Source organism: Pseudoalteromonas sp. SR43-7 (genome assembly GCF_014163785.1).
Lineage (GTDB): Bacteria > Pseudomonadota > Gammaproteobacteria > Enterobacterales > Alteromonadaceae > Pseudoalteromonas > Pseudoalteromonas distincta.
Genome location: NZ_JACJDY010000015.1, coordinates 82,177 through 122,755 on the forward strand (window position 1 = coordinate 82,177; position 40,579 = coordinate 122,755).

Sequence of the window (40,579 nt, forward strand, 5' to 3'; positions counted from 1 at the left end):
GAGTCACTGCGCTTTTAGAGAAGTGATAAATCAATTCGTGAATAGCTTACTTGGTGTCTTCTCATTTACTCCTCATTCTCTTCTCTTTGTGCAATTGGTTTTTAACATTTCACTTTAACGTAAACAAGCTAAACACTTTCAAAACCAACCTAATTACAATGTTTTTTAAAGATCCACCTGGTTCTAACAGCTTCAAAGTTGGCGCCAAATTTAAGCGATAAACATAAAATAGGCAAAGCATCAGCTTGCTTAGCCACTTCAAAAACTTGATAAAATTTATAACCATATTCAACGGCTAAATTTAATTCAGCAACATACAATGCTTTATACTTTGGAGATAGTTTCTGCCAGTTCATTAGCGCTATTTGAATAATACCAAGCTGCACATCAAACTTGTACGGCCCAAATTTTTTAGCCTGCTGAATATACTCATATACTCGTTCTGTAGGCCCTTCTTGATAACTAACTACTTGTGCCAGTGCAATCCACGTTTCTGACCATGTTTGCCTTAACTCTAATGATTTTAATAAATCTTTTTCCGCTTGTTGATAAACCAAAAGCTTATTATTATTTTGGCCGCTAATTGCAGCTAGATTGAGCATTTTTATATAAGCACTTAACTGCCAGTAATGTGACTGTGAAGGGTCTTGCGTAGTTGCATATGTAATTGCCCTATCTGCAAGCTCTAGCTCTTCAGGAGTAATTGTACTTTCAGGCTGCTTTAAAATATTGAGTGCATTAAAATACCATGTATTTGCACGCATACTTTGTAAACTCTGATAACCTATTACTAATGTAATAACTGCAAGTATGACAATTTGTGTGAGGCGGTTTGTATTTATATTAATCATTAAACAACGACTCAGTTAAACGCTTTGGGTTAGTGAAAAACAAGTTATGTGCATCATTTTTGCCTATCAACTCGTTCACTATATGCTTAGCTTTACTCAAAATAGGCGGCCTACGCTTAACTGAATGAGCATCAGATGCAACATAGGTTACTAAACCCTTTTTTAGCATATCTATACTAATATTTTTAGCAGTTTCACCCCATGCACCTTCAATGCTTGAAGCGGTTAATTGAAACTCACAACCTAATTGCTTTAAACGCTCAATATAAAAAGGATTAGCTTGAATATCGCGATTACGCTCAGGGTGAGGAATAACTACTTTTATATTTTGTTTAGCTAGCCAATTTATAAACTTATCGTAGCCTTGGGGAACATGCGAATGCGGGAGTTCTAATAATAAATAATTTACTGAATTAAGCGTACCAATAAACGGGAGTTTATTACTAAGCACTAAACTCATTAGCTCTACATCAAGCCTAACTTCAGCGGCCACAGCTAGTTTAATACCAATATTATTTACAAATGCCTGTGCTTTTAAATTAGCAAGCTCGCTATACAATTGCGAAGCCGAATTATTAAATCGCCCAATATGTATATGTGGCGTGGCAACCATATGAGTTATTCCATCATTTTGCGCAATAGTTAATAGTGCTAAAGATTCATTTAAATCTTTAGCACCATCATCAATTCCTGGCAAAATATGGGAATGAATATCAATCATAGATTTGCATTTAACTATGCATTAGGTTGTTCAGGTTTTTGCGAGTAATCGTAATAATCGTAATAACCATGGCTATGCTCGTCTTTACTTTTACTCATATCTACTTGGTTAAGCACAATACCTGCAACATGAGCTTTAGATTCAAACAAGCGCTCAATACCCGCCTTAATAGGCTTAATTCGCGTAATATCAGACTTAACAACATAAATTACCGAGTCTGTACTTTGCGCAACAACTAACGCATCACTCACGGCTTGTGTTGGTGGTGTATCTATAATTATATGGTCATATTGAGCTTTCAAGCCATCAATTACTTCATTAAAGCGCGCGTTAGATAAAAGCTCTAACGGGTTACTAGGAATCTGACCACTTGGCATAATAGTTACGCCTGACTGCACATCAACATGTATACACTCACTTAACTGCTCTGTGCCTACAATTAAATTACTTAACCCTGGGTGAAATACTGGTATATCAAAGCGCTTTGCAATACTTGGTTTACGTAAATCTGCATCAATTAATAATACTTTACCCATTTGTGCAAGCGACATAGCTAAATTAGCTGAGGTCGTTGTTTTACCCTCACCCGGTGAGCTTGATGTAACTGCAATTACTTTATGATCACGCTCTAACTGAGTTAATAACAAGCTAGTTCTGAACGTACGAACTGATTCAGCAAAACGCCTGTAATTGTCATCAAGATATGCGTGAATCGGAAAAACACTATTTTTAGGTATTTTTACATGCGGTAATAAACCCAGCATGCGCTGTGCTAACTTACTTTCAACATCATTTTTGGTTTTAACAGTATCGTTAAGGGCGTCAAATATAAAGCTCATAATTACTGCAAAACCAAAACTAGCTATAAAAGCTAAAATAATAATAAGCTTTTTATTTGGTTTTGCTGGTTTGTTTGGGGCATAGGCACGATCAGTAAAACGTGCGGCAGCAGAGCTAAAATCACTTGTTACTTCAGTTTCTTTAGAGCGAGATAAAAACGTATTAAATATATTTCGATTAGTCTCAACTTCGCGTTTTAGTTGGTTATATTGGGTTTCTTTTCGGGTAATATCTTGATATTCTGCACGTATTTTAACTAAGTCACGCTCAAGCGCACTAACAGTACGAGTAATGCGGTTTAGCTCTTTTTCAATGCCGGTAATAAGGCCCTTAATTTGCTTATTTAAATTGTTTTTTACCGTTGCAAGCTCAGCTTGAGCAGAGATCATGCGAGGGTGTTTAGGGCCATAAACCTCACCTAAGTCACTTAATTTACGCTCAACTAGTATCACCTCACGCTTAACATCTTGTATTACTTTATGCGAAGTGATTTCCGGCATACTGCCTAAAAGCTCTAAGTTATTATTTCCGTACTCACTTATTACACGGTTAATACTTTCAAGGTTGTTTTTTTCATTGCGTGCAACAATTAACTGCTGCGATATCTGTTCAAGCTCTTGCGTAGCAAGCCCTGCTATACCCTCAATATCAACAAGTTTTTGCTGCTCTCGGTAAGCTTGCAAGCGAACTTCTGAGTCATCTAGCTGAATTCGCAATTGCGATAAGCGTGTATTTAACCAACTGGAAGCTTGTTGAGTAATCCCCATTTTTGCTCGCATTTGGCTATCTATATAAACTTCACCAACAGTGTTCGCTACAAGCGCTGCTAATTTAGGATCGCTTGACTCAAAACTTACTTGCACTAATTGCGTTTTACGAATAGGTGAAACAGAAAGGCGAGATTTAAATGCAGTTAGCAAGCCTAACATTTCACGGTCAGCTTGTTCATCAGGAGAATATATCGTTTCTTCTTTTTTATTTAAAAAAGGGAGTTGCTCTTTTATAGCTGTTTTAAGTTCACCTAACACTGACGGTTTTGCAATAAAATCTGTATGATCTTTTAAATTAAGTTTAGTAATTACTTCGCGGGCAATACTGTCGGACTTAATTACTTCAAACTGCGTCAGATAATATTCTTTTTTAGTCGAATCTAGTCCATATATTTCATCAAAACTAACTGCTTTAGTTTGCTCTGCCTCAATAAGTAAAGTTGCAGTAGCAACATATTTGGGTATTAACGTTAGTGCTACCATTATTGTTAATAAAGTAACAACGGTCGCAAAACTCAAAATACGCCATTTTGCGCGCCTAAGAACATTAAGATAAGCGCTAAAATCAATAATGTCTTCATTATTGACCTGAGTTTCATTTATTTGATTCATTAATTACTGCCTTGTAAACTACTTTAAAACAAGCGTTGTTCTATTTTTATGGTATCGCCCGCTGCAATTTGGCTATTTAAATTACCTTTTTGTTGCTGCTGTTTAGTTTGCTCTTTAAATATATATATTTTGTCAATCGAGGCACGCTCAGTTAATCCACCCGCTAGTGCAATAGCTTGATTAACTGTCATAGCAGGCTGGTAAGGGTAAGCACCAGGCTCTTTAACTTCACCGTGAATATAGAAAGGGCGGTACTCAATAACCTGAACATATACATTGGGGTTTATTAAATATTCAGGCTTTAACCCTTGCGATATAACTTGTTCAACCTCTGATGTATTAAGCCCGGCAAGTTTTACTTTACCTAAAAATGGGTAATTAACCTCACCACTATTACCTAAAAGTGCAGTAACCTCTAAATCAGGTTGGCCAAACACTTTTATTTCAACCTTATCGCCAGCACCTAAAATATAACTTTGTGCTGTTTGAGCAAAGCAAACGCTGCTTAAAACTAGCAGCGTTAAACTAAAAATAAACTTCATTAATTAGCCTTTAAAGCAAATGTAAAATTAACACCAACAATAACGCGGTCAAACTCTATTGCGCTTTGAGTAGAATCTTTATCAATAAAATCGACGTAAGTAGAAACCATACCAAAATTACTAGCAACGTAGTTTAAACCTAAACGAGCACTTTTAGATTTATCTTTACGGCCTACATCGCCAGTATATTGCTCGTCAGTATAATTAACACCAGCGAGTGAGCTCAAATAGTCACTCCAGTTATGGGTCCAATTAATACCGTATGTACTTTCTTTAATGTAATCACCTTCTACTAATGGGTCTTTAGCTGAGCGACTTGTTGTAAATTGTACAGTAGAGTAGCTAAGTGGTTGCCAGTTAACACCCGCCTCCCAACTTAAACCGCTAAAATTTTCACGCTCATTAGCGCTAAAGTCTTTATTTTGATAACCTAACTTAAACGAGCCAGATGTAACCGCTGTTGCTTCCCACTCCATACCAAGTAGTATTTTTACATCATCACTATCACGTGAAATACCATTAGCTTGTAAAAAATCATAACGGTAGTTTTCTTGCTTAACCTCTAAAAATGTACGTGTAGAAGCTTGGGTGTTATAGTAGCCAGTTACACCAATTAACGATTTATCATAATCACGGTATTGCGATATTTCTCTAAAGTTTTGATATTTTTTACTAAAAAAACCAGCTTTTAAAGCAACTTGCGCTTTTGAACTTTGTGTACCGTATTCGTAGCGCACTAAAACATTTTGTTGCTGATACTTTACAAGCTCATTTACTGCATCACCCAAGCCTTCAGTTAAACCACTACCACGGGGCTCGTAAAGCCAATCGGCGTCACCGTTAATATCTAAACGATGTAGACTAGTAAACTCTTTATGTACACCGGCACCAATATTAACTTGGGTAAAGTTATCAGCTGTATCTTTATTGTGTAAAGAACTGCTAGTTCCTAAGTCTAAGCTATAACTATCTGGGCCATCATCAATAACCGCTTTAACATTAGGAGTTATAGTCCAAATTAATCGCGACTCTTCATTATCGGGTGTGCTAAAAAAGTTATTATTACTACTAAGCCCTGTTTGTAAAGTCGGCGTAATTTCAGCGCCATCCTTAGTCATAACGCTACCAGGCTTTAAATTTGCTGCTGCGGGAGCTGCAAACCCTACACTTAACAAAGCAAAAATAGGGGCTAGTTTTTTAGTATGCGTTTGCATTCTTAAATCCTTTAAAAATTGTCATAAAAATAATTTTTATATCAAACCATAACGACCAGTGCTTAATATAATGTAAGTCAAATTCCACACGTTTTTCCATTTTATCAAGAGTGTCGGTTTCGCCGCGCCAGCCATTAATTTGCGCCCAACCTGTAATGCCTGGCTTAGCTTTATGACGTAACATATAAAACTCAACCTTTTTACGATATTCCTCATTATGGGCAACCGCATGAGGCCGTGGCCCAACTATCGACATATCGCCTTTTAAAACATTTATAAATTGTGGTAACTCATCAAGGCTTGTACGGCGTAAAAAACCACCTAAAGGTGTAATGCGCACATCATTTTTTGTAGCTTGTGTAACTACAGCACTGTTTTCGGTAACACTCATTGAACGGAATTTCCATACTTTAATTCTACGTCCATCAAGCCCGTACCTGTCTTGTTTAAAAATCACAGGACCTTTAGAAGTAAATTTAACAGCAAATGTAATGGCAATTAAAATAGGCGATATAAGCATTAAAATAATGGAGGCTGCTATTATATCTTCAGTGCGTTTTATAAACTCACGCGCACCAATAAAGGGGGATTCAAACACGCTCAATGTGTCAACATCACCCACATGCTCTATCCGCGCGTGTATTAAGTTAGATATTAAAAAGTCAGGAATAATATGCACATCTACCGTTGTATCACCTAATTGGCGTAAAATATCAGCTATACGCTTATCAGCCTTCATTGGAAGAGCAATATATAAAACGCTAATTTCACCATTACGAGCAGCTTCTACCGCGTTTTGTATTCGTCCAGCTACATCGTGCTTGGTAGAATTTTCAAAAAGTCGTTCTGGTTGCCTGTCGTCATAAAAACCTAAGAAGTTAAAACCAAGTTCATCATTTTTAATTATTTCATTATACAAATTGACCGCTGATTCTGTTGCCCCAACAATTGCAACATTACGTAAATTCAGGCCTAACTTCCTTCGGCTTCTTTTAAATAGGTGTACTGCTAGACGCCAAACATACAAAAATACAATACTAAGCAAAAACCACAAACCCAAACCAATTCGAGAGAGCGATTCAGTAAACTTAAAACTAAACGATATAAACAGCAGTACAGCAAAGGCTACAAATAAAGCCCCCCAAGCACAAAGTACCATGGTTCTAAATTTACCAGCTCGCCAAGAGCGGTAAGCAGAAAATATTTCAGCGCAATATAAAAAACTCAAAGCAACGGTTAAAACTGAAACCATATAAATGGGCGAAAGCTCGAAGCTATAAAATAAAGCAGAACATTGAAAGGCTAAAAATAACGCAAAAATATCGAACAAACGATAAAAATTTGCATCAGACGAGCCATTTGGCTTAAACGTCCTTGAAGATGTCATACTATCGTATCCCTATAGATATCTTAAAAAGTGAATCAGCTCCACAAAACTACGCCACAAATGTTACAGCATCATACTAAAGTATTCAATATTGCTTATTGTATATATACAGCAATAATAAGCAAAAAACTTATAACTAGTGAGTAAGTTGCATAAAACAAACAAATATAAACTTACGTAAATTCCACAAACATTTGTAAACATAAACATAAATATCGTGCCTTTATTTAAACAACCCCCGAAACCAAGACCATACTCCAAAAGAATAATCACTAAATATATCAATACCTAACGCAGATTTGATCAAATAAACAATTAATAGTAAAACTGTAATTACAAACAAACAAAATATAGATATTGTGATAACTTGTGATAATGCCGCTATTTTCTGTTCTTGTTCGCTAAGCTCTCGCCTATTTCTACCTGCTAACAAAACAAAATAATACCTATATTTAAAAAATTTAATTACCCCTCTACAATCTATTGTATGTTTACCCCACTGCCTTGCACCAATAGCAACTTTTAAATGAGCTAACTGATCGTCAGAAAAGCTGGACTGCACATTTTCGGGCATCCGTTTTAATAAGCTTTGTATTGCAGGGTCTTTTTTAAGTGAAGAACTCATTCAGATTACTCTTTTATTAATGTATCTCGTTAATGAGTGTTTTAACGGAATTTAAAGTGATACTTGATAGTTCCCTTGCCCCCTTCAAGCTATCACTCTCAGTATAACAACGTAATTCAGGTGCATTACCAGAGGGACGTAAATGGACAACATCACCGTTATTAAAGCTTAGCCTTAACCCATCAGTAGAATTTTTAGATTCTAATTTGAGGTGACTTAAACCTAAATCTGCAACGAGCTCATCAACCTCATATATACCTCGTTCAATAACGCTCTTACTTTTAGATTTTTCGATGGCTTTTAAGCGGTCGCTAAAAGTGAATCTATGCGGGAGAGATTCTACTAAGCCTGAAAGGGCAAAGTTACCGGCCAAATTTAAAACTGCCAGTACGGGTAAGATGGCATCCCTTGTGGGTAGCTGTAATAGCTTTTTATTATCAATGATAATAGATGACGCTAGTAAAAACCCCCCATTTGCCTCAAAACCAGCCACAGAATTAAAATTTTGTTTTAAGTTATCGAATTCCTCAATCACATAAGGAGACCCTATTTTAGTACGTATAACCTTTTTAAAATAACCACTTTTTTCTATACTAGTTATGCAGCTAACAGGTACAGCAAGCGCATCAATACCTAAACTCTTTGAAGCTAACAAACCTAATATATCACCTGTAAAATATTCTCCTGTTTCATCTGCAAGTAGCGGCCTATCACCATCACCGTCGGTAGAAAAAATAGCATCTAGATTATATTCTTCAGACCATTTTCTCGCTTGCTCTCGATCAGAATCTGCGACGGCTTCTGTATCAATTGGAACAAACTCGTCACTAAAGCCAAGACATATAACTTCTGCCCCTAGCGCTTTAAACAAGTCGGGATATAAATCTCTGCCTGCACTTGAATGTTGGTATATTCCAATTCTTTTTGAATGTAATAAGTTAGCAGGAAACACATCTATATAACGCTTTAAATACAGGTTAAAGGCGCGCATATCAGAGATAGGTAAAGGCAATAAATCTATTTGATCAAAATGAGTACTAGACGAAATTATTGCAACCTCATCTTGTTTAGTTATTTCACCAGTTTTTGTATAAAATTTTAGACCGTTTCTATCAAAGGGGATATGACTACCTGTCACCATAATTGCAGGGAGGCAGGCAGCTTGCGCAGCGTAAGCTAACGCTGGGGTGGGTACAACACCGAAGTAATCAACTTCAACGTCTACAGATTTGGCTGCACTGATACAGGCTTTCGCCATCGCTGGGCTGCTCGGTCTGTTATCAATAGCAATAGCAATACGTTTAACACCGGTTTGGGTACTTAAAAACGCTAACGTAAATGCAAAACACACTTCGTGTGTAAAATTGCTTACAAGTCCCCTAGCACCTGATGTGCCAAACTCTATACCGCTTTGTTTAATAACAACCGAACTATCCATAGTACCCTCTATAATTAACTAAATTTTTATTTTTTAAGAACGACCGTATCGGTCTTCAAAACGCACTATGTCGTCTTCACCTAAATACGAACCTGACTGCACCTCTATAAGCTCGAGGTCTACTTTGCCAGGGTTTTCTAGGGCATGTACGGCTGTAATTGGTATATACACAGATTCATTTTCAGTTAAGTACTGTTCTGTACCGTCCAAGTGTACTTTAGCCGTGCCAGAAACCACAATCCAATGCTCTGCTCGATGATGATGCATTTGTACTGACAACTTAGCACCAGGCTTAACAGTAATACGCTTAACTTGGAAACGCTCTCCACTATCTACCGAGTCATACTTCCCCCAAGGGCGGTATACCTCACGATGAAACGTAACCTCTGATCGCTGCTCATTCTTTAACTGCTGAACAATGGCTTTTACTTTTTGCGACTCACTTTTGTGAGCGACCAATACTGCGTCCTTAGTACTTACAATCACTAGGTCTTTAACACCTACAGTTGCTATTAACTTATCATCACCAAGCACTAAAGTATTTTTAGTATCAACGGCCTTTACATCGCCGTTAAATGCATTTCCATTTTCATCTTTGTTTGAAACATCCCATAAAGCAGTAAATCCACCAACATCACTCCAACCAGCGTCCATAGGTACAACTACTGCATCTTTAGTATGCTCCATTACTGCATAATCAATGGATTCATCAGGGCATGATTCAAATGCCACTTTATCTACACGAACGAAATCCATATCATCATTCTGCACCTGCATAGCAAGTTCACATGCCTTATATATGTCGGGTCTAAACGTCTTTAATTCATTTAAATATTCACTAGCTTTAAATAAAAACATACCGCTATTCCAGTAATACTCACCACTTTCTATGTAAGTTTCAGCAGTAGCTAAATCCGGTTTTTCAACAAAACTGTCAACAACAAAACCTGTTTGGTAAGGCTCTCCTCGTTTAATATAACCGTATCCTGTTTCAGGTTTATTACCAGTAATACCAAATGTAACGAGCTTACCTTGCTCAGCAAGTATTGATGCTTGCTCTACACTGGCCTGAAAAGCTGAAATATTTTCTATTACATGATCTGCAGCTAGTACTAGTAACAATGGATCTTGATTGTTTTCAATCGCTTTAAAAGCAGCCAAAGCAATTGCAGGAGCAGTATTGCGCCCTACTGGCTCTAAAAAAATACCTGAATGATCCACTCCTAACTGACGTACCTGTTCTGCAGCAATAAACCTGTGTTCTTCGTTACAAATAAGCATTGCAGGGCTATGACTCAATCCATCTAAACGCACGAGAGTTTCTTGTAACATAGTTTTATCACCACTTAGTGATAAAAATTGTTTAGGGTAATTCCCACGAGAAAGTGGCCATAAACGTGTGCCTGAGCCTCCAGCCATAACTATAGGTAAAATCATTTTAGTCCTTATCTAACGGTCTTACTTCTAGCAGACCTAATCTTGAAATAGTTAAAAAAAGTGAAATAACAACTGTGAAAGTTAACAAGCTTGTAATTAACACATTTATAAAAGCATCCGTGTAGCCTATACTCAATGCATCATTTAAAGTTGTATTATGAAACAAATTTAAGTAGCCAGTTATTATGAGAGTAGTGAGCATTAAAAAGTGTTTAATAGGGTAACTTTTAAATAAATATTTATGAAGCACATAAAAGCATTGTAAATAATTTAAAGCAAAAGAGGATGCTAAAAATGTACATAGGGTAAGTAAATCGCCAGAAAGAACACCTAGTACAATAGCGAAAACATTTGCTGTGGATGAAAAAAGACCACAATAAAACATTTCTTTTGTTGCGCCAAAAGCTTGAAATATACCACCGGTAGAACTTAATACCATTTGTAATGGTATGGTAACAGATAAAACTTTTAAGATATAAACTGTACTCTCCCACTGTGGGCCAAAAAGTATTAATACTATATCTGCAGCAGACCAATATAATACCATAGAGGTAAAAAGCCCAAGGCAAGCCAATTTAATAGCTATACGGTAAAACTCCTTCATTACAATAAAAGGATTATCCTTATGCTCAGTTAAAATAGGCTGTAAAGCGGGTGTAATAGCAAAGGTAAATAACTGTAATGGGTAACGCATTACCTGGTAGGATTTTTCATAAAAGCCTACAGCAACCGCACCAAAATATTTAGTAATAAGTATGGTGTCTAAATTACGAGAAAAAAAGTTAAGTATATTAAACGCTAACTGGTACTTAGCAACTGCAAACAATGTACATATCGCTTTTATATCCTTCCCAAAATGAGCTTTTCCAATTGACGATTTTGTAGAAGAAAAATGATAAAAAGCAAACCTTATAATAGGCACAACCATTAGCTTACTTATTAAACCTAAAACACCAAAGCCTTGGTAATACATAACCACAGCCACAGCTAATGAGAGCAATTCAGCTAATATTTCAGCTCTTGCGATTAATAAAAACTGTGTATCTTTTTGCAAACTAGCTAATGGGAGCATTGATAAAGCAGAAAATAAAATATTAAATGCCAAGACTAAATTGATATAAGATAAATTTTCAATTTCTAACCATCCCATTATATGAGGCGTTAAAATATAAAAAAGTAGGGCTCCAACAATGCCTATAATAAAGCTAGCGGTAAAAATACCATCACGCTGGTCAATTGAAATAGTCTTAGCGTATATCACCGCAGGGCCTAGACCTGATGTAGCAATCAACTGAAAAAACAATATTAATACTGTTACAGCAGCCAAAACTCCAAACATTTGAGGAGTGTAAAGTCTTGATAGTATCGCCAAAGATATTATCTGAAAAATATATAAACTATATTTACCTGCTAAACTTTTAAGTATCGCCTGATTTAACTTATTGCTCAAATTACTCATAAATTATGTCTTAAGCTCAAAAAGTACGTTCTTTAATTCATTAGCCATATTATAATTTGTTGTATCGACAGGTGATGTAACTATTTTTCTATCAAGTAATTCACCCAAAGTAATTGTAGGCATAACCTGCTCAGGCATCAGTACTGTGAAAATTTTACTACTTATTTCATTCGCTATCTGCAATTGATGGTCGTCGGAAAACTCATTAAACTTACTCACCCTCGGTACAAACAGCACCTTTTTTTGATACGCAAGCATTTGATTGATACTACCAATACCACAATGGCTAATCACTAAACTGGCACTTTTTACAAGTTGCTCCATTTCAGAACGAGTGGTCATGTCAATAATTTTACCATTAGCTGGCAAGTGCTTTAATTTATTGTGCCCGGTTTGTATAACCCAACGCACCTCGGCATTGTCATACAAAGGTTGCTTGTAAAGCATTTCAAACAAACGATCAAAATCGTACTGGCTTGTACCTACAGTTACCAAAATAACAGGTTTACTTTCAACCGCTTCTGTCACTGGTATATAATTATTTTCAGATAATATATCAAAGCACTTACCGATATACTTAGTATTATTTTTAGAGGCAACACTCTGCCATTGACTATAAAACTCATCATACAAATGATATTTTTTTATTAATTTGCCAGTATTAGAAAGTTCAACAACTCGAGATAAAGTATCTAAGTATATAAACTTTAAAGAAGAAACTTTACAAATCAATGCAAAAGGTAAAGCAATAGGGCCCCCTGTACTAAAAACTGCAGTAGGCCTTTCCTTCAATAAAACATACAGCGCAAAAAAAATATTAAAAATATGTATAAAAGGATTTTTTTGCGTGTCTATAATTTTATATATTTTTGAAATATTACTTTTTTTAATATTTACTTTATTTGAAACAAGTACAATTTCATCACATTGGCTTGTAGCACACATAGCTTGTGTTAAATGCCCACCGGCAGAGGCTATAACTAAAACTTTTTTATTCATGATAATCCTTCAACTTTACTATATATTAGTAATCAGCACCCAAAAACTCTTTCTTACGCACCCCGAACAGAGGCTTTAACAAAAAATAACTTAATACTGAAAACAGTGTAACTAACATAAAAATAGCAACAGATAGTAACAGGCTATTATCTATATAATTTGTCTTTTTCAATAGGATTCTTGCAGCACCAGTTAAATAACCGTGCACAAAGAACAAATAAAAACTTATTGATGCTAACATCCCGAAAAATTTTAGCTTAAAATCTAGATATTTGTAAAAAAGCCCAAATGAGAATATTGATATAAGTAACTTTATGCACATATCTATTGAGCTGTTATAGCCAAAAAAAGAATATAGAAAAAGACTTGCTATTATACACGCAGCTAAATAGATATCAGAGCGAGCCGAGACGCTTGAAATGAAACCTTTGTTAGCATGTATATAAATACCAATTAAGTATGCTGGAATAAAATAAATAAACGACTGCAAAGCATTATCATTGTTTTCTGGCCGCCCAACAAATACTGATACTACCACACTGATTATAATGAAAAAATTAAACAGCGGATTGTATTTTATTAACTTGAAAAATGGAAATAAAATATAGAAGACAATAATCATTGGAATAAACCACAGTGGGCCTAAATGCGACCCAGTAGTAAGGTAAAATATTATTTGTTCAATTAAAGAAGACTGTCTTAGCACATCAATATCAACCCATGTGTGATGGCTTTTGTATCCTAAAATATAAATCAGGATAGCAGGGATAGATAAGAATATATAAGGAAAAACTACATTTTTGAGCTTACTGAATAAATACTTTTTATATGTGTACCTAGTTTCAACAACAGAAAAAAAATAACCCGCAATTACTACAAAAAGAACAGTACCATTAACCAACAAGTCTCTTATCAAATAAATACCATCTATAGAGTTCAATGCCGCAACAGCATGTCCATAAATCACTAATAATATCGCAAAACCTCTCAGGTTGTGCATATATTCATATCTCATAATCAGATTAAATCCCTTTTTAAAGATGTACATAAGCTTACTGAAAATTTCATAACAGAATTTACATTACTCTCAAAAACATGGTATGAGAAAAGTAAAATTAAGCCTGTTACTAAAAGTATAATTGAAAATAAAGGCTGCAAAAAGCACAACAACAAAAAATGTGGAAATATAAACGTAGAGCCTTTATTGTAAAAAATTAATTGTTTAAGGTACAACAAACCCTGTAATTAAAAAATACAATTACACCAACTCGTCCTAGTTAAAATGAATTTACAAAGTTCATTATACCAGAGAAATAAATTGTTGAATTGTTATGCTTTATGTTCTATTAACACTAGCATTACAGCGTAGTACCTTAGATGTTCGAGAAACTCTATTCTTTCCTTCATCTTTGATCCTGAATTGATAAACATAAGTAACATATAAAAAATCACTGTCTAGTTCTTATTAGCTTAGCAGGGACTCCACCAACGATTGTGTAATCACCCACGTCCTTTGTAACTACACTACCAGCAGCTACAATGGCCCCCTTACCAATACGGATACCTGGCATAACTATTACATTCCGGCCCAACCAAACATCATCTTCAATATATACTTTCATCTGCTTTTTATAACCCTGCATTGAAATAGGTATATCTATGCGTGAGAATTCATGCATTCTGCTTAATATAGTAACATTAGGAGCTATTAAAACATCTCTACCTATCTCTGCTTGTTCTATATAAACATTTTCATTAATTCGACACCCACTTCCAATCCAGAGATTAGTAGCTCGAGCAATGTAAATATTATTTGCGAGCATCGATTCATTCCCGTTATCTTCCAATACTTTTAATACATGTTTAAAATACCAAACCCTTATATTAGAAAATGTTTTTATAAATCTAGCTGATGGCAACTTACTTAAAAAAAAATAATAAAAAGCTATTTTAATATTATTTACCATTGGCTAACTCCATAATATAAGATTTCACTATACTGTCTTCTTTAAACTCTTCAAGCTCACCACGATTAAGGAAGTTTTGTATTTCTTGCTTGTAAAAACTATTATTATCTTCTAGCGTAATAATAGCATCACTTAACTCATTAATTTCTTGTGAATATACTTTAACACCAACGTTCTTGTCACAAAAATATCCATCTACTCCAGTATTTGCCATGTATAAAATAGGACAGCCACAGGATAACGCCTCTACATACACCATACCAAAAGTTTCATTCTCAGCTGGTAAAAGAAGAGCTTTTGAAGCCTGCAATTTAGTGAGCACCTCAGAATGTGGTAATTGCCCTAAAAACTTCACATGGTTAGATAAACCCAATCTATTAACTTCATTTTTTATCAACCTCTTCTCCTTTTCACCACCACTTCCAATAACATCTAACTTGACATCAAGTCCTTTTTTATTTAATTCATGTATAGCTTGAAATAATTTCAGTAAGCCTTTTCTTTTATATTGATGAAAGCTTAAAACAGTGGTGTATCTAGACTGACTATAACTAATAACACTTTCAGGCTCTACTAACTTGCAAATATTCGGTAGTAATATACCTTTTTCAGAAACCCCTAATTTACTAACTGTAAGCTCAGTTGCCCACGGGCTCACCCAAAAAATTTCTTTGGCATTTTTATATATTTTTGAAAATTTTTTTTTCATTCCAGAGAAGCGATTTATATTGTGCAAGTCTGTCCCCCCCCTTACAGATATGTAATAAGGAATCGAGGTACTTTTAGAAAGGTAATAAGCAAACACCCCTTCAGAAGTTAACTTATGTGCGTGTATACAATCAAAATCTTTTAAATTAATAGTTTTTTTTAATATAAAAGACCAAAATCTAATACTTAAAGTATAAATAATTGGTAAGGGTATCGACCAAAATACTACTGAGAGGCCATCGTCAAATTGTTTAAAAGAAATTCTAAATGGGTTTGAACTTCTATTTATGGATATAACGAAATGTTCAATTTCTTTATCTTTCTTTTTCACACCATCAATTAAGTTTTTTACAGCATTAGTTGATGGGAAATTACGGTTATCTGGGTAATCTTGATGGATATGTAATATCTTCATTATATATCCAACATTGCTTTTTCTATTAAGCCTTTTACATTCTTTTTAAAAGCCGAACAAGAAAACTTTTCTGCGTTTAACCTTACTTCTTCTGCTGAAAATTGCTCTATCTGTGATTCAAATTGAGTGACAGCTTCAATGATACAGCTCGCTGTTTGCTGATTAAAGTGGATACCACTCACGTTATTTTTAACAGTTTCTAAGCATCCGCCCTTCCCAAAAGCAATTACAGGGGTACCACAAGCTTGTGCTTCCACGGGTATTATTCCAAAGTCTTCTTCTGCAGCGAATACAAAAGCCTTTGCTTTTTGCATGTTGTGTAACATGACTTCATCAGATTGATAGCCCAGCAATTCGATATTTTCTGCATTGCCTACAATTTCTTTAATTTTTTGCATTTGTGGACCATCGCCAATTATTCTTAATTTTTTTGATGGCATTTTAACGAAAGCTTCTGCAATTAAATCCAAGCGCTTATAAGGTACTAAACGTGAAGCGGCTAAATAAAAATCCGCTTTATTTGTTTCAAGCGTAAACTTTTTTATGTCGACAGGTGGATAAATAACATCAGCTTCTCTTCTGTAGCATTTATTAATACGCTTTTTTATAAAGGATGAATTGGCAACAAATTTATCAACGCCATTCGCTGTTCTCACATCCCAAATTCTAAATTTATGCAAAAAATAACGCGCAATAACAGACTTAACCCCACTGCTCATGCCACTTTCTCTTAAATATTGCTCCTGCATATCCCATGCATAGCGAGCTGGAGAGTGGCAATAACTAACGTGTAACTGTTCAGGCCCGGTAATCACACCTTTTGCAGCAGAGTAACTAGAGGAAATAACTAAGTCATAATTCGATAAGTCAAACTGCTCAATAGCAATTGGAAACAAAGGAAAGTAATTCCTATACCTTTTATGAGCAAATGGTAAACGCTGAATAAATGACGTTGTGATTGTGGTATTACCAAGCCAAGCTCTATCTTCTTTAGGTAAAAAATCAACTAAGGTGTACACATTTGCTTGTGGGTATAGCTCTATTAGCTCCTTTAGTACTTTTTCAGCACCACCGTTTACGACTAACCAGTCATGTATTATTGCAACTTTCATTTTAATCCTTTAGATTTAAATTTAAATTTATCTCTGGTTGTTATAACGGTTATAAGTAAAGCAACAAGAGATAAGAAAATCATTAGTTCGCCTATAGCTGTTCGCTTATCTAAAACTATAAGGCCGATAGGCCCTGCTAAAAACAAAAAATAATGCCCAACGTAAGCCAAAAGTGAGTTCCTGCCTAACAACGGCAATAAACGGCAACTTATAATAGGTAGAACGTTATTATTCTTTAAGAGAGAAACAAATATCGTTAATAATATGGCTTCCGCAGAGTATAAAACCATATACAAGATGTGCGGTGGTGACTTCAGTTTTGCTGTTGCTAATGCAATTACTGCATTTTCATATAGACCAAATAATAACATTACACTAATGATAAATAATGTAGAGCCAATTAGAAAAAAAACTTTCAAACGTTTATAGTCGTTATTCAAAGTAGAATACAAAGTATAGAAATACATTGAGAGCATTACTAAAGAGAAAAAAGGAAAAAATGCATATACATCAAAAAACAGAAATCTAAACAACAAACTATTTTCAGAGCCACTAAAATTACAACCTATGGCATAACTAATTATATATAAAGAGAATGCACTTAGTAAAAATATAGAGCTTTTTACTTTATTAATAAAGAGTATTGCTAACGGGGCAAGTAATATAGCAAAAAAATAAAAGGTTAAAATCTCTCCAGATTGTGAAAAGCTTTTATATAAAAGCACATCAACTAGATCTGTTTTATAGTCTCCATATCTAAAAACCGCAGTTACAGCAATAATTTCTCTTGCTATAAATACCAACAATAAGTTTTTTCTTAACCTCTTTAGTATAACTAAAACATCTCTGAAGCTATTAATTTTTGTTTTATATGCAACTGCAAAAGTAAACCCAAAAATCATTATAAAGTATGGCGTTGCAACTCTCAGAAAAGCTTTTACTAGATTCATAGCTTCATAAGATATAAAACCACGGGTTTCCAATGCACCCACGTAATGAACAAGTATTAACAAAACAATTGCTAAACCTCTGGATGTATCTAACCATGTTATTCTATTCACTTATTTTTACCTTTTTAACCAAAGAGAAGGCTACTACTATCAAAAACAGCATCCAAATAACCGTATTGTCTCTATAAAATGATGCCTCTGTAATATTGTGAAAAATAATTATTGTTATCGCAGCATTCCCCACTCGTCCCTCAATATTTTTAGTTACATATGCAAATAATGAAACTATTGTAATGGATAAAACTCCAAACTGAATAAGTAAGCTCAGGTAGCCATTATGTGAGGATGTTATATACCTAAGAAAACTATGAGAATCATCAAAAAAATATGGGATCTCTGGAGTGCCAAAGTAGCTTGCGTACCCATAACCTAAAAAAATATTTTTATAAAAACTTAAATCATAGTAAATAGTATCCCATATATATCCTCTACCAGTAATAAACTCAGGATCCACATAAAGCCCTATATGCATGTATGAATTTGAATAATAGGTTATGCATGGCATGACTATAAAGCCAACAACAAGAAAAAGCAGCAGTGAAGTATTAATTATTTTTATATGGCTTTGCTTAAATTTAGTCAGTATGAAAAACATAACTACTAATAAAAAACAAGTTTTACTTTGAGTTAGTATAATTAAAGAAAATAAAGTAAAAAGAACAATCAAGTCATTTTTCTTAGATTTACTTTTACAAAAAAAACTATATAAAATATAAATTACAACTAAATTTATACCCAATACATTTTTTCCTTTTTCGTATCCAGCCAATGATAGATCAGATGTTAAACCCCAACCCATTATTAAGGTCAATAGAATAAGAAAAAACATATAATAAAGACACAGTTCTATACATTTTGCTGTGTTATTTTTCTTATAACTGAAATAAAAAGAAAGTATACAAACAGTTATAAATATCAACTGAAAGAAAGTGCGTTTAAATACGTAACTCGGAAACGATGACCAAAGCATTGAAATAAATGAAATTGATATAATTAAACTAAATGCTATTAAAGCATTATTAAAATTCTTTTTTATAATTATTTTGTTTTTGTCAAAATAAAAACAGAAAAGATAAAAAAAGAATAGTGAAACCCAAAAAAGTTGCTTAAATAAATTGCTACCAGATTTACTATCTATGCGATTACTTAAATCTAAATCCATCATCCCTACTTTAGGGTATAACGCGGGAGAAAAGCCACCAAAACAAAAAATAAGAACTAGTAAAAAACCGTATTTACGAATAAAATTAAGACAACTATTCACAATTCTTTCCATATAGTTCAACCTTTTTAAGGTCAAAGAAATAAGAAATCTTTCCAAAATTATCAAGCATTTTTAATAGTGGTTTAAAATAGATTTTTTTACCAAAAGGTAGCTTAATAATAAACACTGTAGAAAAAATTACTATTTTAAGGATGGATTTTATTATAAAAATCGATTTATCTTTTAAGCTTATATTATTCCCAAATCTATATCGTGAGAATGTTTGACCTATTCTTATTGCTTTTTTTATTAAAAATTTTTCATTCAATCGTTCAATCTCTACTTCTTCACTAACAAAAGCTTCATTACAAAAAATGAGCTTATAGTTTTGTTTGTAGAGTCTATAAAACAAATCAGCGTCTTCTCCACCCGTGGAGCCATACTCTAAATCGAAAGTAAACCCAGATTCAATTAATGCACTTCGCTGTGTTAACGTACAACCGGTACCACCACTGCTTACCTTAATACCAGTTTCATATTGAATTCTATCAAAATATCCCCCATCTGAAATCCATTCAGGGCAGCTTTTTACATAAATAGAATTAATTCGCCCAAAAACAACGCTAGCATTATGCTTTTCAGCGGCTGCCAATAGATGCATTAGCCAAAACTTATCTGCGACCTCATCATCGTCTATTGAAGCGACATATTCACCATTTGCAGCTTTTAAATATTCATTTCTTGCTACAGAAATATTTTTATAAGGTTGGCTTATATATTTAATTGGATACTTAAAACTCTTTTTACTATCGGCAACAATCTTTTCTGCAGAGCGCTCTTCATCATTATCAACAACAATAACTTCTAATGTTATATTTTCTGGTAGTGCTAAATCATTAATACTTTTTAAAGTTTTGTAGAGGTGAATACGTTTATAAGTACACATACAAACAGAAACTAACATAAATTATACTTCCTACTTTATTGCTCTAGATAAGATACTTATTAAACCGGTTAGCGTTGAGCGAGTAAGTGATTAACTCTTTTTGTAAACTCTTCACCCATATGACTTGACTGCATAGCATATTCAACATTGGCAAGCATATAGCCTAATTTAGAACCACAATCATGCGACTTCCCTTTTAGGTGGTAGGCTTCAAGCGTTTCTAGGTGGCGCAATTGTAATAAGGCATCAGTAAGTTGTATTTCACCGCCTGCCCCAGGTGGTGTGTATTCAAGTAAATCCCAAATTGCTGTAGATACAACATAACGCCCTGTAATAGCTAAATTACTCGGTGCTTCATCGTTATTTGGTTTTTCGACCATGTTTTTAATTGCAGCATTTTCGCCGGCATTTATTTTTTTACCGGCTAAATCAACCACACCATACTGATGCACTTGGTCTTGCGGTACGGGCTCTACCATAACTTGGTTGTAGCCCGTTTTGTCGAATCGGTCGATCATTTGGCTTAAATTGTCAGTTTTTGAATTTGATTTATATTTATCAATAATTACGTCAGGTAACATTACTGCAAATGGGTTATTACCAACAATTGGGCGCGCTGCTAAAACAGCATGGCCTAAGCCTAGTGGTGCCGATTGGCGAACCGAAATTACGGTTACATCTTTTGGCACTATTGAGCGAACCTCTTCTAGCAGGCTACGTTTTACGCGTGCCTCTAGTGTGGCTTCTAGCTCAAAGCTTGTATCAAAGTGGTTTTCAATTGAGTTTTTTGAAGCATGTGTAACAAGCACGATTTCTTTAATGCCAGCTGCTACAGCTTCGTCAACAACGTATTGAATTAAAGGTTTATCTACCAGAGGAAGCATTTCTTTAGGGATGGCTTTTGTGGCTGGTAGCATACGCGTACCAAGGCCAGCTACAGGTAATACTGCTTTTAAAACTTTCACTTTAATTCCTTTCATTATTTTTGTTAAACAACGAAAAAAGGAACTGCTAAGCTAAAATTCCTTTTCGATCGTTTCACATGCCGTGTGAGCTTGCTATTATACACAACACAATAATGCACTCAATAATTAAAGAGTACTTTTTGATTGTTTTTTTGTTAATTTTATGTTGCACCAAAAGTAAGCTGTATTGCACCACTTTAGTGACTGGTACTTTTTGATTACCTATCCTTTTAAAGCTACCAATACTATACTAGGCTTGTTTAGTTATTAGGGAACACAGACTTAAGGAACATTTGTGCGTTTAGGGTTTTACATTTTATTATTAGTGTCTTTTTGTGTATGCGCACAAAATACGCTTTTGTATTTACGCAATAGCGATATAATTGCGCGCGCTCAAAAACAGTATGGTGATGAAGGGCATAAACGTATTAAAAATTGGCTAAGTTTTATAGATGAGTCAGCTGATAAAAGTGAATGGCAAAAAATCCATTTAGTGAATGACTTTTTTAATAAGCACATTAAATACAAAACCGATGATGAGCTTTGGCACCAAAAAGATTATTGGGCTACTCCACTTGAGAGTTTAGGCGTTGGTATGGGTGATTGTGAAGACTACGTAATTGCCAAATACTTTACACTAATAGCACTTGGCGTACCCGAAGATAAAGTACGTTTAATGTATGTACGCCAAAAAACAGTTAATCAACCTCATATGGTACTTATATATATTGAAACTCCAAATCAAATCCCCTTTGTTTTAGGTAATTTTAATACTAAACTGCTGCCCGCTAATAAACGCGGTGATTTAACACCTATCTATAGTTTTAATGGTCAAGGGTTATGGTTAGCCAAATCAAAAGGGTTAGGTAATAAAGTAAAAAATAGCCGTGGTGTTTCTGCCTGGAACACCATGCTAGAGCGAATTGAACAAGGTGAGCTTGCTCCCATTAAAAGTAACATTAAAGGAACTACCAGTTATGTCTCGACTTTTTAAAAACGGATTGAGTCTTAAAACCCAAGTTTACGGTTTAATAATCGTTATTTCGGTTGTTTCATTTGTGGTTAGGATAGTTACAGATGTTGAAACCACCCGCGATTACTTACAAACACAAATGGGTAGCCACGCGCAAGATACAGCAACAAGCTTGGGGCTTTCAATATCGCCCTACCTTGAAGAAGATAGCTTAATGATTGCCCAAACCATGGCAACCGCTATTTTCGACTCCGGTTATTACAAACAAATAAAATTTACTAACGCCGATAATAAAATAGTTTTTGACCTAACAAGCCCAAAACGCGTTGAATCTGTACCTAATTGGTTTATTACAGCAGTAAAGCTTGAAGCCCCTACTATGCTATCAGAATTAAACAATGGCTGGATTATGGCAGGAACCCTTGAAGTAACAAGCCATGTTGGGCAATCGTATTTAACGCTATGGGAACATACTAAACGCAGCTTTTATGGTTCTTTATTATTATTGGTAGCGTCGCTTGCAGTGGCATATTTAATACTACGTGCAGTGTTTAAACCTTTAAAAGCAGTAGAAAACCAAGCACACTTGGTTACGCGTAAACGCTTTACATTAAACGACGAAATACCAGTTGCACGCGAGCTACGTACTGTAACTAAAGCCATTAATAATATGGTAATGAACCTTCAAAGCACCTTTGACTCTTTAACAAAGCAAACACAAGCACTTACCGATGAAGTATATGTAGACTCACTCACAGGGCTGGGTAACCGCCGTTCGTTTGAGAACCACTTTAACTCAGTGGTTGACGCTATTACTAGCGACACTCCAATCACTGCCATGATGGTTACTCTCCCCTCACTTGCTAATATTAACCAAACTGTAAGTTACCAAGATGGTGACGAGCACGTACATGATGTAAGCGTTACTTTGCAAAATGTGTTTGGTGCTTTAACTAATTCTAAAATATTTAGACTTAACGGTAGTACTTTTATTGCTTTAGTCCCATTCGATATACAATTTTTAAATAGAACGCGACTCGATATAAATGATGCTTTTAGTAAAAAGAAAAACAGCTTACACGTGAATGGTTTTGCTAACTTAGCATTAGTAAATGTTGATAAAGGCTCATCTATCGGGGGTGTACTTTCAGCCCTTGATACCGGCTGCACCATTGGTGATACAGCGATTAATAATAAAGTAGATAAAGATACCCTTTTTAGTGTTAAAGAGTGGCGTTCGCTTATTCAGTCAATTATTGCTACTGGTGAAGTTAGTTTTTCGGTGCAGCCAGTTAAACGCACTAACTCACAAAACAAGCAGTGCTACTTTGAGGTGTTTGCTCATTTTACGCATGAAGGCGAAAAGGTTAATAATGGCCATTTATTTGCTATGGCCGAAAAGCTTAACTTAACCGAAGAGTTAGACAAAAAAATAATTCGCAACTTTGTAAACGTTAAAGAGCAACACCCAGACGATACATTTGCGTTAAATATTAGTAAGGCTTCGTTGTATTCAACTGACTTTATTGAATGGCTTACTCTTTATGCACACACTAAACCAATTATTAAAACAAACTTGATTTTTGAATTGCATGAAATTAGCTTACTTTACAACGTACATGTTGCCTCTTTACATATAGATACAATAAAAGATATTGGCATAAATGTGTGTGTTGAACACTTTGGTACTAGTTTAACCTCGTTTAGATACTTACAAGGGTTAGACATTGAATATATAAAAATAGATGGTAGCTATATTCAAGACTTATTAGATAACACTCAAAGCCAATTTTTTATTCAAACAGTTAATAATATTTGTCATGGCTTTGGTATTAAAGTTTTAGCTTGTTTGATTGAAAAACCTGAAACTTTAAAGGTACTTGAAAGTTTAGGTTGCGATGGCGTGCAGGGTAATTTAATAATGCCGCCAACCAAAATAATAAAAACTAGTGATAATGGCGTAAATAAAGAGTTTACTTTTTGCACCGATGCGCTAAAATTTTGTAATTAATACTCTACCAAGGGACAAGAGATGAAATCATTTATATTAGCCGGCTTAATAGCAGGTGCATCTTCACTTACAGTTTTACCAAGTTATGCACAAACGGATACTGATGCAGTAGTACAAACTGAAGGCATGACTAACTTAGTCAACGTTTTAAATAGCGCAACTGCTGAAACAGCTCCAGATCAGCTAAAGGCAGATTTAGTAGCAGCTATTAATGGCGTATGTACAAATTGTACTGCTGCTCAAGTTGATTCTATGATGAATGTAGTTGTTGATGCTGTGGGTGCCGATAGCCCACTTATTGCTGATTTTTTAGCTGGACTTGTAGCTGCTGGCGTTGACAGCGACACTGTTACACTTGCTGCTATTACAGCTGGCGTTGATGCCACTGTTGCCTCTGAAGCAACAGCAGCTGGCCCAGGTGGCGCACCAGCTCCTGCTGCTCCGGTAATTGTTACTTTACCAACAACTGCAGTACCGCAAGGTGCCGGCGGCACTGGTGGCGATGCAGGTATATCTGAAGTCGGTAACTAACCGATAATAAAATAATAAAAACGCAGCCTTTTGGCTGCGTTTTACTTTATATGGCTTATTTTTTTAGCCCTTCTTTTAGGCTCTTAGTTTAGAGAACCCTGTGAATCGTTTTATATTTTTTTTACTATGTGCAATTTTATTTTTGCTGCCCTTACCATTAGGTAGTTACCGCCCTTGGGCAATTTTAGCAATGGGGATATTAATTAGTGCTACCTTTTTCATCCATTTAGTTTTCAGCAGTATTAATAACAAGCACCCTTTATACCCTCCCTTATATTCTTGGCCCATATTTACTGTACTCGGTATAGTTGCGGGCGTATGCGCAGTACAAATATTTACCGTAAGTGTTGACCCATTTCAAACTAAACAAATGCTTATTAAAACAAGTTTTATGATTTTATTTTGTTGGCTATTATTTATTTATTGTAATACTGAAAAGCGTATTAAAAATTTAATATATGCAATTATAAGTGCCGGCGTGTTTCAGGCTTTATATGCCACTTATTTAAATTTATCGCCCGATATTATTAGCCCGCTATTTGGCTATAAACATACCGAACGTGCTATTGGTACGTTTACTTACTCTAACTTTTTGGCTAACTTTTTAGCTTTATGTTTGTGTTTGGGTATTGGTGTTTTAGTTAGCGAATTAAAGCGCTCTACTAGCGATTACAAACAAACATTAAAACAAACACTTCGTGCGTGGACTGAAATACTTTTAAGCTCAAAAATAATTTTACGTATTTCGTTAATTATTATTATTGTTGCGTTAATTTTAACCCGTAGCCGTATGGGTAACTCTGCATTTTTTATTGCATTAATGGTTGTTAGCTTACTCGCGTTTTTTATTTACAGGCAAAAACCTAAAGCGTTTAAACTACTTATAGTTAGTTTTTTTGTAATCGATTTAATTATTATTGGCGCTATATTTGATGTAGAAAAAGTTAAACAGCGTATAAGCGAAACCAGTATTTCATCAGAAACCCGTGACGAAGTTGTACGTGATTCAATACCCCTCATTTTAGATAAGCCTTTATTGGGCTCTGGTGGTGGTACATTTTATACTGCGTTTCCGGCGTATCAGTCTGAGCCTTATTCAGGTTACTACGACAATGCACACAATGACTACGTACAATTTGCCGTAGAGCTAGGTATACCCACTACAGCTGCACTGGGCTCACTTATATTTTATTGTTTATGGTTATGTATAGCGACTATGCGAAAGCGTAAAACAGCGTTGTTTCAGGGCGTTGCTTTTGGCTGTGCCATTGCAATTATAGATATGCTGCTGCATTCGTTGGTAGATTATTCTTTACAAGCTGGAGCAAATTCAATGTTGTTTATGACTATTTTATGCTTGGCAATATTGAGTAGTAAGTTACCTGCGTCTAAACGAAGCAGAAAAGAGCATGGTTAAATACAAAGCCAAGTAATTACCAATATAGAGTGATTGGAAGCTGCGCTTCTCACGCGAGCAAGTTCAGCGTCTACCGCCAAGGTTAAATTTACGGTTAACTTGTTAGCGTGACAAGCAAAGCCTTTAATAAGTGATTTTTTCACAAAGAGGTTAAGAGGCGCTACGCTTTTAGAGGAAGTAATAAAGCAGAAACTATACTCTGATTGGCATTCTGTTTTCTCATTTACTCCTCTTTCGCTTCTCTTTGTGAAAATAGATCTTTAGCTGGTTTTTAAATAAATTGAATAATTTTAAGCATTGCTTTGTAACAGCAGCGCCTGTAATTAGTGATTTTTTCACTAAGAGGTTAAGAGGCGCTACGCTTTTAGAGGAAGTAATAAAGCAGAAACTATACCCTGATTGGTATTGTGTTTTCTCATTTACTCCTCTTTCGTTTCTCTTTGTGCAAATAGATCTTTAGCTGGTTTTTATAAATAAATTGAATAATTTTAAGCATTGCTTTGTAACAGCAGCGCCTGTAATTAGTGATTTTTCACTAAGAGGTTAAGAGGCGCTGCGCTTTTAAAGAAGGAAATAAACACCGATACTGTATTCTGATTGGTATTGTGTCTTCTCATTTACTCCTCTTTAGCTTCTCTTTGTGCAAATAGATCTTTAATTTATTTAATTATTGATTAAGAATTACTGTTCTTCTAAATCGAACTCAGTTAAATGGCCATCGCCGTGTATTAACTGGTAGCGGGCTAAATTCCCCTGCTCTAGTGTTATCAAACTAATAGCGGAGTCGCTTACTAAGTATTTTTGCCCTTCGCCTATGGTTTGGTGCTTATCTACTTCCATATGCCAGCGTTTGGTAAAAAAGTTTAATGGGCTTTTTGGGCCGTATAAAATTGAGTCGAGCTTATCGAGTATGTTTATTAATTTACGCGGGAACTCGTTTTTAATACCGCTGGCGGTAAGTTGCCAAATTCGATTAGGGTGATCGCCAAAACGTTTTTGCACCGAAAAGCAAAATGAGTAATGCACGTCACCCGATAAAATCAGGGTTTCGTTTGGGGTGTCGGTGCGTCTAAAAGTATCGAGTAGCTTTTTTGCCGAGCCTTCGTGCGCCATCCAGTTTTCTACGTCAACCATGAGAGGTTGGCCACATATATTAAACATGGCTTGAATGGCTTCTATTGATTTAACACCAAACACGGGGGCTGGCGATACAATAATAACTTGGTCGTGGCTTAATAGGCTTTCCTCAAGCTCTGTTAGGCGTTCCCAATCAAGTAGACCTGAAGGCTCGTTAAAGTTTTGCTCATTTCGCCAGCGGTGCGTGCGCGTATCAAGCACCACTACTTTTGGGGTAGTAGTTAACTCATAATGCCAAAAACTAAAATCGTTTAGTGGTTTATCAAATGCTTTAAACTGCCATAAATTATTAGCAGTACGGCTTTGCTTAAAAGGTGTTAGTAACTCACCTGTTTTATTTAGTGCATCGTTCCCCATTCCCTGAAAAAGCCAATAACTAATTAAGCCGTTATTAATGATTCGTTTACTACTTGGGTTTTCATTTATAGCTTGCTCCCACCCAGCAGTAAGATTCCAATCATCGGTTACATCGTGATCATCAAACATCATTAATGTCGATACATTGGCAAACAACCGCTCTACTTCACTTAAGCCTTTTGCATAATCAATCAGTGCTGTTTTTTCAGCGTCAAAAATAGTTTTGTTTTGCTTGTTTTGACCTGAATACGTTGTGTTTTGTATATCAACGCATTGCCAAGCAGCAGCACTAAAATTTAATAAATAAAGTGCTATATATTCTTCAAAATGGATAAGGTGGTTATACGCTTTTACACTTGAAAAGTGAGGTTCGTCTTTTTTTAGCCAATAACCTACACCTAACTTTGAGCGTTTTTGCCACGGCGTTTTTGGTAAGAACACATGGCGATTATAAAGTTGCTCATTTATATCGTCGGGTAGCTCAATAGCAAGTGGTTGCTCTTTATAAATACCTAAGGCTTTGATTAGCTGATGAACAGTTAATAACATGGGGCCTGCTACGTCGTCGGCATACACCTGATCACCACTGAGTAATAGCAATTGTGCGCCCTGGTTATTATTACCACGCTGAGTATTTTGCCAGTGACTTGCAGACACTAAGCTATCTTTTGCTGGATGATGTGCATTACGGCACGAGCCGTGCAAAATATCACTGAGTTTATCGGGGATTACAAATGCAGGCGTTGTTTGATTGCTATAGCACCAAGGTGATAAATCGATTGCTGTGTCGTCAATTACAAGCTCATAGCTTAATAAGCTATCTAGAGGGAGTTTGTTGTCTATTGGCTTTATAATAACGAAATGCAGGTATAAATGTTCCCCTAGAGAAACAGTGTATTGATCGCTATAACACTCAACATTTAATAAGTTTATTTGGCAGTTTGCAGGCTTGGAGGTAGCAAACTGAATACAGACTCCAGTTTGCTCTGCACGGCGCACCATTGGCCCCATTAGTAAAATAGGAAGGTTTGCCGTGTGAGTAATCATGTATTTAGCCTTTAGCTGCTAATTTAAATAAAGAATAAAAGTTTTCGGTAGTCGCTTTAGCAAGTTCATTAAAGCTAATGCCTTTAAGTTCGCTAATGTAATAAGCTACATCTTCTACGTATGCTGGCTGGTTTGTTTGCCCACGATACGGTACCGGTGCTAAATAAGGCGAGTCGGTTTCGATAAGTAATCTATCAAGTGGTATTTGCTTTACTACTTCTTTTAGCTCAATAGCATTTTTAAAGGTAACAATGCCCGATATAGATATATAAAAGCCCATGTCTATGGCTTTTTTTGCCATATCCCAATCTTCGGTAAAGCAATGTAATACACCACCGCAGTTTTCGGCCTTGTGCTCACGCATTAAATTAATGGTATCGCTGCGGGCATCACGTGTATGAATAATTAACGGTTTTTGTAATTCGTTAGCTACTTCAATATGCCCAACAAAGCTTGCTTGCTGCACTGCATGAGTATCTTTTGAATAGTAGTAATCAAGACCCGTTTCGCCAATAGCAACGACTTTGTCGTGTGAAGCTAAGTCGATTAGTTGCTGTTTATTAAGGGCGTCTTTTTGATCAAGTGGATGTACACCGCATGAGGCTGATACATCGTCGTAATGCTTAATTTTATCAAGCATGCTTGGAAACTGATCAAGCGTTACGCTTACACATAAAAAGTGCTCTATTTGCTTTGCACGCGCTTTATCAAGAACTTGGTCAAGGTTTAAGTCTAGTTTATCAAAATCAAGACGGTCTAAATGGCAATGAGAATCTACAATCACTATAAGGCCTGTATTATGTTCAGGGTTTAAATTTGTTCGTTTAATTTATTATCTTAGCAATTAAAAGAACCCAATATAGGGCGGCGTTAATCTCAATGAAAAACCGACCCTATAACTACATGGTATATGTTTGATCGCCTGAGTTTAACATAGTCCCAAGTAGCTTTTCGATTTTAGCGTTTAGGTTTGTTTTATCGTCTAAAAAGCTAATACCAATACCTGGAGGGTTAGAGCTTTGTGCCCCTTGTGGCGTGATCCACGACACTTTACCTGTCACTACGTCATCTTCTAAGGCATCGGGCAAGGTAACTCTAAGCGCTAATGAATGCCCTGCTTCGTAACGCATATTAGTGCGTACAAATAAGCCACCTTTTTTTAAGTAAGGCATATAACAACGGTATAACTCGTCTAAATCGTCTATGTCTACTAGTAGTTCTTGCATGATTAATCCTTTTAAGAATTTCGCAATGTGTATGCTAACCGTGATACAGCAAGCAGTAAATTAAGGCCAAGTATTTGTGTGTTATTTTGTAAAAACTCGCCTAATGCATTTTGCGCACTTTGATAAGCGTCAAAACTCATGCCTTGCAGTAATTGCTGCTTTAGTTGCACGCTTAAAAACAAAGTAAATATACGAACAAGTTCAGGCTGTTTATTTATTATATCGACTAACGCTTTGAAATTATGGCTTTGTTTAAACTCAGTTGCAAACTTATACAGTGTATCAATATTTTTTAGCTGGTCTTGCTGTTGCCAATGCTTTACTTGCAGCGGTTGGTTATAAAAAAGTGCTAACCAACTATAGTTAGGAATGTCTAATGTCTCTAGCCATTGCTGAGCAAGTGCTGTATTAGTTATTTTTACATCACTTTTAGCGCATCGACTTAAAATAGTTGCAGGGAGCTGCTCTGGTTGGCTTGTGGTTAATATTAAAAAGCGGCTATTAGTTGGCTCTTCAAGTGTTTTTAATAATGCGTTAGCTGCTGCTGTGGTCATTTTTTCGCAATTTTCGATTATCGCGACTTTATTGCCATTTTGCGCTGCAGAGTGATTCATAAAATCACTAATACCACGAATATCATCTACACCAATACTTTGCCCATCGACTTGCGTTAAACGTTTGTCGGGGTGAGTGCCAGCCAGGTTAAGTAAACAGCTTTTACACTGTCCGCAAGGTTTCAGCATACTGTTTTGCGCAGCTACCTGCTTAGCTATATTTTGGCATAACAAAGCATTACCAAGCTCATCACTTAACTCAAACTTACCTACGCCAACAGGCCCACAAAATAATTGCGCATGATGAAAACGCTCTGCACGATAACTTTGCGCTAAACGTGCTTGGGTATCATGTAGCCACGGCAATGGCATATTATTTTAGGCCTTCAAAAAATGAATGCAGTACATTGGTTATATCGCGATGTACTTTATCAATACTTTGGTTTGCATCGACCGTTTTAATGGTGTTGTCGTCGTTAGCAAGTTCAACATAACGCATACGTGTACGCTGAAAAAACTCAATGGCTTCTTGTTCAATTCGGTCTAGCTCGCCACGTCCTTTTGCACGTTCAAGGCCTATCACTGGGTCAATATCAAGGTAAATAGTTAAATCAGGCTTTAAGCCCTTTAATACCATTGAAGAAAGCGAAGCTAATGTATTTGAGCTAATACCACGCCCACCACCTTGATACGCCTGTGACGATAAATCATGACGATCGGCAAGAACCCATTGGCCTTTATCAAGCGCTGGAGTAATAACATTGTGCATTAGCTGCGAGCGTGCTGCGTACATAATAAGCAACTCGGTTTCAAAGGCAATCTCTTCTTCATGCTCTGCTTTTACAAGCGTACGAAGCGATTCAGCCAGTGGCGTGCCGCCAGGTTCGCGGACATTAATAAAGTCTATTTTTTGTTTGTTTAAAAAGTCTTGGCATAACGAAATAGCGGTTGATTTACCCGCGCCTTCTAGCCCTTCTATTACTATAAATTTTGATTTCATAAAAACTTAATTCTTTTTATTTAATATATACGTTTTAACTGCCGCGTTATGCTGCTTTAACGTGGTTGAAAATTGGTGGCTACCATCGCCTTTTGATACAAAGTAAACGTATTCACTTTGTGGCGGATTAACTGCAGCTAAAATAGCGGCTTTAGATGGCATAGCAATCGGTGTTGGCGGTAAGCCATTAATACGATACGTATTGTAAGGCGTATAATCGCGCAAATCTTTACGTTTAATATCACCATCAAAGTCAGCGCCTAGCCCGTATATTACGGTAGGATCGGTTTGTAGGCGCATATTAGTGTTTAATCGGTTAACAAACGCTGATGCAATTAACGGACGCTCGCTGGCAAGGCCTGTTTCTTTTTCAATGATTGAAGCCATTATTAGTGCTTCGTATGCTGTTTTATAGGGTAAATTAGCGGCGCGCTGCTGCCAAGCATCATCTAATGTTTGCTGCATTTTTTGTGCTGCACGTTTTAATACACTGCTTGCAGTATCGTTATTATGATAATGGTAAGTGTCGGGGAATAACCAGCCTTCTAAGTGCGTGTCATTACCCAGTATTTGAGTACTTAGTTCGTCAGTTTTTAAATCGTTTTGTAAATTATCAGCTTTTTTAATAGCACTTAGTACTTCACGTAAGTTTTGACCTTCAATTATGGTAAAACTAAAACTAATTTGCTGACCTTGGTTAATTTTTTTTACGTTGTTAATAACGCTATCGGCTGTTAGCTCGTAAAGCCCCGCTTTTAAGTCGGTAAGTGTGGGATCTAATTTGGCAATTACCTGATAACGCCAACAACTTTCTACCCAGTTTTTAGCTTGCCATTGTTGGCATAACTTATTAAAGCCAGTGCCATGCTTAACTTCAAATTGTGTGTTTTGTGCTACCTTTAACGAGCTATTTATTGTTGCTTGTAATTGCTGGTAACCAACAGCAGTGGTTATAACAGCTAAAAAAAGTACCGATAAAATAACTTTTAACACTCAGCCTCCTTGGCTAATAATTTAGTTAGTAATGCGTGGCTGTCGTCTGTATTAAATACCTGTTGCTCAATACGTTTTACAGGTACTGCTCCCATTAAGCTATTACACACAAATACGGCGTCTGCTTGGGTTAAGTCTTCTACTTTCACGCGTTTAAATTCAACAGGCAATTTATCACATAACGATTGCAGATAAACGCCCTTTATTCCGCACTCATCAAGCAATGGCGTAAACACACGCTTATTTTCAATCGCAAAAATATTAGCTGCAGAAGCTTCAATTACATTGTTATTGTAATCAAGCACTAACACATCGTCGCAGTTTTGCGTTTGCATTGCTTTTTTAACTAGTACTTGCTCTAGCCGGTTTAGTGTTTTAAGACCCGCTAAATAAGGCTGTGCTGCTAATTTAATTGGGCTTATTTCGAGATTTACACCCTTTTTAACAAGCGCTTCGTAATTACTAGGGTAATCTAATATGCTCAATAAAATAGTAATATTACACTCACTTGGCAGCCCATAACCACGTCCGCCTTCGCCTCGCGTTACAAGTATTTTAAGCACGTTGAGTGGTGCAGCTTTTATATGCAAAGCAATTTGGTTTTCAAGGCGATTAAAATCTAGCTCAGGAAAACCCAAACGCTGTCCGCATTCAATCAAACGCGCTTTATGATGAGCCCAATACTGTACTTGCCCATTAACAACTTTAGCCGTTGTAAAAAAGCCGTCACCGTAATTTAAGCCTCTGTCACGCGTGCTTAAAGTGCTGTTTTGATCTACTGCTATTATTGTTTGCATTTTATTTGGCATATAAAAAAAGCCCAGTTAAACAACTGAGCTCTTATAATTTGATTCGTTGTTAAAAAAGATTATACCTTTTTAAATAGCAACGAGCCATTAGTACCACCAAAACCGAACGAGTTACACAGTGCAAAGTCTAACTTTGCATCACGTGCAGTGTGAGCAATATAATCTAAGTCACACCCTTCGTCTGGGTTATCAAGGTTGATAGTTGGCGACACTTTTTGATCTGTCAGTGATAAAATCGAAATAATCGATTCAACCGAGCCTGCAGCACCTAACAAGTGACCCATCATCGATTTAGACGAGCCTACCATTACATCTTTAGCTGCATTACCAAAAATAGATTTAACAGCGGCAGTTTCTGCTTTGTCGCCTGCATTTGTAGATGTACCGTGTGCGTTAATGTAACCAATTTGCTCAGCGTTTACTTGCGCATCATTTAGTGCGTTTTGCATTGCAAGGGCAGCACCGGCTCCATCTTCTGGTGGTGATGTCATGTGGTACGCATCGCCGCTCATACCAAAGCCTACTAGCTCAGCATAAATTTTAGCGCCACGCGCTTTTGCATGTTCGTACTCTTCAACTACAACAACACCTGCACCGTCAGAAAGCACAAAGCCATCGCGGTCTTTATCCCAAGGGCGAGAAGCCGCTTGTGGGTCGTCATTGCGGGTTGAAAGTGCACGTGCAGCATTAAAGCCACCCATACCAATTGGGGTACAGGCTTTTTCTGCACCGCCAGCAACCATTGCATCTGCATCACCGTAGGCAATCATGCGCGCGGCATGGCCAATATTATGCAAACCAGTAGTACAGGCAGTTACAATTGAAATATTTGGACCACGAAGTCCATGCATCATTGATAAGTGACCTGAGATCATATTAATAATGGTAGACGGCACATAAAATGGCGATAACTTGCGCGGACCACTATTTAATAACTTAATGTGGTTTTCTTCGATAAGCGTTAAGCCACCAATACCAGAGCCCACAGCTACACCTATACGTGTTGCGTTTTGCTCAGTAATTTCAAGGCCTGAATCTTTAAAGGCTTGAACACCCGCTGCAATGCCGTACTGAATAAACAAGTCCATTTTTTTAGTATCTTTCGCTGACATGTATGCAGTTGCATCAAAGTCATTTATTAAACCAGCGAATTTAGTACCAAATTTTGATGTATCAAAGTGGGTTATTGTTTGAATGCCACTTTTGCCATCTAATAAGCCTTGCCAGGTTGATTGAACATCATTACCTAGCGGCGTCAACATTCCTAAGCCAGTTACGACGACTCGACGTTTAGCCACGGTTTGCCTCCAATAAGGGATATTTACAAGGGGATGATCATACCCAAGCTACCTCAAAGTGCTAGTCCCAAAATAGATTAAAAACGCATAACACAATCAAAATTAATTTTTAGCTAAAATTGAGCATTGAGGCTTAAGTTTTGAATCACGAACTTTGAGGTGGTTTGGATATAAAAAATTAAAGGCAGCGGATGCTGCCTTTAACGTGCGATTAATTACTCAGCGTGTGCTGTTACGTAATCGATAGCAGTTTGTACTGTAGTGATCTTCTCAGCTTCTTCATCTGGGATCTCAGTATCAAACTCTTCTTCAAGAGCCATTACTAGTTCAACAGTATCAAGAGAATCTGCACCTAGGTCATCTACGAAAGAAGATTCATTTTTAACTTCTTCTTCTTTAACACCTAGTTGTTCAATGATAATTTTCTTTACGCGTTCTTGGATATCGCTCATTCTTCTTTCCTTTATTAAAAACGCCGATGCGTTATTTTCAGATTGCCGCGTAGTTTACGCGGCATAATTCTCTGATTCAATGATTTGACCATAAATAATTGTCTGGTCAAACCTCTGAGTGTGTGTTTTGTCTTTTATCGCTTATTTTCGCAGCGATTTCAAGTATGTTTAAAGCAAGTTCACAAATAATTCAATGTTTTTGAGGTAACTTACTTAACTTTATTAGGTAACAATGTGGGTACAATGGTTATTAAACCATGTACATCGCGCCATTTACATGCAAAGTTTCACCTGATACGTACGCAGCAGCGTCAGATGCTAAATAACATACCGCAGCTGCAATTTCGTCTGGTTGGCCTAAACGCCCTGCTGGAACATTTGCAAGTGTTGCTGCTTTTTGCTCATCAGTTAAATCATCAGTCATATCAGTTTGAATAAAACCAGGTGCCACTACGTTTACTGTAATACCACGTGATGCCACTTCGCGTGCAAGTGACTTAGAAAAACCAATGACGCCTGCTTTAGCCGCTGCATAGTTAGCTTGTCCTGCATTACCCATAGTGCCCACTACTGAGCCAATATTGATAATACGACCTTTCTTTTTCTTCATCATTGGACGAAGTACCGCTTTAGATAAACGGAAAATCGAGCTTAAGTTAGTGTCGATTATATCGTCCCATTCAGTCTCTTTCATACGCATTAATAGGTTGTCACGTGTGATACCTGCGTTATTAACAAGTACGTCAATATCGCCAAAATCAGCTTTTATTGCGGCAAGTGTCGCTTCAATAGATGCAGGATCCGTTACGTTTAATGCATAACCTTTACCATTGTCACCTAAGTACTCGCTGATTTTAGCAGCGCCTGACTCGCTTGTAGCAGTGCCTGCTACTTTTGCACCTTGCGCAACTAATGTTGTTGCAATTGCTTTACCAATACCACGGCTAGCGCCAGTAATTAGGACAATTTTGCCCTCTAAAGAAAATAAATTAGACATTTTATATACTCTTATTTAGCAGCAGCGATTGAAGCGGCATCGTTTACTGAGCCACAAACCATTGCTTTATCAATTCGTTTAGCAAGTCCTGTTAATACTTTACCAGGACCAAATTCGTAGCTTTGCGTTACATCTTGTGCAACCAAGGCTTGTACTGTTTCTGTCCAGCGAACTGGGCTGTATAGTTGACGTACTAGTGCATCTTTAATTGCATCAGCGGTCGATTCAGCTTTTACATCAACATTATTAATTACATCACACTTAGGTGTATTAAATGTTAAAGCGGCCAAGTCTACCGCTAGCTTATCAGCAGCTGGCTTCATTAGTTCACAATGTGAAGGTACGCTAACCGAAAGTGGTAATGCGCGTTTAGCACCAGCATCTTTACATGCTTGTGATGCTCTATCTACTGCCGCTTTATGCCCTGCAATAACAACTTGACCAGGAGAATTGTAGTTAACTGGAGATACAACCTCACCTTGCGCTGAGGCAGCACATGCCGCTTTTATTTCTTCATCGCCTAAGCCAATAATCGCAGCCATTGAACCTACGCCTGCAGGTACAGCTTCTTGCATGTATAAACCACGGTTTTCAACAAGCTTAACAGCTTCGCTCAAGCTTAGTACGTCGCTACATACTAGTGCTGAATATTCACCTAAGCTGTGCCCCGCCATAACAACGTCTGCATCTGGGTTTGCTGCAAACCAATCACGGTAAATAGCAACACTTGCAGTTAATAATGCAGGTTGTGTACGATGAGTTTGATTTAATTTTTCTTCTGGGCCATTAAGAACTAGCTCTGCTAAGTCGTAACCCAGTGCATCTGATGCTTCTGCAAATGTTGCTTTAACAATGTCAGAACTCTCTAGTAGCTCTTTTAACATACCAACGCTTTGCGAGCCTTGACCTGGGAATAGAAGTGCAATTTTTTGTGCCATACTTTGCTCTTTTTAATTAAACAAATAAATAATGAAATACACGGCACATCAATTATTGATTAACCGCCGTGTCTTTAGAATGTGTTTTTTCGAAAATAGCGGCGATTTTATCAGGAAGTTGACGTTCAACCTCTTTTACCGCTTCATCAATTGCTGCTTGAAATGCTTTAGCTGACGCATTTCCATGACTTTTAACGACAATACCGCGCAATCCTACCAGAGAAGCACCGTTATACTGGTCGGGGTTCACCCTTTTATAGAGTTTTTTTATTATTGGACGCAATATAAACGCCATACATTTATACAAAAGGTGCTTTTCGAGCGCAGCTGTAAACTTATTCATAATAAGCTTGGCAATGCCTTCGCATGTTTTGAGCGCCACGTTACCCACAAACCCTTCGCATACAATAACATCAGCCTTGCCAGAAAAAATATCACTTCCTTCGCTGTAACCAATGTAATTAATATGTGGGCTTTGCTGCATTAATTGTGCAGCCTGTTTAATATCATCGTGGCCTTTAATGTCCTCAGCGCCAATATTTAATAAGCTAACGCGAGGGTTATCGCACCCAAGTGCTTGACCAGCAACTACAGAGCCCATAATGCCAAACTGATACAGCATTTGCGCATCGCAATGCACATTAGCACCTAAGTCGAGTAAATATACTGGGTTTTGGCTTTCTGTAGGAACAGATGAAATGAGTGCGGCACGTTTAACACCTGGCAGCATTTTTAATACGTAGTGAGCCATAAAAAATAAAGCGCCGGTATTACCTGAGCTAACACACGCTTGTGCTTCGCCCGACTTAACTAAATCAAGGGCAACACGCATAGATGAATCTTTTTTTGAACGTACAGCAATTGCAGGTTCGCAGGCGTTAGTGACTATTTCACTACAGTGACGAATTATGAGTCTTGGATGAGATAAAGAATCGAGGGATTCGAGTTCTTTAGATATAACGTCTTCATTGCCACATAAAATGAGACTTAAATTGGCATGAGCGTTCACCGCATGAACGGCAGCAGGAATAGATGAACGGGGGCCGTAATCGCCCCCCATCATATCTAACGCTATGGTTAGATCTTTCAGCATATAAGTAATCTCTTATTTAGAAATTACTTGAACGCCTTTGTAGTAACCATCTGCAGTCACATGGTGACGACGATGAGTCTCACCAGATGTTTGATCTACAGTTAAAGTTGGACCACTGATCGCATCGTGTGAACGGCGCATGCCGCGTCTTGCACGAGACTTTTTGCTTTTTTGTACAGCCATAGTCTTCTCCTAAGAATCTTTCTTAAGTTGTTTCAAAATATCAAATGGATTAGGTTTATCATCTTCCGCCTTTAATACACCAAAGCTGGCAGGCTTTGCTGAATAACTGCATGAAGCTTCGTTGTGGGTAGCCACTAATGGAATTGCTAAAATTAGTTCGTCTTCAATTAAATCAAAAACGTTAACTTCACCATTTTCATCAAGTGCTACTTCGTCGTAGTCTTCAGGAAAAATATCTAACTCTGTATCTTCACCTACTGGTGAATATGCAAAGTCTTGAACCAAATCCAACCCTAAATCACCATTACAACGTTGACAAATGACAGTAACATGTGTGGACAAATTGCCTCTAATCACAGCGAAACCTTGATCATCGTTTTTGCAATGTATTTTTACCGCTATTTCACCTACTTCTTCCTGCACAACTTTCTCTAAACGAGTAAGTTTTTCAAGCGGTACAATTCCGTCATACTTTAAACGGTGCTGCGCTGCTTTGCCTAGATGAAGAGTGATGGGAATTTTCACCTTTTGCATAGGGGCTGCATCATATAGATAGTTAGTTTGTTAGTCAAAGTAAAAAACCATTTTTACTTGGTTTTTAACGTGTTTTACTCTCGGATCTGATTTATCCTAACTCAATCTGAATTATCGTAGGAAAACAGTCCATGAAGCTTCCACTCATTTTAGCGTCAAGCTCGCCTTTTAGGCAGTCTTTATTACAAAAATTTAATTTACCCTTTGATACGTTTTCACCCGACGTTGACGAATCAGCACTTGAATGCGAAACACCTACTGAACTGGTTAAGCGTTTAAGTGAGTTAAAAGCCTCAGCAGCTAATAAACACTTTAAAAAAGGGTTAGCAATTGGATCAGACCAAGTCGCTGTGTTTAACAATCAAATTTTAGGTAAACCGCACAATAAACAAAATGCTCTAAAACAACTAAATTTATTTAGCGGTAATACTGTAACATTTTTAACTGGGCTTTGTGTTTACGATATTGTAACTGGAACAAAAAAAACCTGTGTAGAACCTTTTAATGTGACGTTTAAAACACTCAGTGATGCACAAATTAGTGCTTATTGCGACGCAGAGCAGCCTTATAATTGTGCTGGCAGCTTTAAAAGTGAAGGGTTGGGTATCTGTTTATTTGAAAAACTAAGCGGAGACGATCCTAATAGCCTAATTGGATTACCATTAATTAAACTCAGCCAATTACTGGCTGAGTTTGGTATAGATGTACTTACTGCTCAAAACAAGTCCTAGTTAAATAAATTAACCAAGCAAAACCTGTTGTAATTGCAGATAATTATCTACCGTTGCAACAGGGCTAAGCTCATTTAGCTGCTGTGCGTTATGTACCCCCATTGTTACGCCAATTCTATCCATGCCTGCAGCTTTTGCCATTGTCATGTCTATTTGAGTGTCACCAATCATTACAGCGTCTTGAGCGCTTATGCCAAGTTCTTCAAGTAATTGATACAGCATATTTGGAGAGGGCTTTGATTGCGCTTCGTCGCTAGTTCGTGTTGCACTAAAAAAGTGGCGTAATTTACTTTGTTCAAGCAAACGCTCTAATCCATCTCGACCTTTACCTGTTGCAACCGCTAAAACAATGCCCTGCTCTTTTAAGGCACCTAAAACGCTGACAACATTATCAAATACAGGAGTTGGCGTGGTATCAACACTATATTGGTGTTTATACCCTTTAATTAGCGCTTGATGCTGCGCGACATTATCGGGAAATAAAACATCAATTGCTTTTTCAAGCGACATACCAATAATATTTTTAATTGCTAAATCACTTGGCGCCACTAAATTAAGTGACTCAGCACTACTACGAATACAGTTAACTATTTTAGTGACTGAATCCATAACGGTGCCATCCCAATCAAAAATGACGAGCTTATATTTTTTAATTGGCGTCTCTGCAATCACTGTTTTGCGTCTCGTAATTTTAGTAATGTATTTTTAAGCGTTTTATCAAGGGGCGCTTCAATACGCATCGTTGTTTCGTTTTTAGGATGATAAAAACTTAAATCGTGTGCATGTAAGAATAAACGGTTTAACCCAACTTTACGCATAGATTCATCAAACCCTTGGTCACCGTATTTATCATCGCAGGCGATAGGATGACCTTTACATTGTGTATGAACACGAATTTGGTGCGTACGTCCTGTAACAGGCGACGCTTGTACGAGTGAGCAATCGTTAAAACGTTCAAGTACTTTAAAACGCGTATGCGAAGGCTTGCCCTCAGTGTTATCTACACGTACTACGCGTTCACCCGATTTAAGTGTATTTTTACGCAGCCCTTCGGTAACGTTTTTAGTTTTAGAGTC

Annotated in this window: 39 protein-coding genes and 2 pseudogenes; 5 read left to right on the plus strand and 36 right to left on the minus strand. The window is 36.7% G+C overall.

Annotation, left to right across the window (positions count from 1 at the left end):
• Nucleotides 1–149: 149 nt before the first annotated feature.
• The 20 genes and pseudogenes from H5087_RS12635 to galU form a co-directional block, all read right to left on the minus strand.
• Nucleotides 150–851 (minus strand): VpsP family polysaccharide biosynthesis protein, encoded by a 702-nt coding sequence (locus tag H5087_RS12635; protein ID WP_182672258.1) that lies wholly within the window; start codon nucleotides 849–851, stop codon nucleotides 150–152.
• Nucleotides 844–1,572, minus strand: coding sequence for a tyrosine-protein phosphatase (locus tag H5087_RS12640; RefSeq protein ID WP_182672259.1), 729 nt, complete (start codon nucleotides 1,570–1,572; stop codon nucleotides 844–846). The genes H5087_RS12635 and H5087_RS12640 overlap by 8 nt, the downstream gene beginning before the upstream one ends.
• Before the next feature lie 14 nt (nucleotides 1,573–1,586).
• Complete coding sequence (locus H5087_RS12645) at nucleotides 1,587–3,794, minus strand: polysaccharide biosynthesis tyrosine autokinase (protein ID WP_182672260.1); 2,208 nt, start codon at nucleotides 3,792–3,794, stop codon at nucleotides 1,587–1,589.
• 23 nt (nucleotides 3,795–3,817) lie between these two features.
• Complete coding sequence (locus H5087_RS12650) at nucleotides 3,818–4,336, minus strand: polysaccharide biosynthesis/export family protein (protein ID WP_182672261.1); 519 nt, start codon at nucleotides 4,334–4,336, stop codon at nucleotides 3,818–3,820.
• On the minus strand, nucleotides 4,336–5,550 hold the full coding sequence (locus H5087_RS12655; RefSeq protein WP_182672262.1) for an outer membrane beta-barrel protein: 1,215 nt from the start codon (nucleotides 5,548–5,550) through the stop codon (nucleotides 4,336–4,338). Before H5087_RS12655 ends, H5087_RS12650 begins: the two co-directional genes overlap by 1 nt.
• Entirely contained in the window at nucleotides 5,534–6,937 is a 1,404-nt protein-coding gene (locus tag H5087_RS12660; RefSeq protein WP_182672263.1) for an undecaprenyl-phosphate glucose phosphotransferase, read from the minus strand. The genes H5087_RS12655 and H5087_RS12660 overlap by 17 nt, the downstream gene beginning before the upstream one ends.
• 223 nt (nucleotides 6,938–7,160) lie before the next feature.
• Nucleotides 7,161–7,562, minus strand: a complete 402-nt coding sequence (locus H5087_RS12665; RefSeq protein WP_182672264.1) for a 3-phosphoshikimate 1-carboxyvinyltransferase — start codon at nucleotides 7,560–7,562, stop codon at nucleotides 7,161–7,163.
• A gap of 16 nt (nucleotides 7,563–7,578) precedes the next feature.
• A complete protein-coding gene (locus H5087_RS12670) occupies nucleotides 7,579–9,000 on the minus strand; it encodes a phosphomannomutase (protein WP_182672265.1) in 1,422 nt (473 codons plus the stop codon).
• 33 nt (nucleotides 9,001–9,033) lie between these two features.
• Nucleotides 9,034–10,437, minus strand: a complete 1,404-nt coding sequence (locus H5087_RS12675; RefSeq protein WP_182672266.1) for a mannose-1-phosphate guanylyltransferase/mannose-6-phosphate isomerase — start codon at nucleotides 10,435–10,437, stop codon at nucleotides 9,034–9,036.
• 1 nt (nucleotide 10,438) lies between these two features.
• Entirely contained in the window at nucleotides 10,439–11,896 is a 1,458-nt protein-coding gene (locus tag H5087_RS12680; RefSeq protein WP_182672267.1) for an oligosaccharide flippase family protein, read from the minus strand.
• 3 nt (nucleotides 11,897–11,899) lie between these two features.
• Nucleotides 11,900–12,895: a glycosyltransferase gene (locus H5087_RS12685; protein WP_182672268.1), complete on the minus strand. Its 996-nt coding sequence runs from the start codon at nucleotides 12,893–12,895 to the stop codon at nucleotides 11,900–11,902.
• A gap of 25 nt (nucleotides 12,896–12,920) precedes the next feature.
• Nucleotides 12,921–13,910, minus strand: coding sequence for an acyltransferase (locus tag H5087_RS12690; RefSeq protein ID WP_182672269.1), 990 nt, complete (start codon nucleotides 13,908–13,910; stop codon nucleotides 12,921–12,923).
• 439 nt (nucleotides 13,911–14,349) lie between these two features.
• A pseudogene (locus H5087_RS20335) lies at nucleotides 14,350–14,505 on the minus strand (DapH/DapD/GlmU-related protein); the annotation flags it as partial.
• A 90-nt stretch (nucleotides 14,506–14,595) separates the two neighbouring features.
• A pseudogene (locus H5087_RS20340) lies at nucleotides 14,596–14,862 on the minus strand (hypothetical protein); the annotation flags it as partial.
• Entirely contained in the window at nucleotides 14,852–15,985 is a 1,134-nt protein-coding gene (locus H5087_RS12700) for a glycosyltransferase family 4 protein (protein WP_182672271.1), read from the minus strand. The pseudogene H5087_RS20340 and the gene H5087_RS12700, both read right to left, overlap by 11 nt.
• Nucleotides 15,985–17,097 carry a glycosyltransferase family 4 protein gene (locus H5087_RS12705; RefSeq protein WP_182672272.1) on the minus strand — a complete coding sequence of 371 codons (1,113 nt, stop codon included), beginning with the start codon at nucleotides 17,095–17,097 and terminating at the stop codon, nucleotides 15,985–15,987. The genes H5087_RS12700 and H5087_RS12705 overlap by 1 nt, the downstream gene beginning before the upstream one ends.
• Nucleotides 17,094–18,158, minus strand: coding sequence for an acyltransferase family protein (locus H5087_RS12710; protein WP_182672273.1), 1,065 nt, complete (start codon nucleotides 18,156–18,158; stop codon nucleotides 17,094–17,096). The genes H5087_RS12705 and H5087_RS12710 overlap by 4 nt, the downstream gene beginning before the upstream one ends.
• The gene (locus tag H5087_RS12715) at nucleotides 18,151–19,383 is read right to left on the minus strand and encodes an O-antigen ligase (protein ID WP_182672274.1); all 1,233 of its coding nucleotides are present in this window, start codon (nucleotides 19,381–19,383) and stop codon (nucleotides 18,151–18,153) included. Before H5087_RS12715 ends, H5087_RS12710 begins: the two co-directional genes overlap by 8 nt.
• Entirely contained in the window at nucleotides 19,364–20,275 is a 912-nt protein-coding gene (locus tag H5087_RS12720) for a glycosyltransferase family 2 protein (protein WP_182672275.1), read from the minus strand. Before H5087_RS12720 ends, H5087_RS12715 begins: the two co-directional genes overlap by 20 nt.
• Nucleotides 20,276–20,325: 50 nt before the next feature.
• Complete coding sequence (galU, locus tag H5087_RS12725; RefSeq protein WP_182672276.1) at nucleotides 20,326–21,222, minus strand: UTP--glucose-1-phosphate uridylyltransferase GalU; 897 nt, start codon at nucleotides 21,220–21,222, stop codon at nucleotides 20,326–20,328.
• Nucleotides 21,223–21,517: 295 nt separating this feature from the next.
• Here galU and H5087_RS12730 point away from each other — a divergent pair, with 295 nt between their 5' ends.
• The 4 genes from H5087_RS12730 to H5087_RS12745 all read left to right on the plus strand — a co-directional run bounded on the left by H5087_RS12730 (nucleotide 21,518) and on the right by H5087_RS12745 (nucleotide 26,154).
• The gene (locus H5087_RS12730) at nucleotides 21,518–22,216 is read left to right on the plus strand and encodes a transglutaminase-like cysteine peptidase (RefSeq protein WP_182672277.1); all 699 of its coding nucleotides are present in this window, start codon (nucleotides 21,518–21,520) and stop codon (nucleotides 22,214–22,216) included.
• A complete protein-coding gene (locus H5087_RS12735) occupies nucleotides 22,200–24,206 on the plus strand; it encodes an EAL domain-containing protein (RefSeq protein ID WP_182672278.1) in 2,007 nt (668 codons plus the stop codon). Before H5087_RS12730 ends, H5087_RS12735 begins: the two co-directional genes overlap by 17 nt.
• A 21-nt stretch (nucleotides 24,207–24,227) precedes the next feature.
• Nucleotides 24,228–24,737 carry a hypothetical protein gene (locus H5087_RS12740; RefSeq protein ID WP_182672279.1) on the plus strand — a complete coding sequence of 170 codons (510 nt, stop codon included), beginning with the start codon at nucleotides 24,228–24,230 and terminating at the stop codon, nucleotides 24,735–24,737.
• Nucleotides 24,738–24,837: 100 nt separating this feature from the next.
• Entirely contained in the window at nucleotides 24,838–26,154 is a 1,317-nt protein-coding gene (locus H5087_RS12745) for an O-antigen ligase (RefSeq protein WP_182672280.1), read from the plus strand.
• Nucleotides 26,155–26,835: 681 nt separating this feature from the next.
• Here H5087_RS12745 and H5087_RS12750 read toward each other — a convergent pair.
• The 14 genes from H5087_RS12750 to yceD all read right to left on the minus strand — a co-directional run bounded on the left by H5087_RS12750 (nucleotide 26,836) and on the right by yceD (nucleotide 38,772).
• Complete coding sequence (locus H5087_RS12750; RefSeq protein ID WP_182672281.1) at nucleotides 26,836–28,695, minus strand: alkaline phosphatase D family protein; 1,860 nt, start codon at nucleotides 28,693–28,695, stop codon at nucleotides 26,836–26,838.
• Between the two features lie 4 nt (nucleotides 28,696–28,699).
• On the minus strand, nucleotides 28,700–29,479 hold the full coding sequence (locus H5087_RS12755; RefSeq protein ID WP_024594691.1) for a TatD family hydrolase: 780 nt from the start codon (nucleotides 29,477–29,479) through the stop codon (nucleotides 28,700–28,702).
• A gap of 115 nt (nucleotides 29,480–29,594) precedes the next feature.
• The gene (locus tag H5087_RS12760; RefSeq protein ID WP_002962367.1) at nucleotides 29,595–29,921 is read right to left on the minus strand and encodes a PilZ domain-containing protein; all 327 of its coding nucleotides are present in this window, start codon (nucleotides 29,919–29,921) and stop codon (nucleotides 29,595–29,597) included.
• Between the two features lie 11 nt (nucleotides 29,922–29,932).
• Nucleotides 29,933–30,847 carry a DNA polymerase III subunit delta' gene (locus H5087_RS12765; protein WP_182672282.1) on the minus strand — a complete coding sequence of 305 codons (915 nt, stop codon included), beginning with the start codon at nucleotides 30,845–30,847 and terminating at the stop codon, nucleotides 29,933–29,935.
• 1 nt (nucleotide 30,848) lies between these two features.
• Nucleotides 30,849–31,475, minus strand: coding sequence for a dTMP kinase (tmk, locus tag H5087_RS12770; RefSeq protein WP_007585737.1), 627 nt, complete (start codon nucleotides 31,473–31,475; stop codon nucleotides 30,849–30,851).
• 6 nt (nucleotides 31,476–31,481) lie between these two features.
• Nucleotides 31,482–32,468, minus strand: coding sequence for an endolytic transglycosylase MltG (mltG, locus tag H5087_RS12775; RefSeq protein ID WP_182672283.1), 987 nt, complete (start codon nucleotides 32,466–32,468; stop codon nucleotides 31,482–31,484).
• Complete coding sequence (gene pabC / locus H5087_RS12780; protein WP_182672284.1) at nucleotides 32,462–33,277, minus strand: aminodeoxychorismate lyase; 816 nt, start codon at nucleotides 33,275–33,277, stop codon at nucleotides 32,462–32,464. The genes mltG and pabC overlap by 7 nt, the downstream gene beginning before the upstream one ends.
• Before the next feature lie 59 nt (nucleotides 33,278–33,336).
• On the minus strand, nucleotides 33,337–34,575 hold the full coding sequence (gene fabF, locus H5087_RS12785; RefSeq protein WP_002962376.1) for a beta-ketoacyl-ACP synthase II: 1,239 nt from the start codon (nucleotides 34,573–34,575) through the stop codon (nucleotides 33,337–33,339).
• 215 nt (nucleotides 34,576–34,790) lie between these two features.
• A complete protein-coding gene (acpP, locus tag H5087_RS12790; protein WP_002962377.1) occupies nucleotides 34,791–35,027 on the minus strand; it encodes an acyl carrier protein in 237 nt (78 codons plus the stop codon).
• A 250-nt stretch (nucleotides 35,028–35,277) separates the two neighbouring features.
• Nucleotides 35,278–36,024: a 3-oxoacyl-ACP reductase FabG gene (gene fabG, locus H5087_RS12795; protein WP_002962378.1), complete on the minus strand. Its 747-nt coding sequence runs from the start codon at nucleotides 36,022–36,024 to the stop codon at nucleotides 35,278–35,280.
• A gap of 11 nt (nucleotides 36,025–36,035) precedes the next feature.
• A complete protein-coding gene (gene fabD, locus H5087_RS12800; RefSeq protein WP_182672285.1) occupies nucleotides 36,036–36,962 on the minus strand; it encodes an ACP S-malonyltransferase in 927 nt (308 codons plus the stop codon).
• 52 nt (nucleotides 36,963–37,014) lie between these two features.
• Nucleotides 37,015–38,055, minus strand: coding sequence for a phosphate acyltransferase PlsX (gene plsX / locus H5087_RS12805; RefSeq protein ID WP_002962380.1), 1,041 nt, complete (start codon nucleotides 38,053–38,055; stop codon nucleotides 37,015–37,017).
• A 12-nt stretch (nucleotides 38,056–38,067) separates the two neighbouring features.
• Nucleotides 38,068–38,238 (minus strand): 50S ribosomal protein L32, encoded by a 171-nt coding sequence (gene rpmF, locus H5087_RS12810; protein WP_002962381.1) that lies wholly within the window; start codon nucleotides 38,236–38,238, stop codon nucleotides 38,068–38,070.
• A gap of 9 nt (nucleotides 38,239–38,247) precedes the next feature.
• Nucleotides 38,248–38,772, minus strand: coding sequence for a 23S rRNA accumulation protein YceD (gene yceD / locus H5087_RS12815; RefSeq protein ID WP_182672286.1), 525 nt, complete (start codon nucleotides 38,770–38,772; stop codon nucleotides 38,248–38,250).
• A gap of 131 nt (nucleotides 38,773–38,903) precedes the next feature.
• On the opposite strand from yceD, the gene H5087_RS12820 reads away from it, so the two are divergent.
• Nucleotides 38,904–39,503, plus strand: a complete 600-nt coding sequence (locus H5087_RS12820; RefSeq protein WP_182672287.1) for a nucleoside triphosphate pyrophosphatase — start codon at nucleotides 38,904–38,906, stop codon at nucleotides 39,501–39,503.
• Nucleotides 39,504–39,512: 9 nt separating this feature from the next.
• Here the strand turns inward: H5087_RS12820 and H5087_RS12825 are convergent, their stop codons facing one another.
• Nucleotides 39,513–40,175 (minus strand): HAD-IA family hydrolase, encoded by a 663-nt coding sequence (locus H5087_RS12825; protein WP_182672288.1) that lies wholly within the window; start codon nucleotides 40,173–40,175, stop codon nucleotides 39,513–39,515.
• Nucleotides 40,172–40,579 (minus strand): pseudouridine synthase (locus tag H5087_RS12830; RefSeq protein WP_259397770.1); only part of this gene is annotated, 408 nt, incomplete at its 5' end. The genes H5087_RS12825 and H5087_RS12830, both read right to left, overlap by 4 nt.

What these genes read in the sequence shown, in the direction of transcription:
- H5087_RS12665 (WP_182672264.1), bottom strand. Translation starts at nt 7,562, where the DNA reads ATGAGTTCTTCACTTAAAAAAGACCCTGCAATACAAAGCTTATTAAAA.
- H5087_RS12820 (WP_182672287.1), top strand. Translation starts at nt 38,904, where the DNA reads ATGAAGCTTCCACTCATTTTAGCGTCAAGCTCGCCTTTTAGGCAGTCT.
- H5087_RS12685 (WP_182672268.1), bottom strand. Translation starts at nt 12,895, where the DNA reads ATGAATAAAAAAGTTTTAGTTATAGCCTCTGCCGGTGGGCATTTAACA.
- yceD (WP_182672286.1), bottom strand. Translation starts at nt 38,772, where the DNA reads ATGCAAAAGGTGAAAATTCCCATCACTCTTCATCTAGGCAAAGCAGCG.
- acpP (WP_002962377.1), bottom strand. Translation starts at nt 35,027, where the DNA reads ATGAGCGATATCCAAGAACGCGTAAAGAAAATTATCATTGAACAACTA.
- H5087_RS12720 (WP_182672275.1), bottom strand. Translation starts at nt 20,275, where the DNA reads ATGTTAGTTTCTGTTTGTATGTGTACTTATAAACGTATTCACCTCTAC.
- tmk (WP_007585737.1), bottom strand. Translation starts at nt 31,475, where the DNA reads ATGAAATCAAAATTTATAGTAATAGAAGGGCTAGAAGGCGCGGGTAAA.
- H5087_RS12735 (WP_182672278.1), top strand. Translation starts at nt 22,200, where the DNA reads ATGTCTCGACTTTTTAAAAACGGATTGAGTCTTAAAACCCAAGTTTAC.
- H5087_RS12750 (WP_182672281.1), bottom strand. Translation starts at nt 28,695, where the DNA reads ATGATTACTCACACGGCAAACCTTCCTATTTTACTAATGGGGCCAATG.
- H5087_RS12635 (WP_182672258.1), bottom strand. Translation starts at nt 851, where the DNA reads ATGATTAATATAAATACAAACCGCCTCACACAAATTGTCATACTTGCA.
- plsX (WP_002962380.1), bottom strand. Translation starts at nt 38,055, where the DNA reads ATGCTGAAAGATCTAACCATAGCGTTAGATATGATGGGGGGCGATTAC.
- H5087_RS12690 (WP_182672269.1), bottom strand. Translation starts at nt 13,910, where the DNA reads ATGAGATATGAATATATGCACAACCTGAGAGGTTTTGCGATATTATTA.
- H5087_RS12650 (WP_182672261.1), bottom strand. Translation starts at nt 4,336, where the DNA reads ATGAAGTTTATTTTTAGTTTAACGCTGCTAGTTTTAAGCAGCGTTTGC.
- H5087_RS12660 (WP_182672263.1), bottom strand. Translation starts at nt 6,937, where the DNA reads ATGACATCTTCAAGGACGTTTAAGCCAAATGGCTCGTCTGATGCAAAT.
- H5087_RS12675 (WP_182672266.1), bottom strand. Translation starts at nt 10,437, where the DNA reads ATGATTTTACCTATAGTTATGGCTGGAGGCTCAGGCACACGTTTATGG.
- rpmF (WP_002962381.1), bottom strand. Translation starts at nt 38,238, where the DNA reads ATGGCTGTACAAAAAAGCAAAAAGTCTCGTGCAAGACGCGGCATGCGC.
- H5087_RS12740 (WP_182672279.1), top strand. Translation starts at nt 24,228, where the DNA reads ATGAAATCATTTATATTAGCCGGCTTAATAGCAGGTGCATCTTCACTT.
- H5087_RS12760 (WP_002962367.1), bottom strand. Translation starts at nt 29,921, where the DNA reads ATGCAAGAACTACTAGTAGACATAGACGATTTAGACGAGTTATACCGT.
- H5087_RS12670 (WP_182672265.1), bottom strand. Translation starts at nt 9,000, where the DNA reads ATGGATAGTTCGGTTGTTATTAAACAAAGCGGTATAGAGTTTGGCACA.
- H5087_RS12765 (WP_182672282.1), bottom strand. Translation starts at nt 30,847, where the DNA reads ATGCCATTGCCGTGGCTACATGATACCCAAGCACGTTTAGCGCAAAGT.
- H5087_RS12645 (WP_182672260.1), bottom strand. Translation starts at nt 3,794, where the DNA reads ATGAATCAAATAAATGAAACTCAGGTCAATAATGAAGACATTATTGAT.
- H5087_RS12680 (WP_182672267.1), bottom strand. Translation starts at nt 11,896, where the DNA reads ATGAGTAATTTGAGCAATAAGTTAAATCAGGCGATACTTAAAAGTTTA.
- H5087_RS12700 (WP_182672271.1), bottom strand. Translation starts at nt 15,985, where the DNA reads ATGAAGATATTACATATCCATCAAGATTACCCAGATAACCGTAATTTC.
- fabD (WP_182672285.1), bottom strand. Translation starts at nt 36,962, where the DNA reads ATGGCACAAAAAATTGCACTTCTATTCCCAGGTCAAGGCTCGCAAAGC.
- H5087_RS12705 (WP_182672272.1), bottom strand. Translation starts at nt 17,097, where the DNA reads ATGAAAGTTGCAATAATACATGACTGGTTAGTCGTAAACGGTGGTGCT.
- pabC (WP_182672284.1), bottom strand. Translation starts at nt 33,277, where the DNA reads ATGCCAAATAAAATGCAAACAATAATAGCAGTAGATCAAAACAGCACT.
- H5087_RS12715 (WP_182672274.1), bottom strand. Translation starts at nt 19,383, where the DNA reads ATGGAAAGAATTGTGAATAGTTGTCTTAATTTTATTCGTAAATACGGT.
- H5087_RS12655 (WP_182672262.1), bottom strand. Translation starts at nt 5,550, where the DNA reads ATGCAAACGCATACTAAAAAACTAGCCCCTATTTTTGCTTTGTTAAGT.
- fabG (WP_002962378.1), bottom strand. Translation starts at nt 36,024, where the DNA reads ATGTCTAATTTATTTTCTTTAGAGGGCAAAATTGTCCTAATTACTGGC.
- H5087_RS12640 (WP_182672259.1), bottom strand. Translation starts at nt 1,572, where the DNA reads ATGATTGATATTCATTCCCATATTTTGCCAGGAATTGATGATGGTGCT.